This window comes from Streptomyces sp. NBC_00457 (assembly GCF_036014015.1).
In the GTDB taxonomy this organism is placed as follows: Bacteria; Actinomycetota; Actinomycetes; order Streptomycetales; family Streptomycetaceae; genus Streptomyces.
In genome coordinates this window covers 8,350,261-8,407,582 of sequence record NZ_CP107905.1, presented here as the reverse complement: position 1 = coordinate 8,407,582, position 57,322 = coordinate 8,350,261, and the positions used below count along the sequence as shown (strand labels likewise).

Sequence of the window (57,322 nt, the reverse complement as noted above, 5' to 3'; positions counted from 1 at the left end):
GCGGTCAGGAAGAACGGCTCGCCGCCCTTGACGACGTTGAAGCCGAGCGAGCAGCGCCCGCTGCCGTCGGTGATGGCGTCGCCGCCCGCGATGAAGGGCTTGAACTCACCCTTGGTGCGCTTGAGTTCCGCCGTGGCGCCGAGCCCGTCGACGACCTTGGTCAGCTTGGCCCACTCGGCCTTGGAGACCGTGCGGTCGGCGGTGACGACGACCTTGTTGGTGGCCGGGTCGGTCATCCAGGAGGTGCCCGGGATGGTCGCGTCCTGCTTCAGGGTGGTCCGGGCGCTCTTGAGCTCGGCGAGGGAGTTCGCCACGACTCTCGCCTTGGCGCCGGCCTCCTCGACGGTCTGGGCGGCGGCCTCGTCGAGCACGTTGACGACGAGGCTCTTCGCCTGCGCGTCGTAGTAGGTGCCGGCCGCGTCGGTGCCGAGCTCCTTGCCCAGCGTCGAGGCGAGCTTTCCGGCCGCCGTGACCGAGAGCGTCTCGGGCGCGGAGTTCTCCGTGCTCTCGCTGGCGTTCGCAGTCTGCAAGGTGACACCCGCGGCTACGAGTGCGGCGATGCCCGCACCTGCCACGGCGGCACGCCGCTTGGGTATGCGTCGGTGCTTCAACTCACGTCCTCCTGTGGGGGGTCGGTCCGACAGGCTGTGGGGGCCTGGCGAACCGGAAGGCGTACGGCACGGGGGACGACGTACAACAAAAAGCGCCGCGTCCGTGCCGGTTGAACAAGGTTCACTATCCCGAGGCTTACAGGGGGCACACAAGGTCGACTTCCGGACGCGCGTAGAACGCGGTTGCGCGCCCCCTCACCTTGACCGTGCACAGTCACCCCTGGTGTGTTCGCGCTGCAAACACTACGAGCGAGTAATTCATGTGCTGTCCGTGAGGACTAGTCCTGTCTTGAAATCGACCCTCCGGGGTCGGGATCCAAGCGCGGTTCGGCGGGCGGCAGTTGTTCCTGCGCCGGGTGCGGGGCCACCGCGGGGGCCGACGGCGCCTGTCCCGGCGCCTTCTCCAGGAAGCGCAGCAGTTCCACCGGGATGGGCAGCACGAGCGTCGAGTTCTTCTCGGCGGCGACCGCCATCACCGTCTGGAGCAGCCGCAGTTGCAGGGCGGAAGGCGTGGCCTCCATCTGCTGGGCGGCCTCGGCGAGCTTCTTGGACGCCTGGAGCTCGGCGTCGGCGTTGATGACCCGGGCCCGCCGCTCCCGGTCCGCCTCCGCCTGCCGGGCCATGGAGCGCTTCATGGTCTCGGGCAGCGACACGTCCTTGATCTCGACGCGGTCGATCTGGACACCCCAGCCGATCGCCGGGCTGTCGATCATCAACTCCAGGCCCTGGTTGAGCTTTTCGCGGTTGGACAGCAGATCGTCCAGGTCGCTCTTGCCGATGATCGAGCGCAGCGAGGTCTGCGCCATCTGCGAGACCGCGAAACGGTAGTCCTCGACCTGCACGATGGCGTCCGACGCGTCGACGACCTTGAAGTAGACGACGGCGTCCACCCGCACCGTGACGTTGTCCCGGGTGATGCCCTCCTGCGCGGGCACAGGCATCGTCACGATCTGCAGATTGACCTTGCGGAGCTTGTCCACGAACGGAACGATCATCGTGAACCCGGGCCCGCGCACATCGGATTTCAGCCTGCCGAGCCGGAACACCACACCGCGTTCGTACTGTTTGACGACCCGCGCCGCCGCCATCACGTACACCGCTCCGACCGACGCGAGCGAGACGCCCGCCGCCACCAGCTCCTCGACCATGACGGCCCCCCAGGGTCCGAATCAGGCGCACAAGGTGTGTACTTCGACGGTAATCCGGGATGTTCGCGTTGGGGAGACGGAGGACGCAGGTGGTCGACGGCGTACGCATGCGGGACGGCCGATGGCTGGCGGTGGCGGAGCGGGGAGATCCCGACGGCACGCCGGTGGTGCTGCTGCACGGCACCCCGGGCTGCCGCCAGGGCACGGTGCCGGAGGACGTCCTCACCGCGCGCCCCGGCGTGCGGTTCATCTCCTACGACCGTCCCGGCTACGGCGATTCGGACCGCCGGCCGGGACGCCGGGTGGCCGACGCGGCCCGGGACGTGGCCGAGCTGGCGGACGCCCTCGGCCTCGACCGGTTCGCCGTCCTCGGCCGCTCGGGCGGCGCCCCGCACGCGCTGGCCTGCGCCGCGCTGCTGCCGGCGCGGGTGCGGCGGGCGGCGGCGCTGGGGTGTACCGCACCGCCGAACACCGCTGGGCTGAGCTGGTTCGAGGGCATGGCCCTCTCGAAGATCGAGGACTTCACCCAGGCCCTCACCGACCCGCTGGACTTCGCCGAGCGGCTGGCCGCGCGCGCCGCCGCCATCCGCAGCGACCCGGCCCAGCTGCTGGTGTCCATCCGCGACGGGCTCACCGACTCCGACCGGCGGATCATCTCCGACCCGGCCATCGGCGACATGCTGCTGCGCGCCTACCGCGAGTCGCTGCGCACCTCGGCGTACGGCTGGCTCGACGACGACCTCGCCCTGCTCAGCAGCTGGGGCTTCGACCCGGCGGCCATCACCCGCCCGGTGCTGCTGTGGCACGGCGCCCTCGACACCTTCTCTCCCGTGGGCCACTTCAAGTGGCTCGCGGACCGCATCCCCCGGGCCCGCCCCGTCCTGGACCCGGACGCCGGCCACTTCGGAGCGCTCAAAGCCCTGCCCGCCGTACTGGACTGGCTGTGCGCCACACCGGAGTCCAGGGCGTCGTGATCCTGTAGGCCCGGGCGCCGCTCCAACTGCCGTTCCTCTCCCGCAGGTTCCCCCTGCACGACAGCGAGCCCCCGCACGCGGGTGCGTGCGGGGGCTCGCCTGCTGCCGGCTGCAGGTGGTGCGAGGCGGCTGGGAGTATCCGCCGGGCGGTCTAGTAGACGCTGACGCCGTAGGCGCTCAGGGCCTCTGTGACCGGCTGGAAGAAGGTCGTTCCGCCGGAGGAGCAGTTGCCGCTGCCGCCGGAGGTCAGACCGTACGCGGTGCCGTTGCTGCCGTAGAGCGAACCGCCGGAGTCGCCGGGTTCGGCGCAGACGGTGGTCTGGATCAGGCCGCCGACGACGTCGCCGCCGCCGTAGTTGACGCTCACATTGAGGGCGGTGACCCGGCCGCTGTGCGTACCGGTGGTGGAGCCGTCGCGGATGACGGTGGTGCCCACGCTGGGCGTGGCCGCGCGGGTGATGTCCACGCCGTTCGCGGTGCCGGGACGGCTGACGGACCCGGAGTAGCGCACGATGCCGTAGTCGTTGCCCGGGAAGCTGGAGCCGGCGGTGGAGCCGATGACCGTGGTGCGGCCGGAGTTGGAGTACCAGGTGCCCGCGCCGTCGGTGCAGTGACCGGCGGTCAGGAAGAACTGCTGGCCGCTGCTGTTCTGGACGTTGAAGCCGAGCGAGCAGCGCCAGCTACTCGCATAGATGGCGTCGCCGCCTTGGATGAACTTCTGGAACTTGCCCGGGGCGTGCTTGATGGTGAGCGCGGAGGCGTTGGCGCCCGCCTGCTGCTTGATCTTGGCTATCTCGGCCTTGGAGACCGTGCTGTCGACGGTGACGACGACCCGGTTGGTCTTCGCGTCGACGGCCCAGGCGGTGCCGGGGATATCAGCCTTGAGCACCGAGGAGCCGGCGCTCTTGAGCTGGGAGGCGCTGAACGTGGTGGGGTCGGCGGCGTTCGCGTTGGGGATCGCGATCGCGGCTGCGGCCACGAGACCGGTACTGACGGCGATCAGCCGGGTCCGTCTCTGAATACCGCTGCGGGGGGTGGTGCGCTTGATCCTCACTTTTCGTTCCTCCACATGGGAAGTTGGGGGCCCGCGTGGGGTCGGGGCCCGTGAGGCGCAGTCAGTGGTCCGAATGTCCGGATTCCGAACATGCCGTGCCCCTGACAAGCGCTGGAGGGAGTATTCGGCCGAACGACCGGTTGACGCAAGGGTGCCTTTCGGCCGTCAACCATTGAACGATCAGTGAAAGTGCGCGCCCGATCGGCCTGAGCCTCCGTCAGAACCGAGATGAGCGGCCCGTTGTAACGCGCCGATGGGACCATCGCTGTTCACCCGTACGCCCCGCCGCTCACCCATACGACGCGAACAATCATATTTCACTCACAGTCAGCAGCACTGTCCGGCAAGACCCTTGGGGGACCAGGGCTCTCGACGAATTCGCTGTGCACCAGTACCGTCACAAACCCCCCGCGCGGCGTCTATCCACTTGGCACGACGTCCGCATCATGGATGACGATAGGGATGCGGAAGGCAAAACAGACCGCTGTGAGAGGAGGCGTCCATGGGATCGGTACGCAAGGCGAGTGCCTGGCTTGGCCTCGTCGACGACAACGATGACGAGCGTTACTACGACGACGACTACTCAGAAGGGACTGAGCCCGGGGAGGCCTGGGTCACCGATCCGCGGGTGAAGGTGGCCTCGGACGTGGCGGTCGAGAAGGGCCGCCGGATCGGCACGGTCACTCCGGACAGCTTCCGGGACGCGCGCGCCATCGGCGAACTGTTCCGCGAGGGTGTCCCGGTCATCATGAACCTCACGGCCATGGAGCCGGGCGACGCCAAGCGCGTGGTCGACTTCGCGGCGGGCCTGATCTTCGGTCTCCGGGGTTCGATCGACCGGGTGTCCAACCGCGTGTTCCTGCTCAGCCCGGCCGACACCGAGATCGTCAGCGGGGAGCCGGCGGCACACCGCGCCGACGGTTTCTTCAACCAGAGCTGAGGCAGGGCCGCCCGTCGGCCCTGCCCGCTCCGCCGGGCCCTTACCGGAACGCGTCGAGTCCGGTGAGCGCCTTGCCCAGCACGAGCTGGTGCATCTCGACGGTGCCCTCGTAGGTGAGCACCGACTCGAGGTTCGTCGCATGCCGCATGACGGGGTACTCCAGGGAGATCCCGTTGGCCCCGAGGATCGTCCGAGACGTACGGCAGATCTCGATCGCCTCGCGTACGTTGTTGAGTTTGCCGAAGCTGACCTGCTCGGGACGCAGGCGGCCGGCATCCATCCGCCGCCCCAGATGATGGGCGAGCAGAATCCCCTTGTGCAGTTCGACCGCCATGTCGGCGAGCTTGGCCTGGGTGAGCTGGAATCCCCCGATGGGCCGCCCGAACTGCTCCCGCGTCCTCGCGTATTCCACAGCGGTCTCGAAACACGACCGCGCCGCCCCCATCGCCCCCCACACGATGCCGTAGCGCGCGTGGGAGAGACAGCTGAGAGGGCCGCGCAGACCGGTGACGTCCGGCAGTACGGCGTCGGCGGGCAGCCGTACGTCTTCGAGGACGAGTTCGCTGGTGACGGAGGCGCGGAGCGACCACTTGTGCTTGATCTCCGGGGCGGAGAAGCCGGCGGTGCCGGTGGGGACGACGAACCCGCGGATCCCGTCGTCTGTCTGCGCCCAGACGACGGCGACACCGGCCACCGACCCGTTGGTGATCCACATCTTGCGCCCGTTGAGCACCCAGTCGCCGCCGTCCCGCTTGGCGTGCGTGCGCATGGAGGCGGGGTCGGAGCCGTGGTCGGGTTCGGTCAGACCGAAGCAGCCGATGATCTCGCCGGAGGCCATGCGGGGCAGCCAGTGCTGCTTCTGGTCCTCGCTGCCGAAGCGGTGGATGGCGTACATGGCCAGGGAGCCCTGCACGGACACGAGGGAGCGGATGCCGGAGTCGGCGGCCTCCAGTTCCAGACAGGCCAGTCCGTACTGCACGGCGCTCGCACCGGCGCAGCCGTACCCGCTGAGGGACATCCCCAGGGCCCCGATCCCGCCGAGTTCACGGGCCAGTTCCCTTACGTCGGGCAGCTCGCCCTTCTCGTACCAGTCCGCGACATACGGCAGGACCCGGTCGGCGGCCCACCTGCGCACGGTGTCGCGGATCGCGAGGTCCTCCGGGTCCAGCAGGTCGTCGATGCCCAGGGGGTCGGCGGGATCGAACGGGGGCAACGGCATGGGACACCCTCCGGATAATTAACTAGCACCGGTAGTTACGGTACCCGGGGTTCGCCGTCACACCGAGACGCGGGAGTCCGCGACTTCCCGGGGACCGGGAAGCTCCACGGTCGCCGCCTGCTGCTCGCACTGCATGACCCGCGGCAACCGCAGCGCCATCACCGCGCCCAGCACCAGCAGCCCCGCGCTCACCAGCAGCGTCACATGCAACCCGTGCACGAAGGAGTCCTGGGCGGCGCGGCGCAGGGCGACTCCGGCCGGGCCGCCGAGACGGTCGGCGACCTCGTACGCCTCGCCCAGCGAATGCTCCGCCGCGGCCGACGCCCGCCCCGGAACCCCCGGCACGGACGACAGTCCGGGCGCGTACGCCGCGTTCATCACGCTGCCGAGCAGCGCGATCCCGATCCCGGCACCGAGCTGGTACGACGTCTCGCCGATCGCGGCGGCGCCGCCCGCCTGTTCCTGCGGAGCCTCGCTCAGCATCGACTCGTACGCCCCGAACAGCGTCGTCTCCAGACCGAAGCCCAGCAGCACGAACCCGAGCAGCAGCAGGCCGGGGTTGTCCTCGCCGCCCATCGCCATCAGTGTCAGCACCGCGACCGCGGTCAGCGCGAACCCGGCGCACACCATCCGCCGTGGCCCGAACCGGCGCAGCATCCGCGCCCCGGCAAGCCCCGCCGCCATCGCAGCGAACGTCAGCGGCAGCAGCCGCAGACCGGTCTCCAGCGGGGAGAGCTCCAGCACCAGCTGCAGATACTGCGCCGCGATCAGCTCGAGCCCGACCAGCGCCAGCATCGCCAGCACGATGCAGCCCACGGACGTGCTGAACGCGGGGCGGGAGAACATCCGCAGGTCGACGAGCGGATGCTTGAGCCGCCGCTGCCGCCGGACGAACAGGACGAGCAGCACGGCGCCCACCACCAGCGGCAGCGCGGTGGCCCCGTCCACTTCGCCGCCCCCGAGCCGCTTGACGCCCAGGACGACACCGAACAGACCGGCCGCCGCCATCAGTGCGCCGACGACGTCCCAGGGCCCCCTGCCGTCGCCCTTCGACTCGGGCAGCAGCAGGCGTCCCACGGGGAGGCTGACCAGCATCAGCGGGATGTTGACGAGGAAGACCGAGCCCCACCAGAAGTGCTCGAGGAGGAAGCCGCCGAGCAGCGGTCCGACCGCCGCGCCCACCGCGGCCACCGCGCTCCAGATGCCGATGGCGAGGGCCCGCTCACGCCGGTCGGGGAAGACCTGGCGGAGGATCGACAGGGTCGCGGGCATGATCATCGCGCCGCCGACGCCGAGCAGCGCCCGCGCGGCGATCAGCACCTGGGCGGTGTCGGCGAGGGCCGCCATGGCGGAGGCGACGCCGAAAAGCCCGTATCCGAGGAGCAGGATCCGTCTGCGGCCCACCCGGTCGCCCAGCGTGCCGAAGAGGATCAGCAGCGAGGCGCAGACGAGCGGGTAGATGTCGACGATCCAGAGCAGTTCTATTCCGCCGGGCCTCAGGTCCTCGGTGACGGCGGGCACCGCCACGTGCAGCACGGTGGCGTCGACGGCGACCAGGAGCAGGCTCACGCAGAGGACGACCAGGACGACCCAGCGGTTTGCACCGGCCCCGGCCGCCCGACGGCGCAGCGAGGCGGCCGTGGTCGTCCCGGACATGTACGTACCTCCCAGATGTTCCCTCGCGTTCGGCGGGCACACGGGGTGGGGGCTCCCCGTGACTCGGCCGGAGAGGAGCGGTGGTCTCCGGCCCGCGCAACGAATGGCGAGTGACACGTCAATGTACGCGAGAACGCGCCGGTCCTGCGTGGCGGACCTCTCATGGGTCTGGTGGAACCTGTGTGGCGTACGCCACTCCACTTCCCCCTCCCCCACGGAGCGCGGGCCGATCGGGTTCCGGGGGCCGTCGATAATCGGACCCGTGACCGATCTTGCGACGCGCGTGGCACCGGCCGGACTCACGGGGACGGCCCGGGCCCTCCTCGGGTACGCGGCCGTCCGCGCCCTGGGCCTGCTCGCCCTCGCCCTGTGGAGCGCGGCGCGCGACAAGAGCGCGTACACCCTGCTGACCGCCCGCTGGGACTCCCTCTGGTACACCAGGGTCGCCGAGCTGGGGTACGGCTACGAGGTCCGCCTCCCGAACGGCGACATCCACTCCAACCTGGCCTTCTTCCCGCTGCTGCCCTGGCTGGAGCGGCTGCTGCACGCGACGACCCCGCTGTCGTACGCGGGCGCCGGCCTCCTCGTCGCCGTGCTGGCCTCGCTCGCCGCGGCCTGGGGGATCTACGCGGTCGCCGACCATGTGTACGGCCCGCGCGCGGGGTTCTGCGCGGTGCTGCTGTGGGCCGTGCTGCCCGTCGGGATCGTGCAGTCGATGGCGTACAGCGAGTCACTGTTCACCGCACTCGCCGCCTGGTCCCTGTACGCCGTCCTGACCGGCCGCTGGCTCACGTCCGGCACCCTGGCCCTGCTGGCGGGCCTGACCCGCCCGGTGGGCCTGGCGGTCGTGGCGGCGGTGTGGGCGGTCGGGATCGCCTCTTTCGTACGACACCGAAGCGCGGCGCCCGACGAGGGCGCACGCAGCCCGGAACACGCCCCCTCTCTCGCCCCCGGTACGCCGGAGAGCGGCGCGTCCGCGTGGCGGCGCGCCCTCGGCATGCTGCTCGCGCCCCTCGGCGCCGCCGGGTACGTCCTGTGGGTCGGCCACCGCACCGGCAAGGGCCCGCTCGGCTATCTCGACGTCCAGGCGGGCTGGCGCAACGGCTTCGACGGCGGCTGGGCGTTCGCCCGATTCGTCGCCGCAAAGTTCACGTCGTTTCCGTCGGCCCTGGCGGGGGTCGGGCTGATCGTCGGCGTGGGCCTGGTCGTCTGGCTGTACGTCGTCTGTGTGCGCCGGCGCCAGCCGCTGCCGCTGCTGGTCTACGCGGGTGTCGTCACCGCGCTGGCACTGTGCGCGTCGAGCTACTTCGGCTCGAAACCGCGCCTGCTCATGCCCGCCTTCCCCCTGCTGCTGCCCCTCGCCCTGGCCCTGGCGCGGCTGCGAACCACCAGGTCGGCGCTGGTGCTGGGCGCTGTCGCGGCCGGCTCGGCGGTGTACGGGGCGTTCTGGCTGAACGGCTCCGGTCCGCCCTGACAGGTCGCCGCCGAGCCGCCGACGGAGGGTGAGCTTCCGGAGAATTCCCGGCCATCACCCGGTGAACGGCTTTATAAGCAGAGCAAAACCTGACCCCTGAAGTGATCAAAGGAATTGAAGGGAAGGGACACTGGGGATTGCCGAATCCTCGGAAATAAACCCCGTCCTGAGAGCTTTCCCACATCACATCGTCATTACAAAGGGCTAGCTTCTGCGGGTAACTCCACTCACTCCCTGTAACGTCGATCGTGTGCGTACCGAACCAAAGCCGAGCCGGCTCGACCGGATCTTCGCCCGGCTGGACCGTGAACCGGAGCGGCCCGTCCTAGACGTGCCCCGGATGACGCGGCACCGGGTGGTCCTTTTCGGCGCGACGCTCGCCTTCTACCTCACGATCGTTCTGGCGGTCGTGCTGACCTCTTGGCTGGTCCGGTTCGACTGGCAGGCGATGCTCTTCCGGCCGTACCAGCAATGGCCGGAGATCCACGCCTTCCTGGACTACTGGGTGGTCCTCGGCCAGCGCGGCCCGACCGCGGTGATGGTCACGGCCTGGCTGGGCTGGCGCTCCTGGCGGCAGCACACGCTGCGCCCGCTGCTGGCCTTCGGCGCGGCCGTGCTGCTGCTGAACATCACGGTGGCCGTGGTGAAGTACGGCCTGGGCCGCTCCGGTCCGCACTACGCGACCGACATCGGCTCCAACGAGATGTGGAACTGGTTTCAGGCCGGCAGCGACATATTTCCTTCGGGACACACCGCGAACGCCGTGGTGACCTGGGGCATCCTCTCCTACCTCGCCGCCACACCGCAGGCCCGGCGCTGGCTGTCGGCCCTGTCGGCCGTGGTGTCGCTCAGCGTCGGCCTGACCACCGTGTACCTGGGTACGCACTGGCTGAGCGATGTGCTGCTCGGCTGGGCCGCGGGTCTGCTGATCCTGCTGGCACTGCCGTGGTTCGAGCCGCTGGTCGCCCGCGCCGAGGCCGAGATCTTCGACCTGCGCGACCGCTGGCGCGCCCGCCGCGCCGCCCCGGCGACGATCCCGGCGAGCCCGGTCGAGGTGCCGGTGGCGCTCAAGCCGCGTACGTCCGCCCAGGAGGAGCCCACCGCGCCGGAGCCGGTGTCCACGGCCCCGTCGTCGGTGTCCACTGTCTCGACGGCGCCCGAGCCGGTCTGCACGGCGCAGGAGCCGGTCTCCGCGGCGCAGGACCCCGTCTCCACGGCCCACACGCCCAAGGCGCTCTATCTGGCGCCGGGCCCGCACACGGCCCGCTCGGACCGCACGCCGGTCACTCCGGTCGGCAGCCGCCGCCCGCCGCAGGCGGACCGCGTCACCCGCGGCACAACCACCTCGGCCCACCCCATCGCGGGCGGCTGAGCGCGCACAGCACGACGGCCCTGGTTTCCCGCGTCCGATGCGTCGGATGCGGGAAACCAGGGCCGTCGCCGTTTCTCAGCCCTTCCAGGCCCGCGCCACCAGGCCGTCCTTGACCTCGAAGTTCAGCCGTCCCACGCGGTACTCCATGGTGATGATCGCGCCCGGCGGCAGGGACCGCACGGTCGACCAGCCCCGGTCACGCGCGCGTTGCTCGGCCGCTCCGGCATCAAGGCCCACATACGAATCCGGGCTGTCCTGAGGTTCGGCGGGGGGTTTCGGAATGGGTGCCATGGCGCCACGCTAGGCCCCATTGAGCGGGCACGGAAGTCGGTTCCGTACACCGTGGGCCACTGATCCCTCTCGGGTCACACTTTTGTCACAGGATCACGACACGCGTTTCTGGTGCACTTCGTCACACGAACGGGCGCGCGCGTACGCCTTACGCAGGCATTCGAACGTAATTTCCGCGTGTCGCCCGACTCCGGCGAAAAGCCCGGCGGAAAGTGCCGGGGTAACCGCCACGGATCCGCATTCCATTCCGATTCCGCGTGGGGCCCACGGGTGCTGACGCCGCACAGGAAATGCATGGCTCAGGCACAGAACCCCGGTACGCCCCCTGTCGCGGCGCACGACGGCGCGAGCATCATGACGTGAGCTCGCGGGCACTCGCGCGCCGCGGGCTTGCAGCGGCCCGTGGCGCGACGAGCGAAGGGGCGAGCGAGCGTATGGGGACCGAGACCGTGCAGACGGCGATGCGGCCCACGCGGAAGAGGCCGCAGGGACGGGTGGTCGTCGACTGGCTGACGACCACCGACCACAAGAAGATCGGCCATCTCTACCTGATCACGTCGTTCGCCTTCTTCCTCGTCGGCGGCCTGATGGCGCTGATCATGCGCGCCGAACTCGCCCGGCCGGGGCTGCAGCTGATCGACAACCAGCAGTTCAACCAGCTGTTCACGATGCACGGCACGATCATGCTGCTGCTGTTCGCGACGCCGACCTTCGCGGGTTTCGCCAACGAGCTGATGCCGCTGCAGATCGGCGCCCCCGACGTCGCCTTCCCACGCCTGAACATGCTGTCGTACTGGCTGTTCCTGTTCGGTGGCCTGATCGTGCTGGGCTCGCTGCTGGTGCCTTCGGGGCCCGCGGCCTTCGGCTGGTTCGCCTACGCGCCGCTGAACAGCGCGGAACGCTCGCCGGGCGTCGGACCCGACCTGTGGATCATGGGGCTCGCACTGGCCGGCTTCGGCACCATCCTCGGCGCGGTCAACTTCATCACCACCATCATCGGGATGCGCGTCCCCGGCATGACGATGTTCCGGATGCCGATCTTCGTGTGGAACACGCTGTTCACGTCGATCCTGATCCTGATGGCGTTCCCGGTGCTGGCCGCGGCGCTGCTCTGTCTGGAGGCGGACCGGCGGTTCGGCTCGCAGATCTTCACGGCGGCGAACGGCGGCGCACTGCTGTGGCAGCACCTGTTCTGGTTCTTCGGCCATCCCGAGGTGTACATCATCGCGCTGCCGTTCTTCGGCATCATCACGGAGATCATTCCGGTCTTCAGCCGGAAGCCGATCTTCGGCTATCTGACGCTGATCGGCGCGACGATGGCGATCACCGGTCTGTCGGTGGTGGTGTGGGCGCACCACATGTTCGCGACGGGCGCGGTGCTGCTGCCTTTCTTCTCCTTCATGAGCTTCCTGATCGCGGTGCCGACGGGCGTGAAGTTCTTCAACTGGACCGGGACCATGATCAAGGGCTCCCTGTCGTTCGAGACGCCGATGCTGTGGTCGGTGGGGTTCCTGGTGACGTTCCTCTTCGGCGGTCTGACCGGCGTGATCCTCGCCTCGCCGCCGATGGACTTCCACGTCACGGACACCTACTTCGTGGTCGCGCACTTCCACTACGTCGTGTTCGGCACGGTCGTCTTCGCGATCTTCGCCGGCTTCTACTTCTGGTGGCCGAAGTTCACCGGGAAGATGCTCGACGAGCGGCTCGGCAAGATCCACTTCTGGACGCTGTTCATCGGCTTCCACACCACGTTCCTGGTGATGCACTGGCTGGGCGCCGAGGGCATGCCGCGCCGCTACTCGGACTATCTCGCCGCCGACGGCTTCACGGCGCTCAACACCGTCTCGACGATCGGCTCGTTCCTCCTCGGCCTGTCGACGCTGCCGTTCCTCTACAACGTCTGGAAGACCGCCAAGTACGGCGTGAAGGTCGAGGTCGACGACCCCTGGGGCTACGGCCGCTCCCTGGAGTGGGCGACCTCCTGCCCACCGCCCCGGCACAACTTCACCGCGCTGCCCCGGATCCGCTCCGAGTCCCCGGCGTTCGACCTGCACCATCCCGAGTACGCGGAGCTCGCTCCAGAGCGCGAGACAGCCGGTCCCGAGCGATCCTGATCGTGTCGGTGAGCTCGACAGGCTCCAGCACCTCGAATTCGAAGCCCATCAGCATCACGTGAATGACCATCACGTCGAGACTCGCGGCCCCGGTGCGCAGGACACAGCTGTTCTCCCCCTCGGGCTCCAGCACCCCGGCCGACGGCGAGATCCTCTCGGCCGCCTCCGCCAGCGGCACCAGCAGCCGGATGACGGCGTGCGAGGCGTACGCGCGCGTGGAGACCCCTTGCGAGACATACGCGGCGAGGTCGTCGGCGGGCGGCTCACGCGGGGTGAACCGCGGGCCGTGCGGCGGCTTCGGGGTGATGCGGTCGACGCGGAACGTACGCCAGTCGTCGCGGTCCAGGTCCCAGGCGACCAGGTACCAGCGGCGCTCGGTGCACACCAGGCGGTGCGGTTCGACGGTACGGCGGGTCACGGCTCCCTCGTGCGTGCGGTACTCGAAGCGCAGCCGCTCGGCGTCCCGGCACAGATGGGCCAGCTCGGTCAGGACGGTCGGGTCGACGGCGGAGGGCTGGGGGCCGCGCAGCATCGGCACGGTGAACGCGTTCAGGGCGCCCACGCGGTGGCGCAGCCGGCTAGGCAGGACCTGTTCGAGTTTGGCGAGGGCCCGTACGGAGGTCTCGCCGATGCCCTCGATGCCCTGCCCGGCGGCCGTGCGCAGCCCGACGGCGACCGCCACCGCCTCGTCGTCGTCCAGGAGCAGCGGCGGCAGCTCGGCGCCCGCGCCCAGCTGATAGCCGCCGCCCGTGCCGGGGCTGGCGTTGACGGGATATCCCAGCTCGCGCAGCCGGTCCACGTCCCGGCGCACCGTGCGCGGCGTGACACCGAGCCGCTCGGCCAGGTCGGCGCCGGACCATTCGCGGTGGGCCTGGAGGAGCGAGAGCAGGCGCAGCAGTCGTGCCGAGGTCTCCAACATGGTGGTGAGTCTGCCAGCCCTTGCGGACAGGGACTGTCCGCAAGGACGTCATCGCTCGTACAAGGCGTCATTGCTCGTACGGCAGTTGCGGCACGTCGAAGCACGTGTCGTTCATGTCCCCCTGGGAGACCCAGCCCTTGCCGTCCTGCCAGCGGGCCACCGACACACAGGTCCTGCGGGTCCTGGGCGGCTCGGCCAGCCGCTCGAACCGGACCGGAACCAGCAGCCCGTCGGCGGTATAGCCCTCGCTGCGGCTCATGAAGTCGTCGACGCACGCGCGCGTGACGCCCTCCTGGGCACAGGACCGTGCCGCCTCCGTGAACCACATGGCCGCGGCCCACCCCTCCAACTGCCACTGGGAGTGCGTCTTCAGCCCCTCGGTGGCGTCCCGGAACTCCCGTACGGCCTCATGGTCCGTGTCCTCGAAGTTCCGGCTGGATCCGGTCGCCCACAGGGCGTTGCGGCAGCGCGGCGAGTCCTTGTAGTCGTCGGGGACGGCGGACGTCCAGTTCTGTACGTTCGTGACCTTGGCGGTGACCTCGGCGCCGACGTCGTCCATCGCCTTGCACAGCTGGGCGTTGCCGTGTCCGTCGATCGCGTCGAAGACGAGGTCGGCGCCCTGCTCCTTGAGGTCGGCCGCCACGGCACGGAAGTTGGGCAGCGCGAAGTCGACCTGCTCGGTGACGACCTTGTAGCCCTCGGCCCTCAGTCCCCGCTCGACGAGCCGGGCGTAGGCGGCGGACGCGGCCTGGTTGTACGAGACGACGGCGGCCGTGCGGGCGCCGTGCTCGCGCTTGAAGTACCGGTAGACCTCGGTGCCGCCGTACTGCTTGCCGTCCCAGCCGGTCGTGCCGTCGCGGGGCGCGAGGCTGCCGTAGATGCCGTAGAGGTGCGGCCAGGTGTCGTAGGCGGCGCCGATGGGCTGGCCGCCGATGTCGGGCACGCGCGCGCGTGAGACACGGGAGGCGCCCGCGTAGTCGAGCGCGGTGGTGGCGACCAGGGCGACGACCTCGTCCTCGTCGATGAGCTGGTGCACGCACTCGTTGTTGCCGACCCCGCTGCCGCCGTCGTCGCACAGACGCACCTCGACCGGGCGGCCGTCGATGCCCCCGCGCGCGTTGAGGCGGTCGAACCAGGCCTTGGCGCCGTCGCGCGGGCCGGTGAAGGCGTTGCCGCCGACGGGGCTGGTGGCGCTGGTGATGATGCCGACGCGCAGCGGCGCACCGGAGGTCGCCGACGGGGTCGTACGGCCGTCGTTCTCGAAGTCGCTCTCCGGCAGGCGGCTGCCGCAGGCCGTGCTCAGGGCGAGCAGCAGCACCGCGGCGAGGGCCTCAACAGCCCGGGAGGGCCGAGGCCGAGGCATTGCCGCTCATGCTCACCAGCGCGCACAGGGTCTTGGCGGACACCTTCCAGGCGTCGTCCTGCTCGACCGCCGTTCCGGAGGCGCCGGGCAGTGCGGTGGCGCCCTTCAGCGTCAGGTCGTAGGTCACGTTCGCCTCGGTCGGCGAGGTGAACTCGACCGCGGTGACCTTCGCCTGGACCTGCCCGCCGCGTTCGTCGCCGCTGAACGCCGCCAGCACGGGCCCCATCCGGTCGCCGTTCTCGAGGACGGACTGCTTGTCCTGTGTCGAGGTCGCCGGATCGAAGAACTTCTGCCAGTTCTGCTTGATCTCCTGCTCGGCCGCCGCCGTGTCGGCGGGCCCCGACGCGGCCGGACTCGTCGGCTGTTCGGTCTGTTCGACCGTCGGTGTCGGCGGTGTCTCGCTGCTGCCGCCGCCCTCGTCGTCGCTGCAGGCCGCGAGGGCCGGGGCGAGGAAGAGGAGCAGCGCGGCCGCGATCGCGGTGCCGCGTCCCGCGTTCCCCCGCCTGAGGTCGCTCCCGAGAACCATCTGGCTCACCACCGGGTGTCGGTCCGGGCGGTGCGCGCCCGGTGCTTTCAGGGTCAGCTTGCAGAAGGCATAGTGCAAGCGATCGGCTGACATGGACAGACTCACGACGTGTGGGAGCCAGAGATGCGGACAGCCCGACTGCGGACCGTGCACCCCGTCCTGTGGGCCGGCTGGGCGGCGCTCGCCGCGGGCGCGGTGCTGTGTGTGATCGGCTGGTACGGCATCTCGGGCGAGCGGTTCGCCGAGCGGCAGCTGCCCTATCTCGCGTCCTGCACGGTCCCGGGAGCCGCGTTGATCATCGCCGGTGCGGTGCTGCTGACGCACGGCCGCAACGCGCTCGCCGCCGCGCGCGTGGAGGAGCTGTACGGCCTGCTGGTCGCCGCCGAGCCCGACGGCACGGTGGACTCCGGGCAGGCGGCGGCCGCGCCCCTCGCGGTCAGCGCGGATCTGCTGATGGTGCCGGGCGGCACGCTGTTCCATCGCGCGGACTGCCCGTTGGTCGCCGGGAAGGCGGAGTCGGTGCCGGTGGACGGGAAGCTGGTGGCGAGCGGCGAGCTGGGGCCCTGCCCGATCTGTGAGCCCGCCGAAGCAGACGGCTGATGTCGTCCCTCACGTACGACCTCACGCTCGCCGGTCTGTCGGTCGGCAGCGCCGCCGCGCTCACCGGGATCGGCCTGATCGTGACGTACCGCGCGACCGGGGTGCTCAACTTCGCGCACGGGGCGATCGCCATGGTGTGCGCGTACTCGCTGCGGCAGTGCGTGGTCGAGTGGGGTTGGCCGCTGTGGCTGGGCGCGCTGGTGACGCTGGTGGTCCTGGCACCGGGCCTGGGGGTGGTGCTGGAGCGTTTCGTCTTCCGCCCGCTGTCCGTGCTCGGCAGCGATCCGGCGCAGACGCTGGTGGCGTCGATCGGGGTCTTCGTGCTGCTGGTCGGCGGGGCGGCGCTGGTGTGGGGGCAGGGTGCGCGGGACGACGCTCCGGAGCTGGTGTCGGCGGATCCGTGGGGGCAGTTGGCGGTGGTGGCCGTACTGGCGACCGGTGTCGGTGCGGTGATCCGGTGGACGAGGTTCGGGCGGGAGCTCAGGGCGGTCGTGGACGACCGGCAGCTGGCCGTGCTCGGCGGGATCGACGCGGACCGGGTGGCGGCGGCCGGCTGGGCGTTCGGGTCGTTCACGGCGGGTCTGACAGGCGTGCTGCTGGCGCCGTACGTCCGGCTGGACCCGTACGGACTGCCGCTGCTCGTCATGGAGGTCGTCGCGGTCGCGGTGGCCGCGCGGATGCGGAGTCTGCCGGTCGCGGTGGTGGTGGCGCTGGGCATCGGGGTGGCGCAGAGCCAGCTGACGCGGCTTCACCCCTCCGGATGGGGCGAACCGTTGCTCCAGGCCGTCGGGGCGAACCTGTTCGTGGTGGCGCTGCTGATCGCGGCCCTCGTCCTGCCCCGCGTCGGCACCCGGGACGCACTGCCGCGCACGGCCACCGCGCGCGTACCGACCCCGCCGGGCGCCTGGATCGTGGCCGTGGTCCTGTTCCTGCTGCCGCTGGGCTTCGCCGGCTCGGACCTCCATACGTCGGTGCAAGTGCCGGCGCTGGGCGTGGTGCTGCTCTCCCTGGTGGTCGTCACCGGCCGCGGCGGCCAGATCTCGCTCGGCCAGGCGGCATACGCGGGCCTGGGCGCCCTCTTCACCGCCCTGCTCGCGGCAGGCCGCTTTCCCGGCGTCCCCCGCCTGCCGGAACTGGCCGCGCTGGCGGTGGCGGTGCTCCTGGTCGCACCCCTGGGCCTGCTCACCGGCTGGCCGGCGATCAGCCGCCAGGGCCTGGCGCTGGCGCTGGCGACCTTCGCGGTCGGCGTGGGCGTGAGCCGCTTCGTCTTCGCGCAGCCGTACGCCACGTCGGGCCTCTCGCTGGACCGTCCGGCGGGCTTCGACGGGGACCGCGCGTACTACGTCCTGGAGTTGGCCCTGCTGGCAGCCGCGCTCCTCGCGACCCACGCGCTGCGCAGGGGCCGTACGGGCAGAGCCCTCGCGGCCATGCGCGACCACGAATCGGGCGCGTCGGCAGCAGGCGTGCAGGTCCCGTCCCTCAAACTCCTGGCCTTCGTCTCCGGCGCCGCGCTGGCCGCCCTCGGCGGCGGCATGCTCGGCATGGGCCTCCGCGCCTTCGACCCCGGCGCCTACGACCCCGTCCGCGGCCTGCTCTGGTTCGCGGCGGTGGTCGTCCTGGGCGCCGACTCCACCCTGGGCGCACTCGCAGCAGCCGCCCTCCTGGTGGGCCTGGACGCGGGGGCGCGAGGCGGCGTGGCAGCGGCCCTGATCGGCGTACTGGCAGTCCTGGTCGGCCGCTTCCCCGGAGGCCCGTACGAGGCACTGCGAACAGCGACGCAGCGCCTGCGGCCACAGCGGAACGCGGGGCTGACGACGGCGGGGGTGGAGCTACGAAGGCGCCTACGACGACGGGCACAGGGCCGGGCCCCTCACCCGGAACCGACGACCGCGACGCCCACCGACGACACAGCCACGGCCACGACATCCGACGCGAGACTCCGCCAGGGTCTACCCACGGGCCACATCAGCGCCCAGTCCCAACTGCGACCACCCACACCCCCCAGCGACGCCAAGGACCCGCGAGAACCACAGCCACCCCACAACAGCGCCCAGCCCTCACAAGAGCCACCCACGCAATCCGACCAGGCCCAGCCTTCCCAGCAACCGCCCGCACCCACCGACCACGCCAAGCCCGCACAGCACCCCCCGACACCGACCGCCCACGCCCACCCCCCACCGCAACCACCCGCACCCGCCGACGGCGCTCCGCCCCCACCAGGGCCACCCGCACCCGACGACGAAAGTGGCACGGGTGGGGCGGGTGGGCTCCCCAAACCGATCCTCACCACCCGCCACCTCCACGCCGACTACGGCGGCTTCACCGCGCTCGACGACATCGACCTCGACGTCCCCCGAGGCCGGATCACCGCCGTCGTCGGCCCCAACGGCGCGGGCAAGAGCACCCTGTTCCACTGCCTCGCCGGCACCCTGCGCCCCGCACAAGGCCACGTACGGCTCGACGACCGGGACATCACCCGGCTGCCCGCACACGCCCGCACCCGGCTCGGCATCGCACGGACGTTCCAGCAACTGGCCGTTTTCCCCTCGTTGACCGTGGCCGAAAACGTTCGCGTGGGCGCCGAGCAGGGCCGGATCCCCGATCACACGGCAGTAGAGCGGGCGCTGAGGCTGCTCGGTCTGGAGGGGCCGGTCCGGAAGCTTCCCGCCGCGGGTCTGCCCACCGGCACCCTGCGCAGGGTGGAGTTGGCCCGGGCCCTCGCGGGCAGCCCGCGCGTGCTGCTGCTCGACGAGCCCGCCGCGGGCCTGGACACCGCCGAAGTGACCGCGCTGGCCCGCGTCCTGAAGGCCCTCGCCGCCGACGGCACCGCCCTGCTCGTCGTCGAGCACGATCTCGACCTGGTCGCCGACCTCGCCGACGTCGTACACGTCATGGCGGCGGGCCGCATCGTCGTCTCCGGCCCGCCCGACCGCGTACTGGACACGCTGGAGGCGGCCGGCCGATGACCACCACGATCTCCCTGCGGCACGCGCGCGTGCGCTACGGCCCCCTGGAAGCCCTGCACGGCGTCACCCTCGCCGCCCCCGGCCCCGGCCTCACCGTCCTGCTGGGCCGCAACGGATCCGGCCGTACGACGGCCCTGCGCGCCCTGGCCGGAACCGTGCCCCTGTCCGGCGGCGCGGTGGTGTGGGACGGCGTCGACGTGACCCGGACGCCGGCGTTCGAACGGGCCCGGCGCGGTCTGTGCATGGTCCCGGAGCGGCAGGCCGTGTTCGGCTCCCTCACCGTCCGCGAGAACCTCGAACTGGCGGCGGCCGACGTCACCCCCGCCCTCGACGCCTACCCGCAGCTGGCGCCCCTGCTGCCGCGCCGGGCCGGCACCCTCTCCGGCGGTGAGCAGCGCATGCTCGCGCTCTCCCGCGCCCTGCTGGCACGCGCGCGCGTGGTGCTCGTCGACGAACCCACGCAGGGCATGTCCGCCACGGTCGCGGCACGGACGTACGAACTGCTGGCCGCGCTCGACGCGTGCGTGGTCGTCGCCGAGCAGCGGCTGCCGCCCGCCCCCTACGGCCGGGCGGCGCTCGGGTACGAACTGCGCCGCGGCGCGGTCGTGTTCAGTGGCGAGGCGGGGGAACTTCATCGGCGGGCAGCGGCGGACCGAAGAGACCAGGGGCCGGGTCCGGCGCACGGTCCCCGTCCTCCGGGATGACCAGCAGTATGTCCACCTTCAGCTGGTCGGGACGGCGTCCGAGCCGTTTCTTGTTGGCCTTGTGGAGCGCCTTCCAGCCGCCCTTGACGCCGTATCTGCGGGCGATCGACGTCAGAGTGTCGCCGCGCTGCACGGCATGCATCCGGCCCTTGAGCCCGAATCTCTTGGAGCAGACGGGCCAGGCCCCCCAGCCCTGCACGGCCACCACCTTCCGGGCGACGGCGATCTGCTCCTCGCGCGAGGCGAGATCCGCGCGCGGGGCGTACTTCAGGCCGCCGAATTCCTCCCAGGTGGGCTGCCCGAACTGCAGCCCTCCGTAGAAGCCGTTGCCGGAGTTGACGTTCCAGCGCCCGCTGCTCTCGCACTCGGCGAGGCAACCCCAGGGCCACTTGCCCTTGCCGCAGTCGCGGGGCCCGAGCAGCGTGTCGAGCAGCGGAACGGGGGCCGGCCGCGGCAGCACCTCGTGCGCGGCGGCCGGCGTGACGGTGGCGAGCATCGCCGCCACGGCGAACGTAGTCAGCTTGGTGTACTTGGTGATCATCGGCTCACGCTAAGCAGTGCGCCGCGTACGGCCGCCGCGGCGCGTCCGGTGCGCCTAGGGGCCCCACCCGGTCGGCCGCACCGGACGGGGCCCCGCGCCCGCAGCAGCGGGACGGCTCAGATGTCGAGGCGCTGTCCGGGCACGATCACATCGGGATCACTGCCGATGATGTCCTTGTTGGCGGCGTGGATCTGCTGCCAGGTGGTCCCGTACCGGGCGGCGATGCCGCTCAGGGTGTCGCCCTGGCGGACCGTGTAGTCGCCGCGGGACGCGCTGCGGTCGGGGTGGGTGGACGAGCGTTCCGGCGCCTTCGGCGGAGCCGCCTTCGTCGTGGGCGAGCCGGTCGCGGGAGCCGCGGGTGCGCTCCCGTACGCTCCGGCCCGTGCCGAGCAGGTCGGCCAGGCGCCCCAACCCTGGCCGCGCTGGACCTTGGTGGCTACCGCGATCTGCTGCTCCCTGGAGGCCTGGTCGGCCGTCGGCGCGTAGGCCGTGCCGCCGTACGCGCGCCAGGTGCCGGCGGCGAACTGCAGTCCGCCGTAGTAGCCGTTACCGGTGTTGATGTGCCAGTTGCCGCCGCTCTCGCACTGGGCGATGCGGTCCCAGACCCCGCCGTCCGCCGCCGCGGCGTTGCCGCTCGCGGCCAGCAGTCCGAGGGGGGCGAGCAGAGCGGCCCCGGCGAGGACCGCCGTCGTACGTGTCGTACTCGTCTTGCGGACGTTGTCGCGGTTGGTATCGGCACAATCGGACATGGACATCCCTCTCCACGGACCCGGGATCCCCCAAGGCCGGGCGCACGTCCCGCGATTGGTCGCGGTCGGCGCGCTCAGCCCCGTCCGCCGGAGGCTGTACGACGAGCTGGCTTGGTGCGGCCGGCGGACGTTCCCGAGCGGTGCTCGTTGCACACGGCGGAGGAATGTACGGACGACGGTGGGGCGGCATCAACCAACTCCTTGTCATTCCAGGCCAGTTCGCCGTTACCTCGGGTATCGACGATTTCCGGACACCCACTTCATTCGTGAATTTCAGCATTTGTCGACCAGGCCCTCAGATGATCTGTGACCCACATCACCGATTCAACATCCTTGGATTTCCGAGTACTTGACAGGGAGTATCCGATTCCGGACGCAATGTGACCTACCGCATCGGACGGTTCGACTCCGTTCGTCTTGGGGCGTGACTCCCGCCACAGAACGCCCGTTGTCTCTTCATGAGCCCGGGACCCGCCCGGTCCCGATACGCACCACATCCGAGGGAGCCACCCGTGCCGCGCATGCTCGACGTCAGCGACGACGTACGCGCCGAGATCGGCGACGATGAAGCCGACCGGCTGCTCGCCGGAGAGAACGCCCCTGGCAGTTACGACTGCACGTCCTGCCGCACCCCGGGCGACTCCGAGCAGGAGCGCACCAGCACCGTCCTGTTCATCGGCGACGAGACCGCCGTCCTCGCCTTCGCCCACGCCACGTGCCTGCCCTCGCAGGTCGTCCAGGTCACCGAGGAGCAACTGCGGGGCGCGGTGCGTTCCATCAGCGGCGACACCGTGGACCTGGAGCCCGACAAGATCGTCCCCGAGCAGGCGGTGCTCGGCGTGACCAGCGGACTCGTCCTGATCGCCGGTGAGCTGCACCCGGCGCTCGTCGTCGAGCCGACCGCGCCCATCGTGCGGCCCGGTGCGGTCGGCGCCGGCGACGACTTTCTGCCGTTGCTCATCGAGCAGGGTTTCATGCCGCTGACGGCGATCGAGTCGGTGCCGTCGGTGTTGCACGGCTGGTCGGTGCTGCTGGCGATGGGGCAGTTGCATGCGGTGCTGCAGCCGGGTCCCTCCGGGGGGCAGCCGGTCGCTTGGTGGCAGGCGCATCAGCCGTTGCAGGTGACCGAGGGGTGGCGGAGCGCCGCGAACAAGCATCAGCAGGTGTTGATGTTCGCGGCGCCTGTGGGGGCGATTGGGCGGCAGCCGCGGGAGGATCTGTTGCGGGATGCGTTGGATAAGGCAGCCGCCAACGGCAAGCTTGTCGCCGCTGCTTTGCCTTTGGCGGGGACGTGAGTGTGCCTACGGTTCGGGGGGCCTGCTGTTGAGTGGCGGCTGCGGGTCGTCTGTGGCTTGTCGCGCAGTTCCCCGCGCCCCTTAACGGCATTTAGCGCGCCCCTAATGCATCAGTGACCTGCGATGTCGGATTGTTCAGCCGCATCTCTTCCCGTCTGGTGTCGTTTGGACATACGTGCACGCATACGACGTTCCCCGCCGCCCGTCCTTCTCGTCGATTCCGGCCGCTCGGGCGGCTGCGGAGAGTTCGGGTGGGGCATCGGCCACGCCGATCTACGACGAGCTCTACGCCGAGTACGTCAAGTCCTTCCGTACATTGCCGGGTGACCGCAGGGGCGAGGAGGAGTTCGGGTTTGTCGCGTTCGGGTATCTCGACCACGGCGGATCCGGTCCAGGTTCGTGCAGCAGCTCGTACGGCGCCTACAGCATGGGGGCGTACAGCACCCGGCACGGCGGTGGGCAGCAGTCGCAGTGGCAGCGGGTCGGGCAGCTCCGGCCGCAGGGTGCGGGCATGCACCATGTGCCGGCGTTGCCGCCGGGGCCGCGGCGCGGCAACTGAGGTGTGAAGCGGAAAGGGCGGCCCCGGTCGGGGCCGCCCTTTCGCTGTCTACTTCTTCTTGCCGCGCTTCTCACGCACCCGCACGGAGATATGGATCGGCGTCCCCTCGAAGCCGAACTCCTCCCGCAGCCGACGTTCGATGAAGCGCCGGTAGCCCGCCTCGATGAAGCCGGAGGCGAAGAGCACGAACCGCGGGGGCTTGGTGCCGGCCTGGGTGCCGAAGAGGATGCGGGGCTGCTTGCCGCCACGGATGGGGTGCGGGTGGGCGGCGACGAGTTCGCCGAGGAAGGCGTTGAGGCGTCCGGTCGGGACGCGGGTCTCCCAGCCGTCGAGGGCCGTCTCGATCGCGGGGACCAGCTTCTCCATGTGGCGGCCGGTGCGCGCGGAGACGTTCACCCGCGGCGCCCACGCCACCTGGCCGAGCTCAGTTTCGATCTCCCGCTCCAGGTAGTAGCGGCGCTCCTCGTCGAGGGTGTCCCACTTGTTGAAGGCGAGGACGATCGCACGTCCGGCGTCGACGGCCATCGTCACGATCCGCTGGTCCTGCACCGAGATGCTCTCGGAGGCGTCGATGAGGATCACCGCCACCTCGGCCTTCTCCACGGCGGCCGCGGTGCGCAGCGAGGCGTAGTAGTCGGCACCCTGCTGGAGGTGGACGCGCTTGCGGATACCGGCCGTGTCGACGAACTTCCAGGTGACACCGCCGAGTTCGATCAGTTCGTCGACCGGGTCGCGGGTGGTGCCCGCGACCTCGTTGACGACGACGCGCTCCTCGTTCGCCACCTTGTTCAGCAGCGAGGACTTGCCGACGTTCGGACGGCCGATGAGGGCGATGCGGCGCGGGCCGCCGACCCCCGTGCCGAAGGTCTGCGCGGGCGCCTCGGGGAGCGCCTCCAGGACCTGGTCCAGCATGTCGCCGGTGCCGCGGCCGTGCAGCGCGGAGACCGGATACGGCTCACCGAGACCGAGCGACCACAGGTACGCCGCGTCGGCCTCTCCGCTCGGGCCGTCCACCTTGTTGGCGGCGAGCACCACGGGCTTGCCGGCCTTGCGCAGCAGTCGTACGACCGCTTCGTCGGTGTCGGTGGCGCCGACCTTGGCGTCGACGACGAAGACGACGGCGTCGGCGGCCTCGATGGCGTACTCGGCCTGCGCGGCCACGGAGGCGTCGATGCCGAGGACGTCCTGCTCCCAGCCGCCGGTGTCGACGACCTTGAAGCGGCGGCCCGCCCACTCGGCCTCGTAGGTGACACGGTCGCGGGTGACGCCCGGCTTGTCCTCGACGACGGCCTCGCGGCGGCCGATGATGCGGTTCACCAGAGTCGACTTGCCGACGTTCGGCCGGCCGACGACGGCGAGCACCGGCAGCGGGCCGTGGCCGGCCGCCTCGATCGCGCCCTCCACGTCCTCGAGGTCGAAGCCCTCCTCGACGGCGAGCTCCATGAACTCCGCGTACTCGGCGTCGCCAAGTGCTCCGTGCTCGTGCTCCTCGCCCGAGCCGTCGGAGTGGATCTGGTCGTTCATGAAGTCCGTACCTCGTTCGGTGTGGTGATCGGTGGATCCGCCCGATCTCGGGTGATCCACTACTCAAGTGTCGCTCAGCGCCCGGTCAGGCGCCTGGCGTTTTCCAGGTGCGCGGTGAGCTGCTTCTGGATGCGTTCGGTGGCCTCGTCGAGCGCCTTGCGCGTACGCCGTCCGCTGCCGTCGCCCGCCTCGAAGGGGTCGCCGAAGACGACATCGATGCGGGAGCGCAGCGCGGGCAGCGCCTTTATCAACCGTCCGGGCCGCTCGGTGCTTCCCAGGACGGCGACGGGAACGATCGGGGCGCCGCTGCGCACCGCGAAGTACGCGAGCCCGGATCGCAGGGCGGCGAAGTCGCCCTCGCCCCGGGTGCCCTCCGGGAAGATGCCGAGCACACCGCCGGCCGCCAGCACGTCAAGGGCTTGGGTGATGGCCGTACGGTCGGCGGTCGAGCGGTCCACCTCGAGCTGGCCGACGGCCCGCATGAAGGGGGCGAGCGGGCCGATGAACGCTTCCTTCTTGACCAGGAAGTGCGAGGCCCGCGGCGCCACGCCGATGACCATCGGGCCGTCGATGTTGTGCGAGTGGTTGACGGCGAGGATCACCGGGCCGGTCGCGGGGACCCGCCAGCCGCCCAGGACGCGCGGCTTCCACAGCCCGTACATCAGGCCGACGCCGATACGCCGCCCGACCTCCGCGCCCCGCTCCGTCGGTGCCGTCACTTCGCTGCTCGCTTCTCCTCGACGAGGGTGACGACGCACTCGATGACCTGCTGGAGCGTGAGGTCGGAGGTGTCCACCTCGACCGCGTCGTCGGCCTTCGCGAGCGGCGAGGTCTTGCGGCTGGAGTCGGCCGCGTCCCGCTTCAGCAGCGCCTCACGGGTCGAGTGGACGTCCGACCCCTTGAGCTCACCGCTGCGGCGGGCGGCACGCGCCTCCGGGGATGCGGTGAGGAAGATCTTCAGGTCGGCGTCGGGCAGCACGGTCGTACCGATGTCGCGGCCCTCGACGACGATGCCCCGCGTGGCCGAGGCCGCGATCGAGCGCTGCAGCTCGGTGATCCGCGCCCGCACCTCGGGCACGGCGCTGACCGCGCTGACATTGGAGGTGACCTCCTGCGTGCGGATCGGCCCGGCGACGTCCGTGCCGTCGACCGTGATCGTCGGGTTGTCCGGGTCGGTGCCGGAGAGGATCTCCGGCTTTCCGGCCGCGGCGGCGATCTCCGACGGGTCGGCGGTGTCGATCCCGTTGGTCACCATCCACCAGGTGATCGCCCGGTACTGGGCGCCGGTGTCCAGGTAGCTCAGGCCGAGCTGCGCGGCCACGGCCTTGGACGTGCTCGACTTGCCCGTGCCGGAGGGGCCGTCGATGGCGACAATCACGGCCTGGGCGGTCGGGGCGGCGCCGTTTTCCACGGATGGACACCTTCCTGGTGCGGTGCGGTGGGAGTGTGCGGGGCGCGATCGTGCCCCGCACAAGGTTACTGGGTTCGGGTCACTCGTCCGGCCCACGGCGGAGCGCTCCGCGGGTTGTGCCGATATACGGCTCCGCCGCGGGGGCTCGGGCTGTCAATCGTCTGCGGGCTCGTCGGGGCTGGTCGCGCAGTTCCCCGCGCCCCTTTGGGGCGCGGGCTACTGCCGGATCGCCCAGCCCCGCTCCCGCAACGCCGCCGTCAGTACGGGGGCCGCCTGCGGCTGCACCATCAGCTGCATCAGACCGGCCTGTTGCCCGGTCGCGTGCTCGATGCGTACGTCCTCGATGTTGACCCCGGCCCGTCCCGCGTCGGCGAAGATGCGGGCCAGTTGCCCGGGCTGGTCGTCGATGAGCACGACCACGACCTCGTACACCTGCGGCGCGGCGCCGTGCTTGCCGGGGACCCGGACCTGGCCGGCGTTGCCCCGGCGCAGGACGTCCTCGATGCCGGCGGTGCCCTCGCGGCGCTTGGCGTCGTCGGAGGACTGCAGGGCGCGCAGGGCGCGGACCGTCTCGTCGAGGTCGGCGGAGACGTCCGCGAGGAGGTCGGCGACCGGCCCCGGGTTCGCGGAGAGGATGTCGATCCACATGCCGGGGTCGGACGCGGCGATCCGGGTCACATCGCGGATGCCCTGCCCACACAGTCGTACGGCCGCCTCGTCGGCGTTCTCCAGACGCGCGGCGACCATGCTGGAGACCAGGTGGGGCATGTGGGAGACCAGGGCGACGGCGCGGTCGTGGGCGTCGGCGTCCATGACGACCGGCACGGCGCGGCAGTGCGAGACCAGCTCCAGGGCGAGGTTCAGCACCTCGGTGTCGGTGTCCCGGGTCGGCGTGAGCACCCAGGGGCGGCCCTCGAAGAGGTCGCCGGTCGCGGCCAGCGGGCCGGACTTCTCACGGCCCGACATGGGGTGGGTACCGATGTACGGCGACAGGTCGATACCGAGCGCCTCGAGTTCGCGGCGTGGGCCGCCCTTGACGCTGGCCACGTCGAGGTAGCCGCGGGCCACGCCGCGGCGCATGGCGTCGGCGAGCACGCCGGCCACATGGGCGGGCGGGGCGGCGACGATCGCGAGGTCGACGGGGGCCTCGGGCGCCTCGTCCGAACCGGCGCCGAGCGCGGCCGCCGTACGGGCCTGCTCCGGATCGTGGTCGGCGAGGTGGACGACGACACCCCGCTTGGCCAGGGCCAGGGCGGCGGAGGTGCCGATGAGGCCGGTGCCGATGACGAGTGCGGTCCTCACTGGGCGATGTCCTTGCGCAGGGCCGCCGCGGCGCCGAGGTAGACGTGCGCGATGTCGGCGCGGGGCTTGTCGGACTCGATGTGCGCGAGGACACGGACGACTCGCGGCATGGCGCCCTGGATGTCCAGTTCCTGCGCGCAGATCAGCGGTACGTCGACGATGCCGAGCTTGCGGGCGGCGGCGGCCGGGAAGTCGCAGTGCAGGTCGGGCGTGGCCGTGAACCAGATGCTGATCAGGTCGTCCGCGGTGAGGTCGTTCCGCTCCAGGACGGCGGTGAGCAGGGCTCCGACCTGCTCGTCCATGTGGCCGGCCTCGTCCACCTCGAGTTGGACGGCGCCTCGGACCGCTCGTACCGCCACGGCTTGGCTCCTTGCTGATGTACGGATCGTTGGTCCGTCCAGCCTAGTCAGCCCGGGTCGCGCGGGTGCGCCGCGCCCGCCCGCTGAGACGTGGGCACCAGACCCTGACAATGTCACGTGAACGTCCCCATTCCGCTACTTGCGGTCACAACACCCCGGTGCGCCTATGGACGCCGGCCGTCGGGTCCGCTCTCATGGGGCAGGAAGCTCGCCTCGGGGGAGGCCCGTCATGAAGCGTTCCGGACCACTGTTCACTCTGCTCGCGGGACTGGTGCTCGGCTTCTTCATGCTGTCGCTCAACGCGACGACGGGGTCGAAGAGCGCGTCGTCCGCGTACACGGAGGAGTCGCCTTCACCGAAGGCCTCCCCGACACCCACGAAGACGACCGCATCCCCCTCCCCCACACCCTCCCGGACACCCGTCCCCGACGCCGACTACACGGGCCGAACAAAGGACGACTCCGCCTCCGTCGCCGTCTCCCTGCGCGACGGCAAGGCGGTCGCGTACTTCTGCGACGGCCGCGACAAGGAGTCGTGGCTGAAGGGCGACGTCGAGGACGACGGCACCATGCGGCTCACCGGCAAGAACGGCGCGAAGCTGAACGGCACCCTCAAGGGCAAGCGGATCAGCGGCACCGTCGACATCGACGGCGGGCACTACGACTTCACCGCCGACCGGGCCAAGAAGCCGGACGGGCTGTACCGGGCGACCGGCACGGCGGGCGGCACCGACGTCGACGGCGGCTGGATCGTACGGCAGGGCGGCACGCAGCAGGTCGGCATCCTCAACCGCGACGGAGAGCCCTCCCCCGCACCACGGATCGACCCGGAGACCGGTGCGGTGACGGTCGACGGAGAGCAGCTCACGGCCCGGCCTGTCACCCCCTGATCCCCTGCTCCCGGGAGCCGACCATGACCGTCGACCCGAACGCCGCCACCCAGGACTTTCCCTCGCCCGACCCCGGCCACGGCCGCCCGCACCCGGCCCGCTATCTGGTGCCGGCGCTCGTCGCCGCCGCGGTGGCGGTCGCCCTGGGGGTGTACGGCAAGGTCCACGACCCGGCGGGGACCGCCTTCAATCTCGCCGGTTTCAGCAGCACGGGGGCGGTGAAGTCGTGGCTGGCGACGGCGGCGATCTTCTTCGCGCTCATCCAGGTCGTCTCGGCGCTGATGGTGTACGGCAGGCTGCCGGGCCCCGGCTGGTCGTCGGCGCTGCACCGCTGGTCGGGGCGGGTGGCGTTTTTGGTGTCGGTTCCGGTTGCGGTGCACTGCCTGTATGCGCTGGGCTATCAGACGTACGAAACGCGGGTTTTGTGGCACTCCATCCTGGGTTGCTTCTTCTTCGGTGCTTTCAGTGCCAAGATGCTGCTGCTCCGTTCGGAGCGCCTCCCCAACTGGCTGCTGCCGATCGTCGGCGGGCTTGTCTTCACAGCCCTGACGATCGTCTGGCTGACCTCCGCCCTCTGGTTCTTCCGCACCTTCGGAGTGACGACATGACCCCTGACCCGACCCGGCGCACGGTGCTCCTCGCCACGGGCGCGGCGGCGATTCTCGTGGGCTGCAGCGAGTACGGCGACGACGAGGGCGACTCGGCCGAGGAGAATGCCTCCCCCGGTCAGGAACTGGCGAAGACCTCCGACATCCCGGTCGGCGGCGGCACGATCTTCAAGGACGAGAAGGTCGTCGTGACCCAGCCCAAGGAAGGCGACTTCAAGGCCTTCTCGAACATCTGCACCCACCAGCAGTGCCCGGTGGCGAGCGTCTCGGGCGGCACCATCAACTGCTCCTGCCACGGCAGCAAGTTCAGCATCGAGGACGGCTCGGTGCAGAATCCCCCGGCGACGAAGGCGCTGCCCGAGAAGCAGCTCACCGTGGACGGAAATTCGATCCGCCTGGCGTGAACCGCCGCGTACGCTGCCGGGCATGCAGCCCGAGGCCCTGGTGCGCGACCACACGATCTACTCCTGCGTGATGGGTTCGCGCGCCTTCGGCCTGGCCACGGACGGCAGCGACACCGACCGCCGGGGCGTGTACGCGGCCCCCACTGCCCTCTTCTGGCGCTTCGAGAAGCCGCCGACGCATGTGGACGGGCCGGCCGAGGAGCAGTTCAGCTGGGAGCTGGAGCGCTTCTGCGAGCTGGCCCTGCGCGCCAATCCGAACGTCCTGGAGTGCCTGCACTCCCCGCTCGTGGAGTACGTCGACGACACGGGCCGCGAGCTGATCGCCCTGCGCGGCGCGTTCCTCTCCCGCCAGGCCCACGAGACGTTCGCCCGGTACGCCCTGGGGCAGCGCCACAAGCTCGAAGCCGACGTCCGCAATCACGGCGCCCCGCGCTGGAAGCACGCGATGCATCTGCTGCGGCTGCTGATGAGCGTCCGCGACCTGCTGCGCACGGGCGAGCTCACGATCGACGTCGGCGACGGCCGCGAACCACTGCTGGCGGTGAAACGCGGTGAGGTCCCCTGGCCCGAGGTCGAGTCCTGGATGACCCGCCTGGCGACCGAGACGGACGAGGCGTACCGGCACAGCCCACTGCCCGCCGAACCGGACCGCCGGCGCGTCGAGGACTTCCTCATCCGCGTCCGCCGTACGTCAGCCCTCCAACCGGACGCGTACGACGAACTCGTGCAGGGCGTCGTACACGGCCGGAGCATCCGGCAGGGCTGACCCCGCCTGCGCCTCGTCCAGCACTCCATGCAGCCGCTCGATGTCGGTCGGCACGCGCGCGTGCAGGGCGACATCGGCCGCCCCGTGCTCCTGTTCCGCCTTCGCCGTGATCAGCTCCTGCACGTAGGCCGGTGCCTCGGCGATCTCCCCGAGCAGCGTGGGCAGATGGGCCCGCACCTCGCCGCTGCGCATCAGATGGATGCCGGTGAGCAGGACCCGGAACGTGTAGAGCAGCGGCTTGAGTTCGCCGGTCTTCTCGAACAGCCGCCACTGTGTCACCGCGAAGCCTCGGTAGTGGTGAGCGTGGTGGCTGGTGAGGACGCCGGGGGCGAGGGCGACGAGTTCCCGGTGGGCGTCGGTGGTGTGCACGACGAGCGGCGAGAGCAGCTGCTCCAGCACATAGCCGTTGCGGCGCAGCATCAGCCGTACGAACTTGCGCAGGTCGTGCGTGACGAGGTCCATCTCGACGCCGTCCCGGTCCCACATCCTGGACCGGGTCTCCTCGGGCTCCCGCAGTCCGACCAGATCGGCGGCCGGCAGCAGATGCACGCCCCGCAGGTCCACGTCCGAGTCGCGGGACGGGAAGCCGTACAGGTGCGCGCCGGAGACGGTGGCGAACAGCAGCGGGTCGGGCTGTTCGGCCACCACGGGTGTCAGGTCGATGTCCAGGGCGTCGATCACGGGTCAAGCGTCCCAGAGGGCCCCGAGGGTCAGCAGGTCGCCTCGGTACTCGATGCGGTCGGCCCATTCCGTGGGCCATGCGTCGGCGCCGAGGTAGGCGCCGGCGAACGCGCCCGCGAGGCAGGCGATGGAGTCCGAGTCGCCGGAGGAGCAGGCGGCGCGGCGCAGGGCGGTCAGGGGTTCGTCGACGAAGAGCAGGAAGCACAACAGCCCGGTTGCCAGGGCTTCTTCGGCGATCCAGCCCGCACCGGTGGCCAGGCACGGGTCGGTCTCGGGCGACACGGTCCGTACGGCGTCCTGGAGGCGGTCGAGCATCGCCAGGCACTCGTCCCAGCCGCGCGCGATGAAGTGCTCGGCCGTCGGGTCCTGGCCGCGCGTCCACAGGTCGCCGAGCCAGCGGTGGTGGTACGTGGAGCGGTGCTCCAGGGCGTACGACCGCAGCAGCCCGACCAGTCCGGTCGGCTCGGCGCCCTGCGCCAGCAGTCGTACGGCGTGCGCGGTGAGGTCGGACGCGGCCAGCGCCGTCGGGTGCCCGTGGGTGAGTGCGGACTGCAACTGGGCGGCGCCCGCGCGCTGTTCGTCGCTGAGGCCGACGATGAGGCCGAGGGGCGCTACGCGCATGTTGGCGCCGCAGCCCTTGGAGTCGATCTGGCTGGCCTGCTGCCAAGGGCGGTCGTCCTCCAGCAGGACACATGCCCGGATGCAGGTGTTGCCGGGTGCCCGGTTGTTCTCCGGGGAGCGGTTCCAGGCGATGAACTCCCGCCGCACCGACTCGGCCATCGCCGACGGCTCCAGCACTCCCCGGTCCATCGCCGTCCGCAGCCCCTTCCCCAACGCCAGCGTCATCTGCGTGTCGTCCGTGACGATCGCGGGCCTCGGCAGCCCCATCTCCCGCCAGGGGCCGAACTTGGCGAGGATCGACGGCACGTCGTCGAACTCGGTGGGAAAGCCGAGCGCGTCGCCGAGGGCGAGCCCGGTGAGGGCTCCGGTGGCGGCGCGCTTGGCGACGGTGGTGGCGGTCATACGGTGCGTCCTTCCCGGGACGGTCGGAGGAGGGGCGGATGCAGGGCGGTGGCGGTGCCCGCGCGGTACAGCGCGGCCGGTTTGCCGCGGCCACCGGTCAAGCGGGCGGCGCCGGGGACGGGTTCGACGAAGCCCGGCGTGGCGAGCACCTTGCGCCGGAAGTTGGGCCGGTCCAGCGCGGTGCCCCACACGGCCTCGTAGACCTGCCGCAGCTCGCCGAGGGTGAACTCGGGCGGGCAGAAGGCGGTGGCGAGGCAGGTGTACTCGAGCTTGGCGCCGACGCGGTCCTGGGCGTCGGCCAGGATGCGGTCGTGGTCGAAGGCGAGGGGCTGCGCCCTGTCGCATTCCACCCAGCGCGCCTGCGCCGCGTCGCTGCCCGCATGCGCCTCCGGTGCGTTCGGCAGCAGCGCCGCGAACGCCACGGACACGACCCGCATCCGGGGATCGCGGTCGGGCTCGCTGTAGGTCCGCAGCTGCTCCAGATGCAGCCCGGAGACGTCCAGCAGGCCGGTCTCCTCGGCGAGTTCACGCCGGGCCGCCGTCTCCGCCGACTCGTCGGGCTGTACGAACCCGCCGGGCAGCGCCCATTGTCCGGCGTACGGCTCCTGCCCGCGTTCGACGAGCAGTACATGCAGTGCGCCCGCGCGCAGGGTCAGGACGGCGAGGTCGACGGTGACGGCGAAGGGTTCGTGCGCGTACTTGTCGTAGCCGGTCGGCACGGTCACATCCGCTCGCCCCCTTTATGGTCCGTGCGACTAATAGTCACCACGACTATAAAGGGGGCGACGGGACTGTACAACCCCTCAACTGGCCCCGCGCGACGGCGCGAACGCCGCGGCCGCCGCTCCGATCGCCGCGATCCCCGCCGTCACCCACAGCGCCGGACCCGCTCCGTCGACGAACGTCTCCGGTGTGGCGTAGCCGCCGTACGTCGTGAACACGGCCGCGGCGACGGCCACTCCGAAGACGCCGCCCAGCTCGCGCAGCGCGTTGTTGACCCCGGCCGCCACGCCGGCGTCACCGAGCGGCACGGACGCGGTCACCGCGTTGGCCACGCTCGGGAAGACCATGGAGATGCCGACGCCGGCGATGATCAGCGGGCCGACGAGACGGTCGTATCCGACACCGGGTTCGACCTGCCAGGCCAGCAGTGCGAGGCCGGTCGCCTGCAACACCAGGCCGCCCAGCATGAAGGGCCGGGTCCCGTAGCGGTCCGCGAGGGCGCCGGCGATCGGCGCGATCAGGAGCGGCGTGGCGTTCCACACGAGGATCCGTACGCCCGCCTCCAGCGGGTCGTAGCCGAGCCCGAGCTGGAAGAGCTGCATGATCATGAACAGGGCGCCGAGCAGCGAGGCGAACAGCAGGAAGGCCGAGGCGTTGGCGGTGGAGAAGGAGCGCCGACGGAAGTACTCCAACGGCAGCATGGGATAGCGGGCCCCCTTCCACTCCCACCTCAGGAAGGCCGCCACGAACACCACACCGACGGCCAGCGCGGCCAGTGTCTCGGCGCTCCCCCAGCCCACCTCGGGCGCCCGCACCGGCGCCCAGGCCAGGCCCGTCAGCCCGACGGCCACCAACACCAGTCCGACGATGTCGAGTTGGGGCCGCGTGCCGTAGCTCTCGCGCAGCCTGGTGGCGGCCAGGGGCAACATCGCAATACCGATGGGTACGTTCAGCCAGAAGATCCACTGCCAGGACAGCCCCTCGGTCACCGCACCGCCGAGCACGGGTCCGGCGGCCACACCGAGCCCGGTCACCCCGCCCCACACCCCGATCGCCACGCCCCGCTTCTCCGCCGGGAACGCCTCGCTGATGAGGGTCAGGGTGAGCGGAAGGAGTACGGCCGCCCCGGCGCCCTGCACCGCGCGCGCGGTGATCAGCTGACCCGGTCCGCTCGCGAGGGCCGCGGCGGCGGAGGCCAGGGTGAACAGGGCCAGCCCGGCGACGTACATGCGCCGCCGTCCGAAGCGGTCGCCGAGCGCGGCGCCGGTCAGGGTCAGACAGGCGAAGACGAGGTTGTAGGCGTTGATCGTCCACTCCAGCTGGGACAGGCTCGCCCCGAAGTCGGCCCGCAGCGCGGGCAGCGCGGTGGCGACGACCACGACGTCCAGGGAGCACAGCAGGGCCCCGAGCCCGGCGAGGATCACCGTCCACGCGCGCAGGGGTGGTGCCTTGGCGGTGGGCGCGGTACCGAGGGGGACCTTGAGGGTCTCGGTCATGGCAGTGCCTTCCGTGAGTTCTTGAGGTCACTCACGGAAGGCAGACCGGGCTCACCCCGGAAAGGAATCGCGGCGCCCTAGGAACGCCAGCAGCCGTGCTTCCGGCCGCGCGGACCTGGGCACGGCGAGCTGCGCGGCGAACCGCACTCCCCGGTCCGCGTCCGCCACGACATGCCGGGCGACGGGCAGCAGCTCGAGCGCGAGCGGGCCCGGGATGTGCCGTGGCCGCCCGCAGGCCTGGGCCACGTCCCACCCGTGCACGGCGATCTCGACGGCACCCACGGCGGCCATCACCCGCACGTCCAGCGGCCGTTCGCCGACCAGGACCGGGTCGCGGGGACCGGACGCCGCCCAGGCGCCGAGCACCGCGCACGCGCGCGTGCGGACGCCGCACGCCGGGTCGGCTCCGGGCCGCGTGGGCACCAGCGCTATCCGCCCGCCGGTCAGCCCCTCGTGCAGCGCGTCCAGCGAGTCACCGAGATGCCCGAGCAGACCCTCCAGGTCCCACTCCGCACACGGCGTCCGACGCCCCAGCCCCGCCCGCTCCACCCCGGCCACGCACCCCAGCGCGTAGGCGAGCGAACGCTCCAACAGCTCCCCGGAGCTCACGTCACCACCTCCGGCATCCCGAAGCGGTCGAAGAGTTCGAGGAGTCCCGGATCGATGAAGACGGTCATCCGCGCGACCGCGCCGTCCGACACCGTGAGCACCTGCATCGAGTGCGCCCGGTAGACGCCGTCCGCTTCCCGCTTGTACATCGCCGCGGCCGGCTGTCCGTTCGCGCGCGTGGGCAGCATCCGGACGAGACCCTTCTCGCCCACCCGCGGCTCCAGGAAGCGCAGCACGTTCTTCCTCCCGCTGAACCACTCCAGATGGGGCGGCATCTCCAGTTCGACGCCGTCCTGGAGCAGCTCGGCCAGCGCGTCCATGTCGGCGTTCTCGAAGGCGGCCACGTACCGGTCGAGCACCTCCCGGTCGGCCACGCCCTCCGGTTCCACGACGAGGTCCTCGTCCGGGGCCACCTCGTCGAGCCGGGCACGCGCGCGCTGGAGGGTGCTTTTCACGGCCGCCGTCGAGGTCCCGAGGAACGCGGCGACCTCGGCCGCCCGCCACGCCAGCACGTCCCGCAGAATCAGCACGGCCCGCTGCCGCGCGGGCAGGTTCTGCAGCGCGGCGACGAGCGCGAGCCGCAGACTGCCGCGCGCGGCGACGACGGTCGCGGGGTCGATGAGCGCATCCGGCAGCGGCTGCAGCCACGGAACGTCCGTCACAGGCGCCCTCAGCGGCTCCTCAGGCGCCTGAGACGGCGCCCCGAGCCCGCGGGGCAGCGGACGGCGCGTACGGCTCTCCAGCGCCGTCAGACACGTGTTGGTGGCGATCCGGTGCAGCCAGGTCCGCAGGGAGGCCCGGCCCTCGTAGCCGTCGTAGGACCGCCACGCCCGCAGATACGTCTCCTGCACCAGGTCCTCGGCCTCGTCGACCGAGCCCAGCATCCGGTAGCAGTGCGCCAGCAGCTCCCGCCGGAACGGATCCGTCAGCCGTACGAACTCCTCGCGGTCCGTCGTCGCAGCCATGCCGCTCCCTCCGTCACCCATGAAGACCGCGGGGAGCGCCAAAACGAATCGGCCGGCCCGGAAGAAAATCCGGGACCGGCCGTCACGTGTCGCTTCTGGAGATCGACTTCTAGAGATCGACTTCGTTCATCAGCATCCCGACCTCGGTGTTCGACAGCCGTCGCAGCCAGCCCGACTTCTGGTCGCCCAGGGTGATCGGGCCGAAGGCCACGCGCACCAGCTTGTCGACCGGGAAGCCGGCCTCCGCGAGCATCCGGCGCACGATGTGCTTGCGCCCCTCGTGAAGAGTGACCTCCACGAGGTAGTTCTTGCCGGTCTGCTGGACGACCCGGAAGTGGTCCGCGCGCGCGTAGCCGTCCTCCAGCTGGATGCCGTCCTTGAGCTGCTTGCCCAGGTCACGCGGGATCGGGCCCACGATGTGCGCGAGGTAGACCTTCTTCACGCCGTACTTGGGGTGGGTCAGCCGGTGCGCCAGCTCGCCGTGGTTGGTGAGCAGGATGACGCCCTCGGTCTCGGTGTCGAGCCGCCCGACGTGGAAGAGCCGCGTCTCGCGGTTCGTTACGTAGTCACCGAGGCACTGACGCCCCTCGTTGTCCTCCATCGTCGAGACGACACCGGCGGGCTTGTTCAGCGAGAAGAACTGGTACGACTGCGTGGCGACGGTCAGCCCGTCGACCTTGACCTCGTCCTTCTCCGGGTCGACCCGCTTGCCCTGCTCCAGGACGATCTCGCCGTTGACCTCGACCCGCGCCTGCTCGATGAGCTCCTCACAGGCACGCCGGGAGCCGTAGCCCGCGCGCGCGAGGATCTTCTGCAGCCGCTCGCCCTCCTGCTCGGCGCCCGGGAAGGTCTTGGGCGGCTTGACGTCCTTCTTGCCCGCGTACCGCTCGCGATTGCGCTCCTCGGCCCGCGCGTCGTACTCACGGGACGTGGCCGGAGCCCAGCGCCCCCGCCCGGAGCCCTGGCCCTGGCCCTGCTTGGGCCCGCCCTTGGCGCCCCCGCGCGCGGAGCTGCCGCGCCCGGACTTCGGGCCCTCATGGCTCCCGCCGGGGCCCACGTCGTAACGGCGCTCCTCGGGGCGGGGCTTGCTGGGACGGCCCTGACCCTGGCCCTGCCCCTGCTTCTGGTCCCTGTTGTTGCCGGCACCGCGGTTGTTACCCCGCCCGCCGGTCCCGCCACTCTTGCCGCTGCCGCTGCTTCGCATCAAAGTTCCGTCTAGTCGTCTGCGTCGTCTGCACCGGGCGCATCGGGTGCGTCCGGGTCGAACGACGGCACCCCTTCCTGGGTCTCGGCCTCGATCGCCTCCGCCTCCGGGAGGAAGGGCGCGAGCTCCGGGAGCTCGTCCAGACCGCGTAGGCCCATCCGCTCCAGAAAGTAGTTCGTCGTCGTGTACAGGATCGCACCTGTTTCGGGTTCCGTGCCCGCCTCCTGGACGAGGCCCCGTTGGAGGAGGGTCCGCATGACCCCGTCACAGTTCACTCCGCGCACCGCCGAGACCCGGCTGCGGCTGACCGGCTGCCGGTACGCCACGACCGCGAGCGTCTCCAGCGCCGCCTGCGTGAGCCGGGCTGTCTGCCCCTCCAGGGCGAGCCGCTCCACGGCGGGCGCGAACTCGGGGCGGGTGTAGAAACGCCAGCCGCCCGCGACGAGCCGCAGCTCGAAGCCGCGCCCCTGCACGGTGTAGTCGTCGGCCAGCTCCCGCAGCGCCTTGGTGATCTGCCGCTTGGGCCGCTCCAGTATCTTCGCGAGGTGCTCCACGGTCGCGGGTTCGTCGACGACCATGAGGACGGCCTCCAGGGCGGGCTTCAGCTCCAGATCGGCGACGGCACGCAGCCCGGCCGGCAGCTCGGTGGTGTCCTCGCTCACGCCTTCTTCTCCTCGTCCTTGGGCGGCTCGGGCGGCCGGTCGAACTCGTCGGTCACCATCGGCTCCGCGTCCCCCTCGCCGGTCCAGCGCACCATCAGCTCCCCGAGGGCGGTCTCCTGCTCCAGCGCCACGGCCTTCTCCCGGTACAGCTCCAGCAGCGCCAGGAAGCGGGCTACGACCGTCAGCGTGTCCTCGGTGTCCTCGATCAGCGAGCGGAAGCTGGCCTCACCGAGTTCCTTCAGGCGCGCGACCACGATCCCGGCCTGCTCCTGCACGCTGACCAGCGGTGCGTGGATGTGGTCGACGTACACCTGCGGCTTGGGCTTGGGCTGCATCGCCTTGATGGCGAGCTTGGCGAACCCTTCCGCCCCGATGCTGATGACGACCTCGGGCAGCAGCTCGGCGTGGTGGGGCTCCAGTCCGACCGTACGGGGATAGCGGCGTGCCTCCTCGTCCAGCCGGCGGCTGAAGATGTCGGCGATCTGCTTGTACGCGCGGTACTGCAGCAGCCGCGCGAAGAGCAGGTCACGCGCCTCCAGAAGCGCGAGGTCGGCCTCGTCCTCGACCTCCGCCGACGGCAGCAGACGCGCCGCCTTCAGATCGAGCAGCGTGGCCGCGACGACCAGGAACTCGGTCGTCTGGTCGAGATCCCAGTCCGGGCCCATCGCCCTGATGTGCGCCATGAACTCGTCGGTGACCTTGGACAGGGCCACTTCGGTGACGTCGAGCTTGTGCTTCGAGATCAGCTGGAGGAGCAGGTCGAACGGCCCCTCGAAGTTGGACAGCCGAACCTTGAAGACACCGTCGGACTCACCACCGTCCTGCGGGACCGACTCGACGACCTCGGGAACCACAGGTTCCGGCGCCGGGACGACCACCTCAGGAACTACAGGTTCCGGCTCCGGGACGACCACCTCAGGAGCCTCAGGTTCCGGCTCCCCGCCCACCGGCTCCGCCTCGGAAACCGGCTCGGCCCGCGGACCACCCGGTCCCCTCCCCAGCGCACGCCGACGCCCGGCGGAGCCGGACGCGGGGGCGGGAAGGTCGTTCGAGGTCATAGCCCCCGCAGGCTACCGCTACCGCCCACGGAGCCGGCGTACGAGGATGCTCGCGTCCCCACGGGACTCCAGGTCGGCCAGCACCACGGCCACCGCCTCACGCACGATGCGCCCGCGGTCGACCGCAAGACCGTGCTCACCGCGGAGCACCAGCCGTGCGTGCTCCAGGTCCATGAGTTCCTCGGCGGACACATACACGGTGATCTTCTCGTCGTGCCGCTCCCGCCCGCTGGGCCGACGCGCGGCGGCACGGCCCCCGCGCTTGCGGGGCTGAGCGGACGCGGCCGCCGCACCAGCGCCAGAACCTTCCTGCGCCCCCTGACGTCGCGCGGAGCGCTCCGCGGCGGCGGACCGGATACGGGACTCGCCGGCGTCGACCGACTCCGCGTCGGCCGCGGCATGCTCGGCCCCGTCGCCGTCACCGCCCTGCGCGGGCACCGACTGGGGCGCGTCCTCCGCGGCGGCGGCGTCGCTCTCCCCCGCCGGAGCCGGCACCCGGGCCTCACCGTTGGCCTGGCGCCGGGGAGAGGACGACTGAAGCGCCATCCCCCCTGTCGTACGGAACAGTTCGTCGGCCCCCGGCAGACTCACTCGGCGTGACACCGGGCGAGCACCTCCCTGGCGAGCTGGCGATAGGCGGCGGCACCGACGGAGTTGGACGCGTAGGTGGTGATCGGCTCACCGGCGACCGTGGTCTCCGGGAAGCGGACAGTGCGGCCGATGACCGTGTGGTAGACGTGATCGTCGAACGCCTCGACGACACGCGCGAGCACCTCACGGCTGTGCACGGTGCGCGAGTCGTACATCGTGGCGAGGATCCCGTCGAGCTCCAGCTCCGGGTTGAGCCGCTCCTGGACCTTCTCGATCGTCTCCGTCAGCAGCGCCACGCCTCTCAGGGCGAAGAACTCGCACTCGAGCGGCACGATCACCTTGTGAGCCGCCGTCAGGGCGTTCACGGTGAGCAGGCCGAGCGAGGGCTGACAGTCGATCACGATGTAGTCGTAGTCGGCCATCAGCGGCTTGAGCGCCCGCTGCAGCGTGGACTCGCGCGCGACCTCGGACACCAGCTGTACCTCGGCGGCCGACAGGTCGATGTTGCTCGGGAGCAGGTCCATGTTGGGGACCGCGGTCTTCAGGAGCACCTCGTCGGCCGCCATGCCCCGCTCCATGAGCAGGTTGTAGACGGTGAGGTCGAGCTCCATCGGATTGACGCCGAGACCGACCGACAGCGCGCCCTGCGGGTCGAAGTCCACGAGCAGGACTCGGCGTCCGTACTCCGCGAGCGCGGCACCCAGGTTGATGGTCGACGTCGTCTTGCCGACGCCGCCCTTCTGGTTGCACATCGCGATGATCTTCGCGGGACCGTGGTCGGTCAGCGGACCCGGGATCGGGAAGTACGGCAGCGGCCGTCCGGTCGGGCCGATGCGCTCACGGCGCTGGCGGGCAGCGTCGGGCGCGAGCGTGGCCGCGTACTCGGGGTCGGGCTCGTACTCCGCGTCGGGATCGTAGAAGTGCCCGTCGGGCAGTTCGTCGTAGTCGGCGAAGTGGTTGTGGGGCGCGCCACTTCCGTCGCCGGCCATGGCGTTCACGTGATGGCCATCCATGCTCTGGTGTGCTGGCTGAGTCACACCTGACTTCAGGTGACTCTGTTGGGCTGCGAAGGTGCGCACCGCTACGGAGCCGACAGCCTCGAACCCCGCGGGGCGCTCGGCCCGTGCAGGCATTCCTGGTTGACCACCCCCGGGAGAAAATGTCGACTCATTCACAAGTCGTCTTACCTCCTTGGTGACCAGGAAACTTCTAGACAGGTCAGCGTGGCACCATGCCGACGGTTGGCGACTCTATGGCGTGTCGGGCGTCCGCAGCAACACAATCCGCCGGACCCGGCAGGATGTGTCGGCAATGAAACATCCCTCTGTCAAGGGCGTACGGCCGTCGCACGGCAGGTTTCACCGGTGTACGAATCGGTTCAAGGGTTACGTTCGAGGCGAGTTGACCGAGAGCCGCAAAGTGACCATACACACACCCGGCCGGACCTTGTCGGGCAAGGTCCGGCCGGGTGCGCGGCGTTGACGACCTGTGTTGACGTATCGCCTTTACGAAAAGGTGACTTAGCCGCACGGGCCGGTCCGGCGCGGCTCAGCCGAGCAGCGACTCCAGCTCCACGTGCTCCACCCCGTGCGCCTCTGCGACCTCGCGGTAAACCACTTTGCCGTCATGGGTGTTGAGGCCCTTGGCGAGCGCGGGGTCACGGCGCAGCGCCTCGACCCAGCCTCGATCGGCGAGCTCCACGATGTACGGCAGCGTCGCGTTGGTGAGCGCGTAGGTGGAGGTGTTGGGCACCGCGCCGGGCATGTTGGCGACGCAGTAGAAGACCGAGCCGTGGACCGGGAAGGTCGGCTCGGCGTGGGTGGTGGGACGCGAGTCCTCGAAGCAGCCGCCCTGATCGATCGCGATATCGACAAGGACACTTCCCGGCTTCATCCGCGAAACGAGCTCGTTGGTGACGAGCTTCGGCGCCTTGGCGCCCGGGATGAGCACGGCACCGATGACGAGGTCGGCCTCGAGGCACGCCTTCTCGAGTTCGAAGGCGTTGGAGACGACGGTCTGGATCTTCGTGCCGAAGATCTTGTCGGCTTCCTTGAGCTTGTTGATGTCCTTGTCGAGCAGGGTCACGTGGAAGCCCATGCCGATGGCGATCTGCGCGGCGTTCCAGCCGGAGACGCCACCGCCGATGACCACGGCCCGGCCGGCCAGCACGCCGGGGACACCGCCGGGCAGCACACCGCGGCCGCCGTTGGCGCGCATCAGGTGGTAGGCGCCGACCTGCGGGGCGAGCCGGCCCGCGACCTCGGACATGGGGGCGAGCAGCGGGAGGGCACGGGTGGGCAGCTCGACGGTCTCGTAGGCGATCGCGGTCGTCCCGGACTCCAGCAGCGCGTCGGTGCACTCCTTGGACGCGGCCAGGTGCAGGTAGGTGAAGAGCGTCTGGTCCTTGCGGAGGCGGTGGTACTCCTCGGCGATGGGCTCCTTGACCTTCAGCAGCAGGTCGGCGGTGGCCCACACCTCGTCGGCGGTGTCCAGGATCTGAGCGCCGGCGGCCACGTACTCGGTGTCCGGGATCGAGGAGCCGACACCGGCGTCGTGCTCGATGACGACCTGGTGGCCGTGGCGCACCAGCTCGTGCACGCCGGCGGGGGTGATGGCCACCCGGAACTCGTTGTTCTTGACCTCGCGGGGGATGCCGACCTTCACGTCGATCACGGTCCTTGGCTCAGAGGGTGCATTACAAGACTTACCCGGACGTGCGTGGGCACACCGGGAGACACCGCAGGAGAAGGCGCGGCAGAGCCAGTCTAATGAAGGCGTTCCCGCTGTCTAGCCTTTCATTGCTTCAATCTTCGTCGGATGTACTGCGGATTTCGCAGGCGTTAGGGCCTTGTTCCGGCTCTGGATCACTCTCCGGGAGCTCCTCACCCAGCATGCGCTCGGCCGCCCCGCGATGCAGTCGGGCGGCGGTGGAGTCGCCGAGCCGGTCCAGCGTGTCGGCGAGCCTGAGCTGCAGCGCGGCCTGCAGCCGTACGTCCTCGGCGCGGCGGGCCCACTCGATCGCCTCGTGGCAGGTGCGCAGCGACTCCTCGGGCCGTCCCGCGTACTCCTGGACCCGTGCCAGCTCGCTCAACGCCCTTGCCTGGGCGGCCACATCGCCGTTCTTGCGGTAACCGGCGACCGCGGCCCGCCAGCAGCGCTGCGCCTCGCCGTAGCGGCCCGCATAGGTGTGGGCCGCGGCGATACGGCCGTACAGCCGGGCGACGTCCTCGCGCTCGTCGCGCGCCAGCCGCTCGGCGAGGGCCCGGCCGAACCAGTCGGCGGCCCGGTCGTAGTCCCCCAGCTCCTGGTGCGCGCCGCCTACGGATTCCATCGCGCGCCCGGTCGCATACGGATCGTTCGCTTCGCGTCCGGCGTCCAGAGCCGCGCGATAGCGGACCAGCGCCTCGGCCGTGCGGCCGGTCTGTGCGTCCAGATCACCGAGGTTCAGCAGCGCGGCGGCCTTCTCGCGGGGCAGCTTGCGGCGCTCGGCGACATCGAGGACCAGGCGGTGGATGTCGTACAGGTCGGATGCGGCGGCCCGGGTGCCGAAATGCGCCGCCATCGCCCGCACCAGCTGGGCCATCAGGCGCCGCGCCAGCGTGTCCAGCTCCCCGTCGGCGACCGCGAGCCGCGCCGACGCGAGCAGGGCGGGCCTGCGGACGGTCAGCCAGTCGGCGGCCGCGCGCGGGCTGGGGAAGCGCAGGGAGCGCGGCATGCCGACGAGCTTCTCGCGGGCGAGCGGGCTGTCGGTCTCGGTGACCGCCCGGCACGACTGCAGCAGCCGTACGGTGCGCTCCAGCATGCGGGCGCGCGCGAGCTGGAGCTCGGCGGGGCGGTCCTGGGTCTCGGTCAGCGCCTTGAGCAGGGGGTGCAGACAGCCGGGGACCTGGTACTGCGGCAGCGGCGCGGGCACGCTCCGCAGCAGGCCGAGGGAGACCAGGTCGTCCAGGGCGGTGTGAGCGCCGTCCACCGAGCAGCCGGCGAGCGCGGAGGCGGTGTGCGGGTCGACCAGGCCGGCCGGGGCGAGGGAGAGCAGCCGCAGTATCCGGGCGGCGGTGCTCGGCAGGGACGCGTAGGCGAGCCGGAAGACCCGGCTGAGCGGCGTGCCGTCGTCACCCTCCGCATGCAGCTGCTTGGCGAAGTCGGCGACGGCCGCCTTCGGGCGGGCGGCGAGCCAGCCGCCGGCCAGCATCAGCGCGGCGGGCTGGGCCTGGCACTCCTCGACGAGCCCTTCGGCGGCCCGCGGGTCGACGGTGATGCGGACCGAGCCGGTGTGCCGGGACAGCAGTTCCACGGCCGACTTGGTGTCGAGGCCGCCCAGGGTGCACGGGCGGACGTCCGCGATGCCGGTCAGCGGGCCGCCGGACACGGCGACGACCAGGCATTCCGCGGTGTCCGGCAGCAGCGCGTCGACCTGTTCCGCGGTGGCGGCGTCGTCGAGCAGGAGCAGGACACGCCGGGCGGCGAGGGCGGTGCGCAGCACCTCGGTCAGGTCGTCGTCACGGGCGCCGGGCGGAGTCGGCAGTTCCAGGGCGGTGAGCAGTTCGCGGGCGGTGCGCTCGACGGGGACGGGGCTGCCGTCGGGCTCGCTCAGGCGCGCTCGCAGCACTCCGTCCCGGTAACGGTCCGCTACCTGCCGTACCAGTTCCTCGGCGAGCGCGGTGCGTCCCGAGCCGGGCCTGCCCGCGATGAGCAGCACGCGCGCGCGGGGGGCCTTGCGGCCGGAGAGGGTGTCGAGTCCCGCGCGCTCGATGTCGGCGCGCAGCTCCTTCAACTCCCGTGTGCGACCCAGGAATCGAGACTCCGCAGCCGTGTGTGCGGACATTCGCACGCCACCGGTGTCCACCGCCTGATCCGTCACGGGCCACACTCCCGTCCCACCACACGTGCCAACCCGCCGGGACTCCGGCTCGGGCATTTTCAGAGCCTAGTTCACGCTCTGCAACGTTCTGTGACGAGCGCGGCGGACACGTCACCCGATCGGATCAGCCGATGGTCACACCGGGTGTGGGCCAACCGTGTTCAGGCCTCGAAGGGACGTGCCGGCCAGGACGCGTCCGCGGGGCGCAGTGCGTCGAGTCCGTCACCCTGCTGGGCGGCGACCAGGGAAAGGACGCCCACGACCAGGCAGTTGTTGTGCAGCTCGCCCGCGAGCACGCCCCGGACGAGCTCGTCGACGGGCACGCGCGCGTACTCCAGCTCGGTCTCCTCGTGCTCGACCTCGAAGCGCTCCCCCTCGGCCTCCGACAGATGGCGGGCGAGGAAGATCCGTACGGCCTCGTCGCAGCCGCCGGGGGTGGTGTAGACGTCGGTCAGCACCCGCCAGTCCTCGGCCTTGACGTGCGCCTCCTCGTACAGCTCGCGCTGGGCGGCGTGCAGCGGGTTCTCGCCGGGGATGTCGAGCAGACCGGCCGGGATCTCCCACAGCTTCTGCCGTACGGGGTGGCGGTACTGCTTGATGAGCAGGACACGGCCGTCGTCGTCGAGGGCGAGGACGGCCACGGAGCCGGGGTGGACCTGGTAGTCACGGCGGACGACCGAGCCGTCGGGCATGACCACCTCGTCGGTGCGGACGGAGGTCTTGTTGCCCACGAAGGGGGTCTCCGTCGCCCGGATCTCCCACTCCTCGGGAGTGTCCTTGATGGTCATGCCGTGTCCTTCCGGATGTGCCAAGAAAAAACCGGGGCGCGACCTTGAAGGTACGCACCCCGGCAACCGTAACAACTGGTGTGTTACTTGGAATTCTTCCGCGCGCCCTCGGCCCGCTGGCGCTCGACAGACGCCTTCACCAGCCCGGCGAACAGCGGATGCGGACGCGTCGGACGCGAGCGCAGCTCGGGGTGCGCCTGGGTCGCGACCAGATAGGGGTGGACGTCACGCGGATACTCGACGTACTCGACGAGCTTGCCGTCCGGCGAGGTGCCCGAGAAGACGATGCCGGCCTTCTTCTCCAGCTCCGCGCGGTAGGCGTTGTTCACCTCGTACCGGTGACGGTGCCGCTCCTCGACGTACTCCTTGCCGTCGTACACCTCACGCACGAGGGAGCCCTCGGCGAGCTTGGCCGGGTACATGCCCAGCCGCATCGTGCCGCCCATGTCGCCCTCGCCCGCGACGATGTCGAGCTGCTCGGCCATGGTCGAGATGACCGGGTGGCCGGTGGCCGAGTCGAACTCGGTGGAGTTGGCGTCCGAGATGTCGAGCAGGTGGCGCGCGGCCTCGATCACGATGCACTGCAGACCCAGGCAGAGTCCGAGCAGCGGGATCTTGTGCTCGCGGGCGTACTTGATCGCGCCGACCTTGCCGAGCACACCGCGGTCGCCGAAGCCGCCCGGGATGCAGATGCCGTCGACATCGGCGAGCTGCGCCTTGGCGCCGGCCGGGGTCTTGCAGTCGTCCGAGGTGACCCACTTGATCTTCACGCGGGCCTTGTTGGCGAAGCCGCCCGCGCGCAGCGCCTCGGTGACCGAGAGATAGGCGTCGGGCAGGTCGATGTACTTGCCGACCAGGGCGAGGGTGATCTCGTGGTCGGGGTTGTGGACGCGGTCGAGCAGGTCGTCCCAGGTCGTCCAGTCCACATCGCGGAAGGGCAGGTCCAGCTTGCGGACGACATAGGCGTCCAGGCCCTCGCCGTGCACGGTCTTGGGGATGTCGTAGATGGACTTGGCGTCGGGGCAGGCGACCACGGCCGACTCGTCGACGTCGCACATCAGCGAGATCTTGCGCTTGATCGCGGTGGGCACCTCGCGGTCGCAGCGCAGCACGATCGCGTCCGGCTGGATACCGATGTTCCTGAGCGCCGCAACCGAGTGCTGGGTCGGCTTCGTCTTCAGCTCTCCCGAGGGGCCGATGTACGGCAGGAGCGAGATATGCACCACAAAGACGTTGTCGCGGCCGACCTCGTGCCGGACCTGGCGGACGGTCTCCAGGAACGGCAGCGACTCGATGTCGCCGACGGTGCCGCCGACCTCGGTGATCACGACGTCGACCTCGTCGGTGGCCATACGGCGGATACGGTGCTTGATCTCGTTGGTGATGTGAGGGATGACCTGCACGGTGTCGCCCAGGTACTCACCGCGCCGTTCCTTGGCGATCACCGTCGAGTAGATCTGCCCTGTAGTGACATTGGCGGAGCCGTCCAAGTCGCGGTCGAGGAAGCGCTCGTAATGTCCGATGTCCAGGTCCGTCTCGGCGCCGTCGTTGGTGACGAACACCTCACCGTGCTGGAACGGGTTCATCGTGCCCGGGTCGACGTTCAGATACGGGTCGAGCTTCTGCATCACGACGCGCAGGCCCCTGGCCTTGAGCAGCATGCCGAGGCTGGAGGCCGTCAGGCCCTTGCCGAGAGAGGAGGCGACACCCCCGGTGACGAAGATGTGCTTGGTCGTCGTGGCTGTGTTACTTCGAAAAACAGCGGGCGGCATGGCCAAGAGGGGGCTCCCGTGGTCGCGGTCTGGGTGGCGTTCCGGGGTTTTTCTCCCACCGGTCCACGGGCTACCAGGGTATCAGCGCCAGGGGGCGGTGACTTCCGGCCACGCTCCGCACACAGGTCGGCACGGACACGTACCGCTCACTTCTTTCTCACCCGTTGCTCACCCGTTCGGCGCACCCACGTTGCCCGGAGCGGCACGCAGATCATCTACGTGCGTCGTATCCTGCTCGGACACTCGCTGCCGAGCCCGGCCGGCAAAACGGCACCACCCCAGCCCGTACCCACCGGAACAACGAGAGCTCGTCAGTTCGTTGAGCAACGACTGTTGTTTTGCCTCATGGCATGAGCGACTGATTTGCTTCATCGCTCAACGACGTATGACAAAGACCCCTTGACCGCACTAGCGACAGCCCCCTTGTGGGGTGACGTGGCCGTTCGACTGGAGTTGCACGTGGCCGGGCGCATCGAAGACTACGCACTCATCGGAGACATGCAGACCGCTGCCCTGGTCTGCCGGGACGGCACGGTGGACTGGCTGTGCCTGCCCCGCTTCGACTCGCACGCCATCTTCGCCGGTCTGATGGGCACCGAGGAGCACGGCTTCTGGCGGCTCGGCCCCGCGCACGCGGCCGACGCCGCGCCGCCCGTCGCGGCCCGGCGCACCTACCGCGGGGACTCGCTGATCCTGGAGTCCGAGTGGGACACCCCGCGCGGCACGGTCCGGGTCATCGACTTCATGCCGCCGCGTGACGGCGCCCCGCAGCTCATCCGGATCGTGGAGGGCGTCTCGGGCCGCGTCCCGATGCGCTCGGCGCTGAGGATGCGGTTCTCCTACGGCCGGATCGTCCCGTGGGTGCACCGGCACGAGGGCCGCACGGTGGCCGTCGCGGGCCCCGACTCCGTGTGGTTCGACACATCCGCCGAGACCTACGGCAAGTCGCTGACGACGTACTCGGACTTCACCGTCGGACCGGGCGACCGGATCGCGTTCACCATCTCCTGGGAGCCCTCGCACAAGGAGCCGCCGCCGCTGCCCGAGCCGGAGCAGTCACTGGAAGCGACCGAGGACTTCTGGCGCGACTGGGTCGAGCACTGCACCTACCACGGCCCCTACCGTGAGGCGGTGATCCGCTCGCTGATCACGCTCAAGGCGCTGACCTACGGCCCGACCGGCGGCATCGTCGCCGCCCCCACCACCTCCCTGCCGGAGGAGATCGGCGGCGTCCGCAACTGGGACTACCGCTACACCTGGCTCCGCGACGCGGCGATCACGCTCTCCTCGCTGCTGCGCACCGGCTACCGCGACGAGGCCCGCGCCTGGCGCGAGTGGCTGCTGCGCGCGGTCGCCGGCGACCCCGAGAACCTGCAGATCATGTACGGCATCGCGGGCGAGCGCGAGCTGGGCGAGGCCGAGCTGGACTGGCTGCCCGGCTACGAGAACTCCGCCCCGGTCCGGGTCGGCAACGGCGCCGCGCACCAGCTCCAGCTGGATGTGTACGGCGAGGTCACCGAGGCCCTGCACCTCGCGCACATGACGGGCCTGGCCCGCAACGACTACGCCTCGCTGCTCCAGCTCAAGCTGATCCGCTATCTGGAGCGGCACTGGGACGAGCCGGACGAGGGCATCTGGGAGGTGCGCGGCCCGCGCCGCCACTTCGTGCACTCCAAGGTCATGGCGTGGGTCGCGGTCGACCGCACGATCAAGCTGATCGAGTCCGGTGACGCGGACGGCCCGCTGGAGCGCTGGCGCGAGCTGCGCGACGACATCCACCGGGATGTGTGTGAGAAGGGTTACGACAAGGAGCGCAACACCTTCACGCAGTCGTACGGCTCGAAGGAGCTGGACGCCTCGCTGCTGCTGATCCCGCAGATGGGCTTCCTGCCGCCGGACGACAAGCGCGTCATCGGCACCATCGAGGCGATCCAGCGCGAGCTGTCCACCGAGGACGGCTTCATCCTGCGCTACCCGACGCAGGGCGAGGACGAGGGCGTCGACGGCCTCCCCGGCGACGAGGGCGCCTTCCTCGCCTGCTCGTTCTGGATGGCCGACGACCTGGCGATGATCGGCCGCGTCGACGAGGCCCGCAAGCTCTTCGAGAAGCTGCTGTCCCTGCGCAACGACCTCGGTCTGCTGGCCGAGGAGTGGGACCCGCGCCTGCAGCGCCAGGTCGGCAACTTCCCACAGGCCTTCAGCCACGTGCCGCTGATCGACACGGCACTGCGCCTGACGGCGTCCGGAGCGTACGGCGGCTAGGACCTGATCTGCCGAACAGCCCTTGAACAGGACTGCCGCACCGCGCCCGCCTAGGCTAGGAGCAAGCGATTGCCCCGGCACGGAAGGGGGCAGCCATGGCTTCCCTCTCGAAGGCGGGCGCGGCCCTCGCCGCGCTGCGTGAGGATCTGATCGGTGAGGTGTTCGCTCCCGGGGATCCCGGTTACGACGAGGCGCGTGCCGTCTTCAACGCCATGATCGACCGGCGGCCCGCGGTGATCGCGCAGTGCGCGAACGTCGACGACGTCGTCCGGGCCGTGCGGTTCGGCCGGGAGCTGGACCTGACCATCGCCGTGCGTGGCGGTGGGCACAGCGTGGCGGGCATGGCGGTCAACGACGGCGGTCTGGTGGTCGACCTGCGCCGGATGCACGACGTGACCGTCCATCCGGGAGCCGAGGCGGTACGGGTCGAGGGCGGGGCCACCTGGAGCCAGGTGGACCGCGCGACCCAGCCGCACGGCCTGGCGACCACGGGTGGCAGGGCCTCCACGACCGGCGTCGGCGGCTTCGTCCTCGGCGGCGGCACCGGCTGGCTGGACCGCTGCTGCGGGCTCGCCGTGGACAATCTGCTCGGCGTGGAGCTGGTGACCGCCGACGGCAACCGGGTGCACGCGAACGCGGACGAGAACCCGGAGCTGTTCTGGGGGCTGCACGGCGGCGGCGGCAACTTCGGCATCGCCACCGCGCTCACCCTGAAACTGCACGAACTGCCCGAGTTCGCCATCGCGATGCTCCTGTACGAGCCGGAGTTCGCGCCCGCGGCCGTCCGCACCTTCCGCGACGTGATCGAGTCCGGCCCGGACGAGCTGAGCGGCGGCGCCCTGTACTTCACCGGCCCGCCCGAGGACTTCGTACCGCCGTCTCTGGTCGGTGAGTTGGTGTGCGGTGTGCTGCTGACGTACGCCGGTGGGGAGCAGGACATGCGCAAGTACGCCGATCCCCTGCTGGCGCTGAAGCACGAGGCGGAGATCGTCGGCGCGATGCCGTACGCCGACGTGCAGTGCATGATCGACGATCCGCCCGGCATGCGGCACTACTGGTCGGCGGAGTATCTGACCGGCGCACCGGACAACTACGTCGCCGTCTTCTGCACCGGCGCCCAGGGCCTGCCCGTACCGACCGGCACCCAGTACGCGCTGCTCCCCCAAGGCGGTGCCATCGCCGCCGGCCCGCACGACTATCCGGTGCCCTACCGTGACGCGCCATGGGCGGTGCACCCGTACGGCATGTGGCAGGACCCGGCGGACGACGAGCGGTGCATCCAGTGGGTCCGCGACGTCCGCGCCGACGCCGAGCCGTGGAGCACCGGCGCGGTCTATCTGAACTTCATCGGCGACGAGGGCCCGGAGCGGGTGATCGCGGGTCTGGGCGTCGAGAACCATCGGCGGCTCGAGGCTCTGAAGCGGCAGTACGACCCGGACAACGTCTTCCGCTTCAACCACAACATCAAGCCTGCCTGAGGGCCGTCAGCGTGCGTTCCCCGCCCGGGTCGCCCGCCGTCGCCGGGACGAGGGCGATCTCGTCGAGGCCGGCCTCGGCGTACTCCTCGGCACGCGCGCGTACGGCGTCGATGTCGCCCACCAGGCCGACCATGCCCGCAGCCTGAGCGGGCAGCGCCCGCACCAGCGTGCCGGGATCGGCACCGGTACGGGCCAGTTCGACGGCCTCCCCGAAACCGGCGGCCTCGAACATGTCGCTGTAGCCCGGCACGGTCAGATAGCCGGCGATGCTCCGCAGGATCTGCGCGAGGGAGTCGGGGTCCGGATCGACGGCGGCCGGCAGCCAGGCGGCCAGGGTCGGTGGCGATGTACGGCCCGCGCGCTCCGCGGCGTCGGTCATCCGGGCGCGCAGGGTGCGGACCTGCTCCGGGGAGACGATGTCGAGCAGCATACGGTCGGCGTGCGCGGCGGCCGTGGCGATCGCGCGGTCGCCGAACGCGGCGACGGTGAGCGGTCCGCCGGGCGGCTGCTGGCGCCGCAGGAAAGCGCTGCCGGGCACGACCGGCTCGCCGTACGCGCCGTGCAGCAGCTCTCGTACGGCGGTCGCGCTCTCCTCGAGTACGGCGGCGGGCCTCACGCGCGGGCGCCCGTGCACGCCCTCGACGACCCGCTTGCTGGAGGTGCCCAGCGCCACCCCGACCGGCCGGCCGGTGACGGCGGCGCAGGAGGCGGCGCCCCGGGCGATCGTGAACGGGTCGCGCACGGACACCGCCACGGGCCCGGCGGTCAGCGCGACCCGCTCGGTGGCCCGCCCGATCGCCGTGGCGAGCACGAACGCGTCCCACGTCGGCCCCTCACCGGCCCACACCTCGCCGTACCCGAGCCGGTCGGCGACCACGGCCACCCTGAGCGGCTCCTCGACGGCACTGTCGTCCTCTCGCGCAACCGCGACCACGCTGAAGTCCATGGCGGCGCGCTTACCCCGCCGCGCTCCCCGCAACCGCACGAAGATCGTCCCGGAGATGTTGCCGGAGCGTCCGCGCAGGTAGCGTCCGCAGCATGGACAGCCGCACGGACAGCCGTTTCGAGAGCCAGGGCGCCGGGATCACCGTTCAGCGGGCGCTGGAGCTGCCCGGGCTGCGCAGCGGACTGCCCGAAGTGCTCGCGGGCGCCGACCGGCTGCAGCGGACGGTGCGCTGGGTCCACGCGGGCGAGGTCCCGAACATCGCCTCGCTGCTCAAGGGCGGCGAACTGCTCCTGACGACGGGATACGCGCTCGGCACCCGCCCGGCCGACCAGCGCGCGTTCGTCCGCACGCTGGCCGAGCGCGGGATCGCGGCCCTGGTGGTGGAGCTGGGCCCGCGCTTCACCCGCCTGCCCGCCGCCCTCGTCGAGACCGCCCGCAGCGCCGGGCTCCCCCTGGTCCAGCTGCACCGCGAGGTGCCGTTCGTCACGGTCACCGAGGAGATCCACACCGAGATCGTCAACGGCCACTACGCGCTGCTGCAGCGGGCTGAAGAGGTGCACCGGCGGTGCACGGAGGCCCTGTTGGGCGGTGGCGGGGTGCCGCAGGTGCTCGGGATCCTGGCCGACTTCTGCGGCAACCCGGTCTTCCTGGAGACGACGGACGGCCAGTTGCTGTACGCCGCCGGTGCCGGGCCCGAGGGCGCGGATCCGCTCCAGGTGTGGGAGGGGCTGCGCGGCCAGCACAAGGACGCCCCGCCGCCGGCCGGGTCGGTGCTCGTGGACGTGCCGGGCGGCGGCCCGGGAGCGGGGTCGGTGCGCGCCCGTCTCGCCCTGCTGCCGGTGCGGGCCCCGCTGGCGCCGGTGCACCGCATCGCCGCCGAGCGGGCCGCGAGCATCCTGGCGGTGGTGCTGATGCAGGCCCGCCAGGAGGAGGAGCTGGCGGCGCGTGGCCGGGGCGACTTCCTCACCGACCTCGCGGAAGGCCGTATCACGGCTCAGGACGCGCCCGCGCAGGCGCGCGTGCTGGGCTTCAAGCCGGGTGACAGTCCGCTGATGCCCGTGGTCATGCGGCTGGGCGACGCGCTCTCGCCCGGCGGTGGCTGGGCGGTGCTGGCGCGTGCGGTCTCGGAGGAGCTGGCGTCGGTGGGCGTGCCCGTCCTGCTGGGCGTACGACCGGTGGAGGGCCGTGTCCTGGTGCTGCTCGGGCTGCGTTCCGAATCGGAGCGGGCACCCGTCGCGGACCGGGTCGCGGCGGCGCTGCGGGCGGGTGTGGAGCGGGCCGGGATGCGGCGGCCGGGCACCCAGCCTCCCGTCGTGGTCGTCGGTGTGGCCGGCGGCTGGGCGGCGGCGTCGGCGGGGCTCAGACACGCGGCCGAGACGGCGACGGCGGCGCAGGGCCTGACGGACCGCCCCTGGTACGACGCCCGCCGCCTCGACATCGACCTGCTGCTGTGGCGGCTGCGCGGCCACCCGGACCTGGCTGCCTTCGTGGACCGCGCGATCGGCCCGGTCCGCGACCACGACAGCAAGTCCAAGCCCCCGCTGCTGCCCACCCTGCAGACGTACTTGGCCCACGCGGGCCGCAAGGCGGAGACGGCCCGCGAACTGCATCTGAACCGGCAGACCCTCTACAACCGCCTCGCCCGAATCGGCGAGTTGCTCGGCACGGACCTCGACGACCCGCAGACGGTACTGGCGTTGAGCCTGGCGCTGCGCGCCCGTCGGCATGTGCCCTAGATCATGGGCCTGGGCTGCGTCAACTCGTCGTAGACGCTGAGGACTTGGGCGACCGTCTCGTCCTCCGTGGGCCAGCTGGCGGCCTGTTGTGCGCCCTTCTCCTTCAGCAGTTCCCGGCGTTCGGGGTCCGCCAGCAGGCGCACTACGGCGTCGGCGAGTGCTTCCGCGTCGCCGTACGGCACGAGTTCGGCGGCGTCGCCGACGAGTTCGGGGTTGCCGCCGACGGCTGTGGCGACGAGCGGCACGCGCGCGTGGAGGGCTTCCTGCGCGAGCACGGAGCGGGATTCCCAACGGCTGGGCAGCAGGGCCAGATCGGCGGCGGCGAGCAGTTCGCTGACGTCGTCGCGGAGCCCGAGGAGCCGGACCGGCAGTCCCTCGTCCTCGATCCGCCGCTGGAGGTCGGCCCGCAGCGGGCCCTCCCCGGCGATCACGACAAGCGGCACGGGGTCGAGGCGGCGCCACGCGCGCGTGGCGTCCAGCAGCGTTTCGTAGCCCCGGTGCCGGTCGAGGGAGCCGACGGCCATCAGCAACGGGCGGCCGGTCGCGCCGAGTTCGGCCCGCACCTTGGGGCGCAGTCGGTCGGGATCGTCCTGCTCGAGCGGCGTGCGCGCCCCGGGCAGGGCGACGGCGGCGAGCCTGGCGTCACGCGCACCGGCGCGGCGGGCCAGCTCCACCAGATCCGAGGACGCCCCGAGCACGACCGACGCCGCCTTCACGACCCGCCGTTCCAGCACCCGCAGCAGATGAGCGCGAGCCCCTTCGGCATGCCCACGGTTGTGCCACGTCACGACGAGCGGAGTGCGCCGCCCGCTGAGCGCGAGAGCGGCGCGGAAGGAGGCGTGCAGCCCGTGCGCGTGCACGAGGTCTGCGTCCGCGCACAATGCCCGCAGCGCGGCCACGGAGGTCGGGTCGCTGCTGCGCGGCACATGCACGTGCTCGGCTCCGGCGCCGGTGAAGTCATAGGCGCGGTCGGCCGCCACGGGGGCGCACACGGTCACCCGCACGCCCCGAGCGACGAGCCCCGAAGCCAGCGAACGCACATGTGCGCTGCTGCCGGCGTTGCCTCCGCCGAGCACCTGCACGGTACGCAGCGGCGACTGGCCGGTCGCTGAGTGGCTGCTCACGGGGCTCACGTGGCCGGGGGCTCCTGGTTCGGCGTCGGGCGGTCACGAAGAAACGTACAGAAGGATCGAGCGGCGGGGGTGTACCGCGTGGATCCCTACGCGTACGACGTACAACACCAAGGATGCCAGGCCGTACGGGCGTTCCGTGAACCCCGAGGTGACACGACCGCACACCACGGCCCCACGGTCACTCACACGAGTGAGCGAGCCGCTTCACTGACCTGCTCTCCGCACACCGCCGCGGCCACGACTGCGGCAGCATGCGCCACCAGCCCCGCCCGGCCGTTGCTCGCGACGACGGCGACACCGAGAGCCGCGCCCAGCGCGTGCGCTCCCGTGTCGCCGAGCATCGCCCGCTCACCGAGATCGTCGGGCAGCACGGCACCGGCGGCTCCCATGGCGACGGCGGCCACGTCCGCTCCCTCGCGCAACAACCCCGGCACCCCGAGGAGCAGTACCGCCGCCGCGGCCCTCCCGGGCCGTACGTCCACAAGATTGACGAAGTGCGCGGCGCCGGCGATCACGACTCCCGCGAGCACCTTGTCGACCGGCTTCTCCTTGAGCAGCGCCCCCGTGACCAGACCGGCGGCCCCGATCCCGAACAACTTCACGGCGCCGCTGGTGACCTCACCCTGCCTGAGCGCCGACAGATGGGCGCGGAAACCCCGCCGGTGGTCCCCGGCGACATCGTCGTACGCCCCGCACGCCCCGGCGGCGGCCACGGCGAGCGCGGCGGCCGGACGGACGTGAGCGGTGCCGAGCGTGACCGCCACGGCCGCCGCCGGACCGGCGTACAACTCGACGGTCCGCCCCGCGTAGTTCGTGCGGCGCCAGCGCTCGCCCGGGGCCTTGGCACGGAGGGCGGCGGTGGTGGCGCGGGTGAGGAGGGCGGACAGACCGAGTCGGGTGATGATCACCCGTACACCCTAAGTGGCCGCGCCAAGCGCTCCGCTGGAAGCACGGTGGCGAACCCGCGGGCCGGTGGGGGCTGGTCGCGCAGTTCCCCGCGCCCCTGAAGGGCTTCGCCCTTCCCGGGACGCGGGGAGTATCGGACTTCACCAAGGCCGCTCAGACGTCCGCCCGTGCCGTCGCCAGCAGCTCCTCCGCATGGGCCCGGGCCGTCTCCGAGTCCTCCTGGCCGGCGAGCATGCGGGACAACTCCCGGATGCGCTCCTCCCCTTCGAGGACCTTCACCCCGGACCGGGTGACGGACCCGTCGTCGGTCTTCTCGACGAGCAGCTGCCGATCGGCGAACGCGGCGACCTGCGGCAGATGCGTCACGACGACGACCTGCGCGGTCTTGGCGAGCCGGGCCAGCCGCCGCCCGATCTCCACAGCCGCCTTGCCGCCGACACCCGCGTCGACCTCGTCGAAGAGATACGTCGGCACCGGATCGGTCCCCGCGAACACGACCTCCACGGCCAGCATCACGCGCGACAGCTCACCACCGGACGCCCCCTTGGCGATGGGCCGGGGCGGCGCCCCGGGATGCGGGGCGAGCAGCAGCTCGACCTCGTCGGCACCCGACGGCCCGTACGCGACCGTACGCCCGCCGACCTCGACGCCCTCGGGGTCCTCGGTCTGCCGGATGTCGAACGACACGCGCGCGTGCGGCATGGCCAGCGAGGCCAGCTCGGCGGTCACCGCGGCGGCGAACCGCTCGGCGGCCTCCGCCCGCGCATCCGTCAACACCTGTGCCAGCCCGCCCAGTTCGGCCCGCAGCGCATCCCGCTCGGCGGTCAGCTCGTCGAGCCGTTCGTCGTCGCCGTCCAGCTCGGTGAGCCGCGCGGCGCCCTGCTCGGCCCAGGCGAGCACGGACGCGACATCCTCGCCGTACTTCCGGGTCAGGGCACTGAGAGCGGCCCGCCGCTCCTCCACGGCGGCCAGCCGCAACGGATCGGCATCCAGATCGTCGGCGTACCCCGCCAGCTCCCCGGCCACATCCCCCAGCAGAATCCCGATCTCCCCGATCCGGTCCGCCAGCGCGGCCAGCGCCGGATCGTGCGACCGCACCGCCTCCAACGCCCGCTGCGCCCCCGCGACGAGCGTCGCCGCGTCGACCCCCTCCGGATCCTCCGGATTCCCGGCGAGTGCGGCATGCCCGACCGTCGCGGCGGACGCCAGCGCCTCCGCGTGCCCCAGCCGCTCGGCCTCCTCCGCCAGTTCGACGTCCTCACCGGCACGCGGTTCGACGCCCGCGATCTCCTCGAGCCCGTACCGCAGCATGTCGGCTTCCTGAGCCCGCTCACGCGCGCGCGTGGTGATCTCGTCGAGCTCCGCGGAGACGGCCCGCAGCCGCCGATACGCCTCCCCGTACTTGGCGAGCGGCCCCGCGACGGCCTCCCCCGCATACCGGTCGAGCGCCTGCCGCTGCCGGGACAGCTTCAGCAGCCCCTGCTGATCGGTCTGCCCATGCACGGCCACCAGCTCATCGGCCAGCTCCGCCAGCACCCCGACCGGCACACTCCGCCCACCGAGATGCGCCCGCGACCGCCCTTCGGCGGAAACGGTACGGCTGATCAGCAGCGCCCCGTCATCGAGCTCCGCCCCGGCCTCCTCGGCCCGTACGGCGGCGGAGGCACCCTCGGGCACGCCGATCCGCCCCTCCACGACCGCCTTCTCGGACCCGATCCGCACGAGCGCCGGATCGGCCCGCCCCCCGAGCAACAGCCCGAGGCTGGTGACGACCATGGTCTTACCGGCACCGGTCTCCCCGGTGACAGCGGTGAACCCCGGCGACAACTCGACGACCGCATCGTCGATGACTCCGAGCGACCGTATCCGCATCTCCTCCAACACGGACACGACCTTACGAGGTAGAGCAGCAAGAGTGCGAGGCACCCTGTCACCCACGGGAGTGGAGCGCCCCGATAGGGGCGCGGGGAACTGCGCGACAAGCCACGAAACACCCGCACTCGCCGACGCACCTCATGCACCCCCCACAGATGGCTAGTGAGGCGCACCCCGCCACCCGGACACGGGCAACGCAAACTTCGCCACCAGCC

The 57,322-nt window shown here is 71.1% G+C and carries 53 protein-coding genes (2 of these 53 running past the window's edge); 17 read left to right on the top strand and 36 right to left on the bottom strand.

Going from position 1 to position 57,322, the window contains the following annotated elements:
* Positions 1–611, bottom strand: the 5' portion of a protein-coding gene (locus OG828_RS38440) for a S1 family peptidase (protein WP_328367357.1). Its footprint begins 472 nt before the window's first position; the window shows 611 of its 1,083 coding nt (coding positions 1–611); the start codon lies at positions 609–611; its stop codon lies beyond the left edge, outside the window.
* A 278-nt stretch (positions 612–889) separates the two neighbouring features.
* On the bottom strand, positions 890–1,759 hold the full coding sequence (locus OG828_RS38435; protein ID WP_328367354.1) for a slipin family protein: 870 nt from the start codon (positions 1,757–1,759) through the stop codon (positions 890–892).
* Between the two features lie 89 nt (positions 1,760–1,848).
* Between OG828_RS38435 and OG828_RS38430 the strand changes: the two genes are divergently transcribed.
* A complete protein-coding gene (locus OG828_RS38430) occupies positions 1,849–2,733 on the top strand; it encodes an alpha/beta fold hydrolase (protein ID WP_328503773.1) in 885 nt (294 codons plus the stop codon).
* A 151-nt stretch (positions 2,734–2,884) separates the two neighbouring features.
* Here OG828_RS38430 and OG828_RS38425 read toward each other — a convergent pair whose 3' ends face one another.
* Complete coding sequence (locus OG828_RS38425; RefSeq protein ID WP_328367348.1) at positions 2,885–3,787, bottom strand: S1 family peptidase; 903 nt, start codon at positions 3,785–3,787, stop codon at positions 2,885–2,887.
* Positions 3,788–4,289: 502 nt separating this feature from the next.
* Between OG828_RS38425 and OG828_RS38420 the strand changes: the two genes are divergently transcribed.
* Complete coding sequence (locus tag OG828_RS38420) at positions 4,290–4,727, top strand: cell division protein SepF (protein WP_210574660.1); 438 nt, start codon at positions 4,290–4,292, stop codon at positions 4,725–4,727.
* A gap of 40 nt (positions 4,728–4,767) precedes the next feature.
* On the opposite strand, the gene OG828_RS38415 is transcribed toward OG828_RS38420, so the two are convergent.
* Positions 4,768–5,946: an acyl-CoA dehydrogenase family protein gene (locus OG828_RS38415; protein WP_328367345.1), complete on the bottom strand. Its 1,179-nt coding sequence runs from the start codon at positions 5,944–5,946 to the stop codon at positions 4,768–4,770.
* 57 nt (positions 5,947–6,003) lie between these two features.
* Entirely contained in the window at positions 6,004–7,602 is a 1,599-nt protein-coding gene (locus OG828_RS38410; RefSeq protein WP_328503772.1) for an MFS transporter, read from the bottom strand.
* Between the two features lie 262 nt (positions 7,603–7,864).
* Between OG828_RS38410 and OG828_RS38405 the strand changes: the two genes are divergently transcribed.
* Positions 7,865–9,076, top strand: a complete 1,212-nt coding sequence (locus tag OG828_RS38405; protein ID WP_328503771.1) for a mannosyltransferase family protein — start codon at positions 7,865–7,867, stop codon at positions 9,074–9,076.
* A gap of 250 nt (positions 9,077–9,326) precedes the next feature.
* Complete coding sequence (locus OG828_RS38400) at positions 9,327–10,448, top strand: phosphatase PAP2 family protein (RefSeq protein WP_328503770.1); 1,122 nt, start codon at positions 9,327–9,329, stop codon at positions 10,446–10,448.
* 75 nt (positions 10,449–10,523) lie between these two features.
* Here the strand turns inward: OG828_RS38400 and OG828_RS38395 are convergent, their stop codons facing one another.
* Complete coding sequence (locus OG828_RS38395; protein ID WP_210574655.1) at positions 10,524–10,739, bottom strand: I78 family peptidase inhibitor; 216 nt, start codon at positions 10,737–10,739, stop codon at positions 10,524–10,526.
* Positions 10,740–11,173: 434 nt separating this feature from the next.
* Between OG828_RS38395 and ctaD the strand changes: the two genes are divergently transcribed.
* A complete protein-coding gene (ctaD, locus tag OG828_RS38390; RefSeq protein WP_328503769.1) occupies positions 11,174–12,853 on the top strand; it encodes an aa3-type cytochrome oxidase subunit I in 1,680 nt (559 codons plus the stop codon).
* Here ctaD and OG828_RS38385 read toward each other — a convergent pair.
* The 3 genes from OG828_RS38385 to OG828_RS38375 form a co-directional block, all read right to left on the bottom strand.
* A complete protein-coding gene (locus tag OG828_RS38385) occupies positions 12,744–13,772 on the bottom strand; it encodes a helix-turn-helix transcriptional regulator (protein ID WP_328441376.1) in 1,029 nt (342 codons plus the stop codon). The genes ctaD and OG828_RS38385 overlap by 110 nt on opposite strands.
* A gap of 67 nt (positions 13,773–13,839) precedes the next feature.
* A complete protein-coding gene (locus tag OG828_RS38380) occupies positions 13,840–15,135 on the bottom strand; it encodes an ABC transporter substrate-binding protein (RefSeq protein WP_328503768.1) in 1,296 nt (431 codons plus the stop codon).
* Complete coding sequence (locus OG828_RS38375; protein WP_328503767.1) at positions 15,104–15,661, bottom strand: hypothetical protein; 558 nt, start codon at positions 15,659–15,661, stop codon at positions 15,104–15,106. The genes OG828_RS38380 and OG828_RS38375 overlap by 32 nt, the downstream gene beginning before the upstream one ends.
* 123 nt (positions 15,662–15,784) lie before the next feature.
* Between OG828_RS38375 and OG828_RS38370 the strand changes: the two genes are divergently transcribed.
* The 3 genes from OG828_RS38370 to OG828_RS38360 are packed head-to-tail and all read left to right on the top strand — an operon-like array spanning position 15,785 to position 19,931.
* Positions 15,785–16,261: a hypothetical protein gene (locus OG828_RS38370; protein ID WP_210574646.1), complete on the top strand. Its 477-nt coding sequence runs from the start codon at positions 15,785–15,787 to the stop codon at positions 16,259–16,261.
* Positions 16,261–19,227 carry an ABC transporter permease subunit gene (locus OG828_RS38365; RefSeq protein ID WP_328503766.1) on the top strand — a complete coding sequence of 989 codons (2,967 nt, stop codon included), beginning with the start codon at positions 16,261–16,263 and terminating at the stop codon, positions 19,225–19,227. The genes OG828_RS38370 and OG828_RS38365 overlap by 1 nt, the downstream gene beginning before the upstream one ends.
* Positions 19,224–19,931 (top strand): ABC transporter ATP-binding protein, encoded by a 708-nt coding sequence (locus OG828_RS38360; protein ID WP_328367318.1) that lies wholly within the window; start codon positions 19,224–19,226, stop codon positions 19,929–19,931. The genes OG828_RS38365 and OG828_RS38360 overlap by 4 nt, the downstream gene beginning before the upstream one ends.
* On the opposite strand, the gene OG828_RS38355 is transcribed toward OG828_RS38360, so the two are convergent.
* Positions 19,837–20,472 carry a transglycosylase family protein gene (locus tag OG828_RS38355; protein WP_328367316.1) on the bottom strand — a complete coding sequence of 212 codons (636 nt, stop codon included), beginning with the start codon at positions 20,470–20,472 and terminating at the stop codon, positions 19,837–19,839. The two genes, OG828_RS38360 and OG828_RS38355, sit on opposite strands and share 95 nt — an antisense overlap.
* Positions 20,473–20,588: 116 nt before the next feature.
* Positions 20,589–21,221, bottom strand: a complete 633-nt coding sequence (locus OG828_RS38350) for a LysM peptidoglycan-binding domain-containing protein (RefSeq protein ID WP_328505015.1) — start codon at positions 21,219–21,221, stop codon at positions 20,589–20,591.
* Between the two features lie 512 nt (positions 21,222–21,733).
* On the opposite strand from OG828_RS38350, the gene OG828_RS38345 reads away from it, so the two are divergent.
* Both OG828_RS38345 and OG828_RS38340 read left to right on the top strand, forming a co-directional pair.
* Positions 21,734–22,516, top strand: a complete 783-nt coding sequence (locus tag OG828_RS38345) for a hypothetical protein (protein WP_328367314.1) — start codon at positions 21,734–21,736, stop codon at positions 22,514–22,516.
* Positions 22,517–22,691: 175 nt separating this feature from the next.
* The gene (locus tag OG828_RS38340; RefSeq protein ID WP_328367312.1) at positions 22,692–23,075 is read left to right on the top strand and encodes a hypothetical protein; all 384 of its coding nucleotides are present in this window, start codon (positions 22,692–22,694) and stop codon (positions 23,073–23,075) included.
* A 48-nt stretch (positions 23,076–23,123) separates the two neighbouring features.
* Here OG828_RS38340 and der read toward each other — a convergent pair whose 3' ends face one another.
* The 5 genes from der to aroH all read right to left on the bottom strand — a co-directional run bounded on the left by der (position 23,124) and on the right by aroH (position 27,671).
* Complete coding sequence (der, locus tag OG828_RS38335) at positions 23,124–24,599, bottom strand: ribosome biogenesis GTPase Der (protein WP_210574635.1); 1,476 nt, start codon at positions 24,597–24,599, stop codon at positions 23,124–23,126.
* Positions 24,600–24,673: 74 nt separating this feature from the next.
* A complete protein-coding gene (locus tag OG828_RS38330) occupies positions 24,674–25,261 on the bottom strand; it encodes a lysophospholipid acyltransferase family protein (protein ID WP_328372510.1) in 588 nt (195 codons plus the stop codon).
* Between the two features lie 53 nt (positions 25,262–25,314).
* The gene (cmk, locus tag OG828_RS38325) at positions 25,315–26,010 is read right to left on the bottom strand and encodes a (d)CMP kinase (RefSeq protein ID WP_328503765.1); all 696 of its coding nucleotides are present in this window, start codon (positions 26,008–26,010) and stop codon (positions 25,315–25,317) included.
* 216 nt (positions 26,011–26,226) lie between these two features.
* A complete protein-coding gene (locus tag OG828_RS38320; protein ID WP_328441370.1) occupies positions 26,227–27,312 on the bottom strand; it encodes a prephenate dehydrogenase in 1,086 nt (361 codons plus the stop codon).
* Positions 27,309–27,671 carry a chorismate mutase gene (gene aroH / locus OG828_RS38315; RefSeq protein ID WP_301978730.1) on the bottom strand — a complete coding sequence of 121 codons (363 nt, stop codon included), beginning with the start codon at positions 27,669–27,671 and terminating at the stop codon, positions 27,309–27,311. Before aroH ends, OG828_RS38320 begins: the two co-directional genes overlap by 4 nt.
* A gap of 229 nt (positions 27,672–27,900) precedes the next feature.
* On the opposite strand from aroH, the gene OG828_RS38310 reads away from it, so the two are divergent.
* The 4 genes from OG828_RS38310 to OG828_RS38295 are packed head-to-tail and all read left to right on the top strand — an operon-like array spanning position 27,901 to position 30,338.
* Entirely contained in the window at positions 27,901–28,560 is a 660-nt protein-coding gene (locus OG828_RS38310) for a hypothetical protein (protein ID WP_328503764.1), read from the top strand.
* 23 nt (positions 28,561–28,583) lie between these two features.
* Complete coding sequence (locus OG828_RS38305; protein ID WP_328367300.1) at positions 28,584–29,168, top strand: DUF6529 family protein; 585 nt, start codon at positions 28,584–28,586, stop codon at positions 29,166–29,168.
* Positions 29,165–29,572: a Rieske (2Fe-2S) protein gene (locus OG828_RS38300; protein ID WP_328367297.1), complete on the top strand. Its 408-nt coding sequence runs from the start codon at positions 29,165–29,167 to the stop codon at positions 29,570–29,572. Before OG828_RS38305 ends, OG828_RS38300 begins: the two co-directional genes overlap by 4 nt.
* A 22-nt stretch (positions 29,573–29,594) precedes the next feature.
* Positions 29,595–30,338, top strand: coding sequence for a nucleotidyltransferase domain-containing protein (locus OG828_RS38295; RefSeq protein ID WP_328441367.1), 744 nt, complete (start codon positions 29,595–29,597; stop codon positions 30,336–30,338).
* Here the strand turns inward: OG828_RS38295 and OG828_RS38290 are convergent.
* The 15 genes from OG828_RS38290 to OG828_RS38220 all read right to left on the bottom strand — a co-directional run bounded on the left by OG828_RS38290 (position 30,264) and on the right by OG828_RS38220 (position 46,771).
* The gene (locus OG828_RS38290; RefSeq protein ID WP_328503763.1) at positions 30,264–31,019 is read right to left on the bottom strand and encodes a nucleotidyltransferase domain-containing protein; all 756 of its coding nucleotides are present in this window, start codon (positions 31,017–31,019) and stop codon (positions 30,264–30,266) included. The two genes, OG828_RS38295 and OG828_RS38290, sit on opposite strands and share 75 nt — an antisense overlap.
* A 3-nt stretch (positions 31,020–31,022) precedes the next feature.
* Positions 31,023–32,042 carry an ADP-ribosylglycohydrolase family protein gene (locus OG828_RS38285; protein WP_328441365.1) on the bottom strand — a complete coding sequence of 340 codons (1,020 nt, stop codon included), beginning with the start codon at positions 32,040–32,042 and terminating at the stop codon, positions 31,023–31,025.
* Positions 32,039–32,767, bottom strand: coding sequence for an NUDIX hydrolase (locus OG828_RS38280; RefSeq protein WP_328441364.1), 729 nt, complete (start codon positions 32,765–32,767; stop codon positions 32,039–32,041). Before OG828_RS38280 ends, OG828_RS38285 begins: the two co-directional genes overlap by 4 nt.
* A 78-nt stretch (positions 32,768–32,845) precedes the next feature.
* Positions 32,846–34,261, bottom strand: coding sequence for an MFS transporter (locus OG828_RS38275; RefSeq protein ID WP_328503762.1), 1,416 nt, complete (start codon positions 34,259–34,261; stop codon positions 32,846–32,848).
* 51 nt (positions 34,262–34,312) lie between these two features.
* Positions 34,313–34,870 (bottom strand): TIGR03086 family metal-binding protein, encoded by a 558-nt coding sequence (locus OG828_RS38270; protein WP_328441362.1) that lies wholly within the window; start codon positions 34,868–34,870, stop codon positions 34,313–34,315.
* Positions 34,867–35,835 (bottom strand): sigma-70 family RNA polymerase sigma factor, encoded by a 969-nt coding sequence (locus OG828_RS38265; protein WP_328441361.1) that lies wholly within the window; start codon positions 35,833–35,835, stop codon positions 34,867–34,869. The genes OG828_RS38270 and OG828_RS38265 overlap by 4 nt, the downstream gene beginning before the upstream one ends.
* Before the next feature lie 109 nt (positions 35,836–35,944).
* On the bottom strand, positions 35,945–37,039 hold the full coding sequence (locus OG828_RS38260; protein WP_328367274.1) for a pseudouridine synthase: 1,095 nt from the start codon (positions 37,037–37,039) through the stop codon (positions 35,945–35,947).
* 11 nt (positions 37,040–37,050) lie between these two features.
* Complete coding sequence (gene scpB / locus OG828_RS38255; RefSeq protein WP_328367272.1) at positions 37,051–37,701, bottom strand: SMC-Scp complex subunit ScpB; 651 nt, start codon at positions 37,699–37,701, stop codon at positions 37,051–37,053.
* Positions 37,698–38,759, bottom strand: coding sequence for a segregation and condensation protein A (locus tag OG828_RS38250; RefSeq protein ID WP_328503761.1), 1,062 nt, complete (start codon positions 38,757–38,759; stop codon positions 37,698–37,700). Before OG828_RS38250 ends, scpB begins: the two co-directional genes overlap by 4 nt.
* An 18-nt stretch (positions 38,760–38,777) precedes the next feature.
* A complete protein-coding gene (locus tag OG828_RS38245; RefSeq protein ID WP_328367266.1) occupies positions 38,778–39,362 on the bottom strand; it encodes a hypothetical protein in 585 nt (194 codons plus the stop codon).
* Positions 39,347–40,483, bottom strand: a complete 1,137-nt coding sequence (locus OG828_RS38240) for a ParA family protein (RefSeq protein ID WP_210574614.1) — start codon at positions 40,481–40,483, stop codon at positions 39,347–39,349. Before OG828_RS38240 ends, OG828_RS38245 begins: the two co-directional genes overlap by 16 nt.
* A 415-nt stretch (positions 40,484–40,898) precedes the next feature.
* Positions 40,899–42,023, bottom strand: a complete 1,125-nt coding sequence (ald, locus tag OG828_RS38235) for an alanine dehydrogenase (RefSeq protein WP_328367263.1) — start codon at positions 42,021–42,023, stop codon at positions 40,899–40,901.
* A 130-nt stretch (positions 42,024–42,153) separates the two neighbouring features.
* The gene (locus tag OG828_RS38230) at positions 42,154–44,211 is read right to left on the bottom strand and encodes a tetratricopeptide repeat protein (protein WP_328503760.1); all 2,058 of its coding nucleotides are present in this window, start codon (positions 44,209–44,211) and stop codon (positions 42,154–42,156) included.
* A 161-nt stretch (positions 44,212–44,372) separates the two neighbouring features.
* Positions 44,373–44,999: an NUDIX hydrolase gene (locus OG828_RS38225; RefSeq protein ID WP_328503759.1), complete on the bottom strand. Its 627-nt coding sequence runs from the start codon at positions 44,997–44,999 to the stop codon at positions 44,373–44,375.
* An 83-nt stretch (positions 45,000–45,082) separates the two neighbouring features.
* On the bottom strand, positions 45,083–46,771 hold the full coding sequence (locus OG828_RS38220; protein WP_328367256.1) for a CTP synthase: 1,689 nt from the start codon (positions 46,769–46,771) through the stop codon (positions 45,083–45,085).
* Positions 46,772–47,230: 459 nt separating this feature from the next.
* Between OG828_RS38220 and OG828_RS38215 the strand changes: the two genes are divergently transcribed.
* Positions 47,231–49,033 carry a glycoside hydrolase family 15 protein gene (locus tag OG828_RS38215; RefSeq protein WP_328367254.1) on the top strand — a complete coding sequence of 601 codons (1,803 nt, stop codon included), beginning with the start codon at positions 47,231–47,233 and terminating at the stop codon, positions 49,031–49,033.
* Positions 49,034–49,128: 95 nt separating this feature from the next.
* Positions 49,129–50,511 carry an FAD-binding oxidoreductase gene (locus OG828_RS38210; protein WP_328503758.1) on the top strand — a complete coding sequence of 461 codons (1,383 nt, stop codon included), beginning with the start codon at positions 49,129–49,131 and terminating at the stop codon, positions 50,509–50,511.
* Here the strand turns inward: OG828_RS38210 and OG828_RS38205 are convergent.
* Positions 50,498–51,457, bottom strand: a complete 960-nt coding sequence (locus OG828_RS38205) for an LLM class F420-dependent oxidoreductase (protein ID WP_328503757.1) — start codon at positions 51,455–51,457, stop codon at positions 50,498–50,500. The genes OG828_RS38210 and OG828_RS38205 overlap by 14 nt on opposite strands.
* A gap of 92 nt (positions 51,458–51,549) precedes the next feature.
* Between OG828_RS38205 and OG828_RS38200 the strand changes: the two genes are divergently transcribed.
* Positions 51,550–53,193, top strand: coding sequence for a PucR family transcriptional regulator (locus tag OG828_RS38200; RefSeq protein ID WP_328367247.1), 1,644 nt, complete (start codon positions 51,550–51,552; stop codon positions 53,191–53,193).
* Here OG828_RS38200 and OG828_RS38195 read toward each other — a convergent pair.
* The 4 genes from OG828_RS38195 to OG828_RS38180 all read right to left on the bottom strand — a co-directional run.
* A complete protein-coding gene (locus OG828_RS38195; protein WP_328503756.1) occupies positions 53,190–54,326 on the bottom strand; it encodes a glycosyltransferase family 4 protein in 1,137 nt (378 codons plus the stop codon). The genes OG828_RS38200 and OG828_RS38195 overlap by 4 nt on opposite strands.
* 182 nt (positions 54,327–54,508) lie before the next feature.
* Positions 54,509–55,231, bottom strand: a complete 723-nt coding sequence (locus tag OG828_RS38190; protein ID WP_443062528.1) for a hypothetical protein — start codon at positions 55,229–55,231, stop codon at positions 54,509–54,511.
* A 154-nt stretch (positions 55,232–55,385) separates the two neighbouring features.
* Entirely contained in the window at positions 55,386–57,104 is a 1,719-nt protein-coding gene (gene recN / locus OG828_RS38185; protein WP_328505014.1) for a DNA repair protein RecN, read from the bottom strand.
* 162 nt (positions 57,105–57,266) lie between these two features.
* Positions 57,267–57,322, bottom strand: the 3' portion of a protein-coding gene (locus tag OG828_RS38180) for an NAD kinase (RefSeq protein WP_210574604.1). It continues 850 nt past the right edge of the window; the window shows 56 of its 906 coding nt (coding positions 851–906); the start codon falls outside the window, past its right edge — the gene reads right to left on this strand; it ends in the stop codon at positions 57,267–57,269.

Coding starts and splice junctions, on each gene's coding strand:
- OG828_RS38210 (WP_328503758.1), top strand. CDS start 49,129: ATGGCTTCCCTCTCGAAGGCGGGCGCGGCCCTCGCCGCGCTGCGTGAG.
- OG828_RS38265 (WP_328441361.1), bottom strand. CDS start 35,835: ATGGCTGCGACGACGGACCGCGAGGAGTTCGTACGGCTGACGGATCCG.
- OG828_RS38355 (WP_328367316.1), bottom strand. CDS start 20,472: ATGATCACCAAGTACACCAAGCTGACTACGTTCGCCGTGGCGGCGATG.
- OG828_RS38220 (WP_328367256.1), bottom strand. CDS start 46,771: ATGCCGCCCGCTGTTTTTCGAAGTAACACAGCCACGACGACCAAGCAC.
- OG828_RS38380 (WP_328503768.1), bottom strand. CDS start 15,135: ATGCCTCGGCCTCGGCCCTCCCGGGCTGTTGAGGCCCTCGCCGCGGTG.
- OG828_RS38385 (WP_328441376.1), bottom strand. CDS start 13,772: ATGTTGGAGACCTCGGCACGACTGCTGCGCCTGCTCTCGCTCCTCCAG.
- OG828_RS38300 (WP_328367297.1), top strand. CDS start 29,165: ATGACCCCTGACCCGACCCGGCGCACGGTGCTCCTCGCCACGGGCGCG.
- OG828_RS38250 (WP_328503761.1), bottom strand. CDS start 38,759: ATGACCTCGAACGACCTTCCCGCCCCCGCGTCCGGCTCCGCCGGGCGT.
- OG828_RS38360 (WP_328367318.1), top strand. CDS start 19,224: ATGACCACCACGATCTCCCTGCGGCACGCGCGCGTGCGCTACGGCCCC.
- ctaD (WP_328503769.1), top strand. CDS start 11,174: ATGGGGACCGAGACCGTGCAGACGGCGATGCGGCCCACGCGGAAGAGG.
- OG828_RS38395 (WP_210574655.1), bottom strand. CDS start 10,739: ATGGCACCCATTCCGAAACCCCCCGCCGAACCTCAGGACAGCCCGGAT.
- OG828_RS38260 (WP_328367274.1), bottom strand. CDS start 37,039: ATGCGAAGCAGCGGCAGCGGCAAGAGTGGCGGGACCGGCGGGCGGGGT.
- OG828_RS38330 (WP_328372510.1), bottom strand. CDS start 25,261: ATGTACGGGCTGTGGAAGCCGCGCGTCCTGGGCGGCTGGCGGGTCCCC.
- OG828_RS38200 (WP_328367247.1), top strand. CDS start 51,550: ATGGACAGCCGCACGGACAGCCGTTTCGAGAGCCAGGGCGCCGGGATC.
- OG828_RS38295 (WP_328441367.1), top strand. CDS start 29,595: ATGCAGCCCGAGGCCCTGGTGCGCGACCACACGATCTACTCCTGCGTG.
- OG828_RS38375 (WP_328503767.1), bottom strand. CDS start 15,661: ATGGTTCTCGGGAGCGACCTCAGGCGGGGGAACGCGGGACGCGGCACC.
- OG828_RS38305 (WP_328367300.1), top strand. CDS start 28,584: ATGACCGTCGACCCGAACGCCGCCACCCAGGACTTTCCCTCGCCCGAC.
- OG828_RS38205 (WP_328503757.1), bottom strand. CDS start 51,457: ATGGACTTCAGCGTGGTCGCGGTTGCGCGAGAGGACGACAGTGCCGTC.
- OG828_RS38420 (WP_210574660.1), top strand. CDS start 4,290: ATGGGATCGGTACGCAAGGCGAGTGCCTGGCTTGGCCTCGTCGACGAC.
- OG828_RS38285 (WP_328441365.1), bottom strand. CDS start 32,042: ATGACCGCCACCACCGTCGCCAAGCGCGCCGCCACCGGAGCCCTCACC.
- OG828_RS38370 (WP_210574646.1), top strand. CDS start 15,785: ATGCGGACAGCCCGACTGCGGACCGTGCACCCCGTCCTGTGGGCCGGC.
- OG828_RS38365 (WP_328503766.1), top strand. CDS start 16,261: ATGTCGTCCCTCACGTACGACCTCACGCTCGCCGGTCTGTCGGTCGGC.
- OG828_RS38225 (WP_328503759.1), bottom strand. CDS start 44,999: ATGACCATCAAGGACACTCCCGAGGAGTGGGAGATCCGGGCGACGGAG.
- OG828_RS38410 (WP_328503772.1), bottom strand. CDS start 7,602: ATGTCCGGGACGACCACGGCCGCCTCGCTGCGCCGTCGGGCGGCCGGG.
- OG828_RS38310 (WP_328503764.1), top strand. CDS start 27,901: ATGAAGCGTTCCGGACCACTGTTCACTCTGCTCGCGGGACTGGTGCTC.
- OG828_RS38350 (WP_328505015.1), bottom strand. CDS start 21,221: ATGTCCGATTGTGCCGATACCAACCGCGACAACGTCCGCAAGACGAGT.
- recN (WP_328505014.1), bottom strand. CDS start 57,104: ATGCGGATACGGTCGCTCGGAGTCATCGACGATGCGGTCGTCGAGTTG.
- OG828_RS38435 (WP_328367354.1), bottom strand. CDS start 1,759: ATGGTCGAGGAGCTGGTGGCGGCGGGCGTCTCGCTCGCGTCGGTCGGA.
- OG828_RS38240 (WP_210574614.1), bottom strand. CDS start 40,483: ATGCCTGCACGGGCCGAGCGCCCCGCGGGGTTCGAGGCTGTCGGCTCC.
- OG828_RS38275 (WP_328503762.1), bottom strand. CDS start 34,261: ATGACCGAGACCCTCAAGGTCCCCCTCGGTACCGCGCCCACCGCCAAG.
- OG828_RS38415 (WP_328367345.1), bottom strand. CDS start 5,946: ATGCCGTTGCCCCCGTTCGATCCCGCCGACCCCCTGGGCATCGACGAC.
- der (WP_210574635.1), bottom strand. CDS start 24,599: ATGAACGACCAGATCCACTCCGACGGCTCGGGCGAGGAGCACGAGCAC.